This is a genomic window from Plantibacter cousiniae (nom. nud.), assembly GCF_977070315.1.
In genome coordinates this window covers 1-57,671 of sequence record NZ_CDRVEU010000004.1, presented here as the reverse complement: position 1 = coordinate 57,671, position 57,671 = coordinate 1, and the positions used below count along the sequence as shown (strand labels likewise).

General features: G+C 60.4%; 50 protein-coding genes (1 of these 50 running past the window's edge). 20 read left to right on the top strand and 30 right to left on the bottom strand.

All coding sequences use genetic code 11. The features are described from left to right. From ACW55A_RS10220 to ACW55A_RS10195, 6 genes are all read left to right on the top strand, one after another. Window positions 1–829 carry the 3' portion of a sugar ABC transporter substrate-binding protein gene (locus ACW55A_RS10220; protein ID WP_003370534.1) on the top strand. It extends 107 nt beyond the left edge of the window, so only the last 829 of its 936 coding nucleotides appear in the window; the start codon falls outside the window, past its left edge; the stop codon is at window positions 827–829. A gap of 69 nt (window positions 830–898) precedes the next feature. Beyond that, a complete protein-coding gene (locus tag ACW55A_RS10215) occupies window positions 899–2,476 on the top strand; it encodes a sugar ABC transporter ATP-binding protein (protein ID WP_498811304.1) in 1,578 nt (525 codons plus the stop codon). Window positions 2,477–2,522: 46 nt separating this feature from the next. After that, entirely contained in the window at window positions 2,523–3,548 is a 1,026-nt protein-coding gene (locus tag ACW55A_RS10210; RefSeq protein ID WP_003370536.1) for an ABC transporter permease, read from the top strand. A gap of 302 nt (window positions 3,549–3,850) precedes the next feature. Beyond that, entirely contained in the window at window positions 3,851–4,255 is a 405-nt protein-coding gene (locus tag ACW55A_RS10205) for a TraR/DksA family transcriptional regulator (protein WP_002554078.1), read from the top strand. Window positions 4,256–4,447: 192 nt separating this feature from the next. Further along, on the top strand, window positions 4,448–6,052 hold the full coding sequence (locus ACW55A_RS10200; protein WP_032609937.1) for a methyl-accepting chemotaxis protein: 1,605 nt from the start codon (window positions 4,448–4,450) through the stop codon (window positions 6,050–6,052). Window positions 6,053–6,322: 270 nt separating this feature from the next. Beyond that, on the top strand, window positions 6,323–7,807 hold the full coding sequence (locus ACW55A_RS10195; protein WP_455808120.1) for a phospholipase effector Tle1 domain-containing protein: 1,485 nt from the start codon (window positions 6,323–6,325) through the stop codon (window positions 7,805–7,807). Between the two features lie 19 nt (window positions 7,808–7,826). On the opposite strand, the gene ACW55A_RS10190 is transcribed toward ACW55A_RS10195, so the two are convergent. Beyond that, the gene (locus ACW55A_RS10190) at window positions 7,827–8,066 is read right to left on the bottom strand and encodes a DUF2789 domain-containing protein (protein ID WP_003315766.1); all 240 of its coding nucleotides are present in this window, start codon (window positions 8,064–8,066) and stop codon (window positions 7,827–7,829) included. Window positions 8,067–8,508: 442 nt separating this feature from the next. On the opposite strand from ACW55A_RS10190, the gene ACW55A_RS10185 reads away from it, so the two are divergent. Beyond that, entirely contained in the window at window positions 8,509–8,976 is a 468-nt protein-coding gene (locus ACW55A_RS10185; RefSeq protein WP_003370542.1) for a hypothetical protein, read from the top strand. An 18-nt stretch (window positions 8,977–8,994) separates the two neighbouring features. On the opposite strand, the gene ACW55A_RS10180 is transcribed toward ACW55A_RS10185, so the two are convergent. The 7 genes from ACW55A_RS10180 to ACW55A_RS10150 form a co-directional block, all read right to left on the bottom strand. Continuing rightward, window positions 8,995–9,375, bottom strand: a complete 381-nt coding sequence (locus ACW55A_RS10180) for a Na+/H+ antiporter subunit G (protein WP_455808119.1) — start codon at window positions 9,373–9,375, stop codon at window positions 8,995–8,997. Further along, window positions 9,372–9,650 (bottom strand): K+/H+ antiporter subunit F, encoded by a 279-nt coding sequence (locus tag ACW55A_RS10175; RefSeq protein WP_002554071.1) that lies wholly within the window; start codon window positions 9,648–9,650, stop codon window positions 9,372–9,374. The genes ACW55A_RS10180 and ACW55A_RS10175 overlap by 4 nt, the downstream gene beginning before the upstream one ends. Continuing rightward, entirely contained in the window at window positions 9,647–10,135 is a 489-nt protein-coding gene (locus ACW55A_RS10170; protein WP_003370544.1) for a Na+/H+ antiporter subunit E, read from the bottom strand. Before ACW55A_RS10170 ends, ACW55A_RS10175 begins: the two co-directional genes overlap by 4 nt. Then, window positions 10,132–11,817, bottom strand: a complete 1,686-nt coding sequence (locus tag ACW55A_RS10165) for a monovalent cation/H+ antiporter subunit D (RefSeq protein ID WP_058397933.1) — start codon at window positions 11,815–11,817, stop codon at window positions 10,132–10,134. The genes ACW55A_RS10170 and ACW55A_RS10165 overlap by 4 nt, the downstream gene beginning before the upstream one ends. Then, window positions 11,814–12,158 (bottom strand): Na+/H+ antiporter subunit C, encoded by a 345-nt coding sequence (locus ACW55A_RS10160; protein ID WP_002554068.1) that lies wholly within the window; start codon window positions 12,156–12,158, stop codon window positions 11,814–11,816. The genes ACW55A_RS10165 and ACW55A_RS10160 overlap by 4 nt, the downstream gene beginning before the upstream one ends. Continuing rightward, window positions 12,158–15,076 carry a monovalent cation/H+ antiporter subunit A gene (locus ACW55A_RS10155; protein ID WP_498811305.1) on the bottom strand — a complete coding sequence of 973 codons (2,919 nt, stop codon included), beginning with the start codon at window positions 15,074–15,076 and terminating at the stop codon, window positions 12,158–12,160. The genes ACW55A_RS10160 and ACW55A_RS10155 overlap by 1 nt, the downstream gene beginning before the upstream one ends. A gap of 195 nt (window positions 15,077–15,271) precedes the next feature. Further along, the gene (locus ACW55A_RS10150) at window positions 15,272–16,207 is read right to left on the bottom strand and encodes a DMT family transporter (RefSeq protein WP_003370546.1); all 936 of its coding nucleotides are present in this window, start codon (window positions 16,205–16,207) and stop codon (window positions 15,272–15,274) included. Between the two features lie 111 nt (window positions 16,208–16,318). Between ACW55A_RS10150 and ACW55A_RS10145 the strand changes: the two genes are divergently transcribed. Continuing rightward, window positions 16,319–16,888, top strand: coding sequence for a helix-turn-helix domain-containing protein (locus tag ACW55A_RS10145; protein WP_002554065.1), 570 nt, complete (start codon window positions 16,319–16,321; stop codon window positions 16,886–16,888). Between the two features lie 42 nt (window positions 16,889–16,930). Beyond that, window positions 16,931–18,334, top strand: coding sequence for an FAD/NAD(P)-binding protein (locus ACW55A_RS10140; RefSeq protein WP_128775298.1), 1,404 nt, complete (start codon window positions 16,931–16,933; stop codon window positions 18,332–18,334). Window positions 18,335–18,482: 148 nt separating this feature from the next. Here ACW55A_RS10140 and ACW55A_RS10135 read toward each other — a convergent pair whose 3' ends face one another. Then, a complete protein-coding gene (locus ACW55A_RS10135) occupies window positions 18,483–19,589 on the bottom strand; it encodes a sigma-54 interaction domain-containing protein (protein WP_054081631.1) in 1,107 nt (368 codons plus the stop codon). Continuing rightward, on the bottom strand, window positions 19,589–20,728 hold the full coding sequence (gene ssuD / locus ACW55A_RS10130) for an FMNH2-dependent alkanesulfonate monooxygenase (RefSeq protein ID WP_003436407.1): 1,140 nt from the start codon (window positions 20,726–20,728) through the stop codon (window positions 19,589–19,591). Before ssuD ends, ACW55A_RS10135 begins: the two co-directional genes overlap by 1 nt. A gap of 389 nt (window positions 20,729–21,117) precedes the next feature. On the opposite strand from ssuD, the gene ku reads away from it, so the two are divergent. Next, window positions 21,118–22,023 carry a non-homologous end joining protein Ku gene (gene ku / locus ACW55A_RS10125; RefSeq protein WP_003370557.1) on the top strand — a complete coding sequence of 302 codons (906 nt, stop codon included), beginning with the start codon at window positions 21,118–21,120 and terminating at the stop codon, window positions 22,021–22,023. 20 nt (window positions 22,024–22,043) lie between these two features. Further along, window positions 22,044–24,647, top strand: coding sequence for a DNA ligase D (gene ligD / locus ACW55A_RS10120; RefSeq protein WP_455808116.1), 2,604 nt, complete (start codon window positions 22,044–22,046; stop codon window positions 24,645–24,647). Window positions 24,648–24,734: 87 nt separating this feature from the next. On the opposite strand, the gene pssA is transcribed toward ligD, so the two are convergent. After that, entirely contained in the window at window positions 24,735–26,078 is a 1,344-nt protein-coding gene (gene pssA, locus ACW55A_RS10115) for a CDP-diacylglycerol--serine O-phosphatidyltransferase (protein WP_498811306.1), read from the bottom strand. A gap of 293 nt (window positions 26,079–26,371) precedes the next feature. On the opposite strand from pssA, the gene ACW55A_RS10110 reads away from it, so the two are divergent. After that, on the top strand, window positions 26,372–28,558 hold the full coding sequence (locus ACW55A_RS10110) for a TonB-dependent receptor (RefSeq protein ID WP_498811307.1): 2,187 nt from the start codon (window positions 26,372–26,374) through the stop codon (window positions 28,556–28,558). A gap of 38 nt (window positions 28,559–28,596) precedes the next feature. Here the strand turns inward: ACW55A_RS10110 and ACW55A_RS10105 are convergent, their stop codons facing one another. After that, window positions 28,597–29,739, bottom strand: coding sequence for a glycerophosphodiester phosphodiesterase (locus ACW55A_RS10105; RefSeq protein WP_003436427.1), 1,143 nt, complete (start codon window positions 29,737–29,739; stop codon window positions 28,597–28,599). Between the two features lie 274 nt (window positions 29,740–30,013). Here ACW55A_RS10105 and ACW55A_RS10100 point away from each other — a divergent pair, with 274 nt between their 5' ends. The 3 genes from ACW55A_RS10100 (at window position 30,014) to ACW55A_RS10090 (ending at window position 32,101) form a co-directional block, all read left to right on the top strand. Then, window positions 30,014–30,946: a 2-hydroxyacid dehydrogenase gene (locus tag ACW55A_RS10100; protein ID WP_096107046.1), complete on the top strand. Its 933-nt coding sequence runs from the start codon at window positions 30,014–30,016 to the stop codon at window positions 30,944–30,946. A gap of 109 nt (window positions 30,947–31,055) precedes the next feature. Then, on the top strand, window positions 31,056–31,778 hold the full coding sequence (locus ACW55A_RS10095; RefSeq protein WP_455808114.1) for a CTP synthase C-terminal region-related (seleno)protein: 723 nt from the start codon (window positions 31,056–31,058) through the stop codon (window positions 31,776–31,778). Beyond that, window positions 31,775–32,101: an antibiotic biosynthesis monooxygenase family protein gene (locus tag ACW55A_RS10090; protein ID WP_498811308.1), complete on the top strand. Its 327-nt coding sequence runs from the start codon at window positions 31,775–31,777 to the stop codon at window positions 32,099–32,101. Before ACW55A_RS10095 ends, ACW55A_RS10090 begins: the two co-directional genes overlap by 4 nt. Before the next feature lie 4 nt (window positions 32,102–32,105). Here the strand turns inward: ACW55A_RS10090 and ACW55A_RS10085 are convergent, their stop codons facing one another. From ACW55A_RS10085 to ACW55A_RS10075, 3 genes are all read right to left on the bottom strand, one after another. After that, window positions 32,106–33,524, bottom strand: coding sequence for a short-chain fatty acid transporter (locus tag ACW55A_RS10085; RefSeq protein WP_498811309.1), 1,419 nt, complete (start codon window positions 33,522–33,524; stop codon window positions 32,106–32,108). Between the two features lie 217 nt (window positions 33,525–33,741). Next, a complete protein-coding gene (locus ACW55A_RS10080) occupies window positions 33,742–34,398 on the bottom strand; it encodes a CoA transferase subunit B (RefSeq protein ID WP_003370578.1) in 657 nt (218 codons plus the stop codon). A gap of 42 nt (window positions 34,399–34,440) precedes the next feature. After that, window positions 34,441–35,142, bottom strand: a complete 702-nt coding sequence (locus tag ACW55A_RS10075) for a CoA transferase subunit A (RefSeq protein WP_003391701.1) — start codon at window positions 35,140–35,142, stop codon at window positions 34,441–34,443. Between the two features lie 129 nt (window positions 35,143–35,271). Between ACW55A_RS10075 and ACW55A_RS10070 the strand changes: the two genes are divergently transcribed. The 3 genes from ACW55A_RS10070 (at window position 35,272) to ACW55A_RS10060 (ending at window position 37,264) form a co-directional block, all read left to right on the top strand. Beyond that, window positions 35,272–36,162, top strand: coding sequence for a LysR family transcriptional regulator (locus ACW55A_RS10070; protein ID WP_003436436.1), 891 nt, complete (start codon window positions 35,272–35,274; stop codon window positions 36,160–36,162). Window positions 36,163–36,249: 87 nt separating this feature from the next. After that, window positions 36,250–36,531 carry a hypothetical protein gene (locus tag ACW55A_RS10065; protein WP_003436437.1) on the top strand — a complete coding sequence of 94 codons (282 nt, stop codon included), beginning with the start codon at window positions 36,250–36,252 and terminating at the stop codon, window positions 36,529–36,531. A 124-nt stretch (window positions 36,532–36,655) separates the two neighbouring features. Then, window positions 36,656–37,264: a LysE family translocator gene (locus ACW55A_RS10060; protein ID WP_054081635.1), complete on the top strand. Its 609-nt coding sequence runs from the start codon at window positions 36,656–36,658 to the stop codon at window positions 37,262–37,264. Between the two features lie 21 nt (window positions 37,265–37,285). Here the strand turns inward: ACW55A_RS10060 and ssuE are convergent, their stop codons facing one another. From ssuE to ACW55A_RS09995, 13 genes are all read right to left on the bottom strand, one after another. After that, complete coding sequence (gene ssuE / locus ACW55A_RS10055; protein WP_003436439.1) at window positions 37,286–37,867, bottom strand: NADPH-dependent FMN reductase; 582 nt, start codon at window positions 37,865–37,867, stop codon at window positions 37,286–37,288. A gap of 249 nt (window positions 37,868–38,116) precedes the next feature. Next, window positions 38,117–39,205: a polysaccharide biosynthesis/export family protein gene (locus tag ACW55A_RS10050; RefSeq protein WP_058397921.1), complete on the bottom strand. Its 1,089-nt coding sequence runs from the start codon at window positions 39,203–39,205 to the stop codon at window positions 38,117–38,119. A gap of 80 nt (window positions 39,206–39,285) precedes the next feature. After that, window positions 39,286–40,695 (bottom strand): undecaprenyl-phosphate glucose phosphotransferase, encoded by a 1,410-nt coding sequence (locus tag ACW55A_RS10045; RefSeq protein ID WP_498811310.1) that lies wholly within the window; start codon window positions 40,693–40,695, stop codon window positions 39,286–39,288. Between the two features lie 13 nt (window positions 40,696–40,708). Further along, window positions 40,709–41,938: a glycosyltransferase family 4 protein gene (locus tag ACW55A_RS10040; RefSeq protein WP_498811311.1), complete on the bottom strand. Its 1,230-nt coding sequence runs from the start codon at window positions 41,936–41,938 to the stop codon at window positions 40,709–40,711. A gap of 73 nt (window positions 41,939–42,011) precedes the next feature. Then, window positions 42,012–43,127 (bottom strand): glycosyltransferase family 4 protein, encoded by a 1,116-nt coding sequence (locus ACW55A_RS10035; protein WP_455808110.1) that lies wholly within the window; start codon window positions 43,125–43,127, stop codon window positions 42,012–42,014. A gap of 90 nt (window positions 43,128–43,217) precedes the next feature. After that, window positions 43,218–44,423: a glycosyltransferase family 4 protein gene (locus tag ACW55A_RS10030; protein WP_455808109.1), complete on the bottom strand. Its 1,206-nt coding sequence runs from the start codon at window positions 44,421–44,423 to the stop codon at window positions 43,218–43,220. Next, window positions 44,420–45,430, bottom strand: a complete 1,011-nt coding sequence (locus ACW55A_RS10025; protein ID WP_498811312.1) for a glycosyltransferase — start codon at window positions 45,428–45,430, stop codon at window positions 44,420–44,422. The genes ACW55A_RS10030 and ACW55A_RS10025 overlap by 4 nt, the downstream gene beginning before the upstream one ends. Window positions 45,431–45,514: 84 nt before the next feature. Further along, window positions 45,515–46,027: a transcription/translation regulatory transformer protein RfaH gene (gene rfaH, locus ACW55A_RS10020; RefSeq protein ID WP_054081640.1), complete on the bottom strand. Its 513-nt coding sequence runs from the start codon at window positions 46,025–46,027 to the stop codon at window positions 45,515–45,517. A gap of 52 nt (window positions 46,028–46,079) precedes the next feature. Continuing rightward, a complete protein-coding gene (locus ACW55A_RS10015) occupies window positions 46,080–48,278 on the bottom strand; it encodes a polysaccharide biosynthesis tyrosine autokinase (protein ID WP_498811313.1) in 2,199 nt (732 codons plus the stop codon). A gap of 9 nt (window positions 48,279–48,287) precedes the next feature. Next, window positions 48,288–48,740: a low molecular weight protein-tyrosine-phosphatase gene (locus tag ACW55A_RS10010; protein ID WP_455808107.1), complete on the bottom strand. Its 453-nt coding sequence runs from the start codon at window positions 48,738–48,740 to the stop codon at window positions 48,288–48,290. After that, the gene (locus ACW55A_RS10005; RefSeq protein WP_072366948.1) at window positions 48,730–49,665 is read right to left on the bottom strand and encodes a glycosyltransferase family 2 protein; all 936 of its coding nucleotides are present in this window, start codon (window positions 49,663–49,665) and stop codon (window positions 48,730–48,732) included. Before ACW55A_RS10005 ends, ACW55A_RS10010 begins: the two co-directional genes overlap by 11 nt. 3 nt (window positions 49,666–49,668) lie before the next feature. Next, complete coding sequence (locus ACW55A_RS10000) at window positions 49,669–51,183, bottom strand: lipopolysaccharide biosynthesis protein (RefSeq protein WP_455808106.1); 1,515 nt, start codon at window positions 51,181–51,183, stop codon at window positions 49,669–49,671. A 5-nt stretch (window positions 51,184–51,188) separates the two neighbouring features. Then, on the bottom strand, window positions 51,189–52,304 hold the full coding sequence (locus ACW55A_RS09995) for a DegT/DnrJ/EryC1/StrS family aminotransferase (protein ID WP_122266625.1): 1,116 nt from the start codon (window positions 52,302–52,304) through the stop codon (window positions 51,189–51,191). A gap of 666 nt (window positions 52,305–52,970) precedes the next feature. Between ACW55A_RS09995 and ACW55A_RS09990 the strand changes: the two genes are divergently transcribed. Continuing rightward, complete coding sequence (locus tag ACW55A_RS09990; protein WP_455808105.1) at window positions 52,971–54,164, top strand: cysteine desulfurase family protein; 1,194 nt, start codon at window positions 52,971–52,973, stop codon at window positions 54,162–54,164. 57 nt (window positions 54,165–54,221) lie between these two features. Next, a complete protein-coding gene (locus tag ACW55A_RS09985; protein ID WP_498811314.1) occupies window positions 54,222–56,030 on the top strand; it encodes a M24 family metallopeptidase in 1,809 nt (602 codons plus the stop codon). Window positions 56,031–56,054: 24 nt separating this feature from the next. Here ACW55A_RS09985 and ACW55A_RS09980 read toward each other — a convergent pair whose 3' ends face one another. Next, a complete protein-coding gene (locus ACW55A_RS09980) occupies window positions 56,055–56,480 on the bottom strand; it encodes a hypothetical protein (RefSeq protein ID WP_498811315.1) in 426 nt (141 codons plus the stop codon). 55 nt (window positions 56,481–56,535) lie between these two features. Then, window positions 56,536–57,671 (bottom strand): threonine/homoserine exporter RhtA (gene rhtA, locus ACW55A_RS09975; RefSeq protein WP_499140269.1); only part of this gene is annotated, 1,136 nt, incomplete at its 5' end.

Here is a 57,671-nt window from a genome sequence, read left to right as displayed (position 1 = left end):
CACCTGGCTGACCTACCTGCGTGACGACATGAATGCCAAGGCCAAAGTCATGTCCACGACCGAGAAAGTGGACCTGCAGTTCGTCGATGCCCGCGCGGATGTCAACAAGCAGCTCGATCAGGTCAAGGACCTGATCAACAAAAAAGTCGACGCCCTGATCGTCAATCCGGTCGACACCGCCGCTACTGCGCGGATCACCAAGGAAGCGGTGGCTGCCGGTATCCCGCTGGTCTACGTCAACCGCCGCCCCGACGATCCGAAACTGCCTGCGGGCGTCGCCACAGTGACGTCGGATGACATGGAGGCCGGCCGACTTCAGGCGCAATACATCGCCGACAAAATGAAGGGCAAGGGCAGCGTCATGATTCTTCTGGGTGACCTGGCCAACAACTCCACGCAAAACCGCACCAAGGGCGTCAAAGAGGTGTTGGCCAAGTACCCGGACATCAAGATAGACCAGGAGCAGACCGGCACCTGGCTGCGCCAGAAGGGCATGGACCTGACCAACGACTGGCTTACCCAGGGCCGAAAATTCAACGCGGTGCTGGCCAACAACGATGAAATGGCCATTGGCGCGGCGATGGCGCTGAAGCAGGCAGGCGTGGATAAAGGCAGCGTTTTCGTTGCCGGTGTCGACGGTACACCGGACGGGCTCAACGCCGTGACCAAGGGCGATCTGGCCGTATCGGTCTATCAGGACGCGAAAGGACAGGCCGACGGGGCGATCGATGCCGCGGTGAAACTGGCCAGGAAGGAGAAGGTCGAGCCCCAGGCGATCATCATTCCTTATCGCCTGATCACCCCTGAAAACGTCGCCACCTTCAAATAACAACGATCGCCAGGCTTGGGAGGGCATGCCCATGCGCTCCCGCAGCCTGCCGCTTGAGGAGTTGTGATCATGTTCGGTTCTGCTACTGCCAATCCGCCCGCGCAACGCGATCTGCCGTCCGGCGACGGGGGCGGAGGGGCGCCTGATGCCCAGGCCCCGTATCTGCTGGAAATCAGCCATGTCAGCAAGGGCTTCCCCGGCGTCATTGCGCTCAATGATGTGCAATTGCGCGTTCGCCCTGGCAGCGTGCTGGCGCTGATGGGCGAGAACGGAGCCGGAAAATCGACCCTGATGAAAATCATTGCGGGCATCTATCAGCCTGACTCGGGCGAAATCCGCCTGCGTGGCAAGCCGGTCCGCTTCGATACGCCTCTGTCAGCGTTGCAGGCGGGTATCGCCATGATCCATCAGGAATTGAACCTGATGCCGTTCATGAGCATTGCCGAGAACATCTGGATCGGTCGCGAACAGCTCAACGGCCTGCACATGGTCGATCACCGCGAGATGCACCGCTGCACTGCCGAACTGCTGGAGCGTCTGCGCATCAAGCTCGATCCCGAGGAGCTGGTCGGCACGCTGAGCATTGCCGAGCGGCAGATGGTGGAGATCGCCAAGGCCGTGTCATACGACTCGGACGTGCTGATCATGGACGAACCGACCTCGGCGATCACCGAAACCGAAGTCGCTCACCTGTTCTCGATCATCAGCGACCTGCGTGCCCAGGGCAAAGGCATCATTTACATCACCCACAAGATGAACGAAGTCTTCGAAATCGCCGACGAAGTGGCGGTGTTCCGCGACGGCGCCTATATCGGCCTGCAGCGCGCCGAAAGCATGGACGGTGACAGCCTGATCACCATGATGGTGGGCCGTGAACTGACCCAGCTGTTCCCCGAGCGGGAAAAACCGGCAGGCGACGTACTGCTGTCCGTCAATCAACTGAGCCTGAACGGCATTTTCAAGGACGTGAGCTTCGACCTGCGTGCCGGGGAGGTGCTTGGCATTGCCGGGCTGATGGGGTCCGGGCGCACCAATGTCGCCGAGACCCTGTTCGGCATAACCCCCAGCGACAGCGGCGAGGTGCGCTTCGATGGCAAGACGGTGCACATCGGCGATCCGCATCAGGCGATTGAACTGGGTTTTGCGCTGCTCACGGAGGACCGTAAATTGACCGGCCTGTTTCCATGCCTGTCAGTGATGGAAAACATGGAGATGGCTGTGCTGGCCAACTATGCCGGTAACGGTTTCGTGCAACAGAAGGCCTTGCGCGTACTGTGCGAAGACATGTGCAAAAAGCTTCGGGTCAAGACGCCGTCGCTGGAGCAGTGCATCGACACATTATCCGGTGGTAACCAACAGAAGGCACTGCTCGCGCGCTGGCTGATGACCAACCCCAGGGTGCTGATTCTGGATGAACCCACACGCGGTATCGACGTGGGGGCCAAGGTGGAAATCTACCGCCTGATCTCCCTGCTGGCCAGTGAAGGCATGGCGGTCATCATGATTTCTTCGGAGCTGCCGGAAGTGCTTGGCATGAGTGACCGGGTCATGGTCATGCACGAAGGCGAAATGATGGGCATCCTCGATCGTGGCGAAGCGACCCAGGAAAAAGTCATGCATCTGGCCTCCGGCCACAAGGTTCATTGAGTTCGCACTACAGGGCTCGGTAGAAGAAGAACAAGAGGAAACGAACATGAGCGACGCGATTCTGCAAAATAAACCGGCCATGACGCCGACCCGAAGCAAACGGCGGCTGCCCACCGAACTGAGCATCTTTCTGGTGCTGATCGGCATCGGCCTGATCTTTGAACTGTTCGGCTGGATCGTCCGTGATCAGAGCTTCCTGCTCAATTCCCAGCGTCTGGTACTGATGATCCTGCAGGTGTCGATCATCGGCTTGCTGGCCATTGGCGTGACTCAGGTGATCATCACTACAGGCATCGATCTCTCGTCGGGCTCGGTACTTGCACTTTCAGCGATGATTGCCGCGAGCCTGGCACAAACCTCCGACTTCTCCCGGGCGGTGTTCCCGTCGCTGACCGACCTGCCGGTGTGGATTCCGGTCGTTGTCGGTCTCGGGGTCGGGCTGCTGGCGGGCGCCATCAATGGCAGCATCATTGCCATAACCGGCATTCCGCCGTTCATTGCCACGCTGGGCATGATGGTCTCTGCGCGCGGTCTGGCACGCTTCTATACCGAAGGTCAGCCGGTGAGCATGCTCTCCGACTCGTACACGGCCATCGGCCAGGGCGCGATGCCGGTGATCATCTTTCTGGTGGTGGCGGTCATCTTTCATATTGCCCTGCGTTACACCAAGTACGGCAAATACACCTACGCCATTGGCGGCAACATGCAGGCGGCACGTACTTCGGGCATCAACGTCAAGCGCCATCTGGTGATTGTCTACAGCATCGCCGGGCTGCTGGCCGGGCTGGCCGGGGTGGTTGCCTCGGCGCGGGCGGCAACCGGGCAGGCCGGGATGGGCATGTCCTACGAGCTGGACGCAATTGCCGCTGCGGTCATCGGTGGCACCAGCCTTTCCGGAGGGGTCGGGCGGATCACCGGTACGGTGATCGGTGCGCTGATCCTCGGCGTGATGGCCAGCGGTTTCACCTTTGTCGGTGTGGACGCCTATGTTCAGGACATTATCAAAGGCTTGATCATTGTCGTGGCCGTGGTAATCGATCAATATCGCAACAAGCGCAAGACCAAGCGCTGATTCAATCACCTGCAGCAAAGGGCCTTTCAAGGCCCTTTTGTGCGTTGGAGTTTGCAGGAACCGATTCGCTGTCAGTGGGTCAGAGCCTCATCAAGCAACCTGCTGGTCAGGTCTTTCGCCCGCATTTCAAGGGTTTTACGGTATTCGCTGTACAAAAATCCTTCAATTGTGTTGCCGAGCCCGCTAGCCGGCCTTAGACTGCCGCCCCTCGTAAATTGAGTGCCAGGTGGCGCTTGGAGATTATTGGTTTGAACGGCAACGTCAGGCCGCTCCTCAATGCACGTTTTTTTATAGAGAAATAAATGACAAAGGAAAAGTTGCTGGCCATGCCGGCCGATGACTACATGAACGCCGAGCAGCACGCTTTCTTCGTCGAGCTGTTGCAGGGCATGAAGGTCGAGATCCATGAGCGTATCGAGCAGAGCCGCATTGCGATCGAGAGCCTGGACACGCCTGCCGACCCGGCTGACGCCGCTTCGGTCGAAGAAGAGCGTCACTGGCTGGTCAACGTGATCGATCGCGACCAGCGCATGCTGCCACAGTTGGAAATGGCCCTTTCGCGTATTGCCGACGACACCTTCGGCTGGTGCGACGACAGCGGCGAGCCAATCGGCCTCAAGCGCCTGCTGATCAGCCCGACCACCAAGTATTGCATCGAAGCGCAAGAGCGCCACGAGCAGATCGACAAGCACCAGCGCCAGGCCTGATACGCAGGCAACAGCGACTGAGTGACCAGACCGGGAGGCAAGCAATTGCCTCCCGGTTTTGTTGTGCCCGGGATTTGTCGAAAACGCGTTGATCGCCATCGCTCGGTCGCTACGACCAACAGCGCATGGCACAAGGCCGTTATCTGGCGTTTAATAGTGTCATAACGACAATGACAGACGGGGTGACGCAGTATGGCCGAGAACCTATCCATGGCAGCCGGATTACCGCTGGCCGATACGCCCGACGCTGCATCGAGGTGGTGGGTGCCAGCGGTGCAGAGCGTAGTCCTGTGCCTGCTGTTCGCCGCCATGAGCGTTGCAGGTCTGTCGCTGTATGTCGTCGTTCCCCTGGCGCTGCTGGTGGTCTGGTTGCCGCGCCTGGTGCGCAGCAGGCAAGTGCTGCCAGGCAGCGCGGTGGGCGACAGCGATATCGCTTTGCTGACTCGCGACCTGTCGCGCACCACCAGTCATAACGCGCTGTCCGCGGCCCAAGTGGCCTTTTCCGTTGGTCGGCTGGCTGGCAAGGTGCAATCGCAACTGGGGGCTGCCGAACAGATCGTCAGCAGTGCCGAGCAGATGATCGCCACCGAGCAACAGACGGCCCAGTTGAGCCAGCAGGCATTGGTTGCTGCCAGCGAGGCGCGGCAGCGCAGCGAATCGGGTAGCAGCGTGCTGAATGAGTCCATCGAGCGCATGCACCACCTGAGCAAGCGTGCCGTCGGCAGCCGTGAGCTGATCGAGGCACTCAGCCAGCGCAGCGAAGAGATCCAGCGTGTGACGCTGGTCATTCAGTCGATTGCCAGCCAGACCAACCTGCTGGCGCTCAACGCCGCCATCGAAGCGGCGCGGGCTGGCGAGCACGGACGCGGTTTCGCGGTGGTTGCCGACGAAGTCCGTGGTCTGGCCGGCCGCACTGCCAGTGCCACGGGCGAGGTCGGGCAGATGGTGGCGGATATCCAGCAGCGCACCGCACAAGTCGTGGAGCAAATTCGCGAGCTGTCGGCCGATCTGGACGTGGGTGTCGAGCAGGTCGAGCTGACCGGCGAGCACCTGGGCAATATCGCCCGGCTTGCGGTCGAACTGGAAAGCCAGGTCGGCGAGATCGCGCAGGGCGCGAGGAGCAATCAGGATCAATTGGCGAGCCTATTCGACGCTGTCGAGCATATGCGCAGTGATCTTGCCGTCAGCGATGAGCAGACCCGGCAACTGGCCAAGGCCGCAGTGCAGATGGAGGGGCAGGCCGAGACCATCAGCCAGCGCCTGGCGCAGGTCGGTCTGGATGAATACCACCAGCGCATTTACGACCTGGCTCGTGAAGGCGCGCGCATGATCAGCGAAAAGTTCGAGGCCGATATCGAACAGGGGCGGGTCAGCCTTGATGACCTGTTCGATCGCAATTACAAACCCGTTGCCAATACTTCGCCCACCCGCTTTACAACGCGTTTCGACCGTTACACCGATCAGGTATTGCCCGCACTGCAGGAACCGCTGCTGTCGCGCCATGAAGGTCTGGTATTTGCCATCGCCTGTACGCAACAGGGCTATGTACCGACGCACAACAACGCCTTCAGCCAGCCTTTGACGGGTGATGCGACGGTGGATAACGCGCGTAATCGAAGCAAGCGCAAGTTCGATGACCGTACCGGCATTCGCTGTGGCAGCCACCAACAGCCGGTCCTGCTGCAAACCTACACGCGAGACACCGGCGAACTGATGCACGACCTGTCCGTGCCGATCATGGTCAACGGACGACACTGGGGTGGTCTGCGCCTGGGGTACAGGCCGCAAGGCCGTTGATACGCGTAACCGATGATTCGGGTTGGCAACGGGGCTGGCCTGTTAGTTGGTTTTCATTGAAAGAGTGCATCAGAAAGTTATCAGTGCGTGTGTGTAGGGTTTTATTTATAAGTAATAAAGTCATGACTATAGAAGTCGTAGGACCGGTCTGAAAAGGCGCAACATGGCTTGACTGCTCACTGTCTTTAAGCAAGCTGTTTAAATCAACGTTATTTACGTTTTGATTTAAGTGCGGCCTTTTCCTGGCTTGCCTCTAGGGACGGAAAAGTTATGAGCGATAAATGGAGTTTCCAACAGTCAGCAGCCCTTTCAGATGTGGTGACACGCCGCGTCACGGCGCGGGTAGGCATTTTCTTCGATGGGACGGGAAATAACCGGGTCAACAGTCAGGTCGGTGCCGACTGCCAGGCATTGATGGAGATCAATGCGGGGCAGCACATTAAAGCGTGTGCGGGTCGTCATGTTCAACCTGGCAGTAGTTACAGTAATGATCCGAGCAATATAGCCAGACTGGTCGATATCTACCGCCTGCAACCTGTTGCCGAAAATGACGGTGAAGGCCTGAAGGTGTATTACCCGATCTATATAAGTGGCGCCGGCACTACTTCCGGTGGCCGTGATTCGGTATGGCCGGGGCAGAGTTTTGGCCGCGGGGCCACCGGCGTGATATCCAAGGTGGAAAACGCATTCAAAAAGCTGAAGTCTGTATTGAAGGCGTTCCCCCGCGACAACCCCGATTGTGTGCTGGATGCGCTGGAACTGGACGTGTTCGGCTTCAGCCGAGGTGCAGCGTCGGCCAGGCATCTGGTCAATGAAATCCTCAAGCAGCGTTCGGGCATGCTCGAGCCGATACTCGAAAGCCGCAAAGTCAGGTTGAGCGACAGTTTCAGCTGGAGCAACGGCAGCGTACGGCTCAAGGTTATCGGTCTGTTCGACACCGTCGCAGCCATAGGCAGCTTCAAGGACATGGGCAATACCCGCGATGCGAGTAACAGGAGGGTCAATCTGTACCTGCCTCCGGGGTGTGCGCAGCAGGTGTTGCATCTGGTGGCTCGCGATGAATCACGGCGTAACTTTGCGTTGAACAGCGTCCTGCCCGTGTGGCCCAGAGAAATCGTTCTGCCCGGTGCACATTCCGATATCGGTGGGGGTTATCCTCCACAGATGGAAGAAAGCGTACTGCTCACGCGCCCCCGTAGCAGTGTGGTAAGCCGTGACAGTTCCTGCGAGGCGGCACCGAGCTGGAAGGAGGCACAGGCTGAGTTAAAGCGGATGAACCGCGATCACTGGATCGACCCGCTCGACAGCCAGGCCTGGCTGAGGGTTCAGACATGCGAGAGCAAGTGTTATTCGTGCAGGAAAAGCTTGAATGGCATGAGTACGGTCGCTGCCGCAGTGGGCATGAGCCGCCAGGTATTTGGCCACCTGTCGAGGGTATCGTTGCTGGTCATGCACACACTGGCGTGTGATGAGGGCGTGCCTTTCAATCCGGTGCCACTGACACCTGAATTCCAGCTGCCTCCCGAACTCGAGAACATCTCTACCCGGTTGATCGACTATGCGCGAGGCGGGCCTTACCTGCTGGACAGTCATGAAGAGGCATTACTGCGCTGGCGCTACATCCATCAGTCCGCGCATTGGAATGCAGTGGTCGGCAGAGTAGGTACGTTAGGCGACGCTGTTTTCGTCCACGCACCCCAGCCAGGCGGCCGGATATTGCATCCCAATATCGGCCAGCCCGGTTATCCGCAATAGGCCTCAACGCCCGAGTGGCTCACTCGGGCTTTTTGTGAAGACGCACGTTCAGCTCGTCGACCACCATCGCCCATTCGGCATCTTCGTGCAGTTGTTCCTTGAGAAAGTCAGACTGACGCGGCGTCCAGAATTCTGCGTCGATCAGTTTGACGTCGTCGGGCAGAGGATGGCTGGCGATAAACTTTTCGATGCTTTCATCATCGGAATCCAGCGCCAATTGGGCGAACAGGTCGTTGATGGTAGTTGTAGTCTGTTCCATGTCATCTCCTCGCCGGGGGATATCCCCGTATTCATCAGTTCTTATGGGAGTGGTGGGCACAGGCAAGAGTTCGATGCATTTGGCTGTGGAGAAAAGATGGCTTTTTTTGCAACGGCTATAAATGATATGTTTCTGCTATCGCAGGATGCACCCAACGCAGGCTGGAACCCGTCCAGCCTTTGCGCCGTGACCGGGCTGATTGCAATTTTCAGGGCATCAGCGCTGCTGCGACACTGCTGTGTACAAAAGGTATATATCCCGTAGCTGCCATGAGCCGGTAGAATCCGCCACCCGCCTGCACAAGGTTTGCGGCGGCGCTGTCTGCGCTTCTGCGTGCAGCATGCCGGAAAATCTCCGGCCACATGAAGCGGTCTATGGACGAATCACTTTCTCGACTGCCCTGACATCAGGCAGCCTCATTTCATGTTTGAGGGTTTGTACTTTGGCTGTAAGTAATCTGGATACCCATGCCTTGTTCGTGCTCGGCGACCTCCGTGCACAGTTGGTCAAGCAGTTCCAATCCCGTTTTGTCTACATCACCGAACAATCAGCCGAAGGCATCTATATCGCTGAAATCGACACCGAAACCGCACTGGTAGTCGACGATAAACCTCGCCTTGAGCTCAAGGTGGGCGACCATTTCCGCGCTTCTGTTCTGCCCAGTCGCGAGGGCGGCAAGCTCGAATTGAAATTCCGTGAAATCAAGACCACCGTGTACGGGCTGGGCGAATATGCCTTCGTCGACGTCCCCGAAGGTCACGGTATCGTGTTCAAGGAAGGTCAGACCGTATTCATGGTCTTCGCTGCGCAAGAGCAACTGCAGATCGGCATGAGCAAGCTTCTCAAAGGCGCGGTCGGCAAGGCCGCCAAATGGCGCAAGGGCGAGCTGACCTTCAAGGCCAGCGAGTAACACTGGCCAGGCGTCGGTTCAGCCGCCTGTCGATTCTCCGTTGCCGGCACCGCTGCTGACTTCCTCAGGCACGTCGTCACCGGCCATGCGCTTGCGGAACAGCGCCGTGCGCGCCAGCAGCAGGGTGGTCACCGGTACCGTGATCGCCAGCAATACCGGGATCAGCCAGGCGTGGATCACCGGTTCCGACTTCAGCGCCGAGAAGTAGATGATCGACGCCAGCGCAACGCACCAGGCGCCCAGCGTCGATGCCAGGGCGGGCGGGTGCATGCGCTGGAAAAAGTCCTTGAGGCGCAGCAACCCCAGAGCACCGGTCAAGGCGAACAGGCTGCTGGCGATCAGCAGCCCGGCGGTCAGTATTTCCACCCAGAAGGGCACTGTATTCGGCAGTCCGGTCATTCGATCACTTCTCCGCGCAGCAGGAACTTGGCCAGAGCGAACGAGCCCACGAAGCCGAACAGGGCAATCAGCATGGCCGCTTCGAAATACGTGTCACTGGCGTAGCGAATGCCAAGCACCAGCATCATCAGCATGGCAATGATGTACAGATAATCCAGCGCCAGCACCCGGTCCTGCGCCGAAGGCCCCTTGAGCAGGCGCAGCAGGGTGATCACCATCGCCAGAGCGAAGATCAGCAGGCTGATCAGGATGGCGTTGTCGAGCAGTGCACTCATTGAAAGATCTCCATCAACGGTCGCTCATAGGTGGTTTTGAAGTGCTCGATGAATTGCGCTTCGTCCTCCAGATCGAAGACATGCATCAGCAGCACGCTGCGATCCAGTGCCAGCTCCGACCATACCGTTCCGGGTACTACCGTGGTGACCATCGCCAGCGCGGCCAGGCCGTGGGCGTCGTGCAGGTCCAGTGGAATGCGTACGAAGGCCGAGCGTGGCGGACGGCTTTCGAGCCGCCAGACGCTCAGGCCGACCTGCACATTGGAGATCACCACGTCGCGTCCCACCCGCCATAAGAACTTCAGGATCGTACCTGGTTTGCGGATACGTACCGGCAGCGGGCGCAGCGGGGCCATCAATACGGGGGCGAGAAACCCCAGCACCGCGCCCAGCAGCAAGTGACCGGGGCTGATCGACAGGTTCAATACCAGCCACAGCAGCCAGAGTGCCAACGAGAGGAGCGGGGCGGGAAACAGGCGCTTCATGGTTGCCCCTCCGGATCGACTTCCCGACTGGTGGGGCCGGGTATCGGGCGTGTGGCGAGCACTGACTGCACATACTGTTTGGGCTCATGCAGCGCTGCGGCGGTGTCCTGGGTATAGCGCAGCAAGGGCTCGGCCTTGAAGGTCAGCGCGATGCACAGACCCAGAAGGATGATGATCGGCAGGCATTCGTTGCGGCGCAGCATCGGCGAAGGGCGCTCGTGCGGCGTCCAGAAACGTTGCGTGCCGAGCCTCGAGAAAGCGATCAGCGACGCCAGCCCGGAAAAGATCAGCAGGCCGATCAGCATCCAGGCCTGGGTCGAAAGCGCTTCGTCCTGCGCGACGTCGAGCCCTAGCGGGTTCATCAGGGCGCTGAGCAATGTCAGCTTGCCGATGAACCCGGAGAGCGGCGGCATGCCGATGATCAGCAAGGCGCAGATAATAAAACTCAGGCCCAGAAAGGCCATGGTCATGGGAATGACCTGACCGACCACGACCTTCTGTTCGTCGTCCAGGTTGGTGCCGGGCGGCGGATGCAGAGACTCCAGGGTACGAGGCAATTGATCCACATCGTATTCCAGAGGGATCTCGTTGGCTGAACGGGAGCGTTCGATCAGCTCGCCCAGGAGGAACATGGCACTTAACGCCAGCGTCGAACTGACCATATAGAACAGCGCACCCGAGGTCAGGCTTGGCTGGGCGAAACCCACGGCAGACAGCAGAATGCCCGCTGACACCAGTATGCTCAGGCTGGCGAGGCGTTCCAGACGCTGGGCGGCGATGATGGCGATGGCTGCAGTGAAAATCGTCGCCATGCCGCCATAGATCAGCCAGTCGCCGCCGAAGAATGCCGATGCACCGGCCTGGCCGGAAAACAGCAGCGTCCACAGGCGCAGCAGGGTGTAGATCCCCACTTTGGTCATGATCGCAAACATCGCCGCCACCGGCGCGCTGGCTGCCGAGTAGGCAGGGACCAGCCAGAAGTTAAGCGGCCACATGCCGGCCTTGGCCAGGAACGCCGTGGCCAGAATCGCAGCACCCGCATGCAGCAGGCCCAGATCGGACTCCGCCACCTGCGGGATCTTGATGGCCAGATCGGCGAAGTTCAGCGTGCCGGTCACCCCGTAAATCAACGCAGCACCGATCAGAAACAGCGAAGAAGCCAGCAGGTTGATCGAAATGTAATGCAGGCCCGTCGATACTCGTGCCCGGCCGGAGCCGTGCAGCATCAGGCCGTATGACGCTGCGAGCAGTACTTCGAAAAACACGAACAGGTTGAACAGATCAGCAGTCAGGAACGCACCGTACAGCCCCATGAGCTGGATCTGGAACAGCGCATGGAAACTGGCACCGGCCCTGTCCCAGCGAGCCAGCGCGAACAGCAGGGCGCAGACACCGACAATCCCGGTCAGCACCAGCATCATTGCTGACAGGTGGTCCACCACCAGTACGATGCCGAACGGCACGCCCCAGTTGCCCGGCAGATAGACACCGATCGAGCCGCTGCTGCCGCTGTGTTGTACCCAGAGGAACAGCACCACGGAGATACCCAGCCCGAAGATGCTGGAAAACAGATTGATACGACCCTTGAGCGGCCGGTGCTTTTCGCCCAGCCAGAGCATCAGCCCGGCGGTCAGCAGCGGCAGCAGGATGGGCGCGATGATCAGTTGGTTCATCCCGCTCATGCCTTGGGCTCCCGGCCATCTACATGGTCGGTGCCGGTCAGGCCTCTGGAGGCGAGCAAGACCACCAGAAACAGCGCGGTCATGGCGAAGCTGATGACAATCGCGGTGAGCACCAGCGCCTGTGGCAACGGGTCGGTGTAATTGAGCAGGTCCTGAGGAATACCGTCCTTGATGATCGGCTCTCTGCCGATGAACAGGCTGCCCATACTGAAGATGAACAGGTTGACCCCGTACGACAGCAGGCACAGCCCCATGACCACCTGAAAGGTACGTGGCCTGAGGATCAGCCAGACGCCGGAGGCGGCCAGCACGCCTATGGCGATTGCAATGACTTCTTCCATCAGAGGATTCCTTGCGGGTTGGCGACAGGCTTGGGCAACTGCGTCGGCCGATGGCTACGCACCGACTGGTGCGCCAGTGCGGTGAGAATCAACAGCGTCGAGCCGACCACCACGGCGTACACGCCGACATCGAAGAACAGCGCGCTGGCGATGTGAATATCACCCAGGATCGGCAAGTCGACATGAGCGGTGTGGGTGGTCATGAACGGATAACCCAGCAGCATCGAGCCCGCGCCGGTCAGCACTGCGCACAGCAGGCCCGTGCCCATCCAGCGTAGCGGGCGCAGGCTCATTTGCGCCTCGACCCACTGGGTGCCTGCCACCATGTATTGCAGGATGAACGCCACCGACATCACCAGCCCGGCAACAAACCCGCCGCCAGGCTGATTGTGACCGCGGACGAACAGGTACATCGAAATAATGAAGGCAATCGGCAGCAGCAATCGAACCAGTGCTGCCGGCACCATCATGAAACCCAGCGCGGTATCGCTGGCGCTGCGCGGGTTGACCAGATCCGTCACCACGTCACGGGCCAGCAGGCGCTGCTGGGCGGGCAGCAGAATGCTTTCCTTCGGTGGGCGGAAGCGTCGCAACAGGGCGAACACTGTCATGGCGACCGCCGCCAGCACGGTGATCTCGCCAAACGTATCGAAGCCGCGGAAATCCACCAGCATCACGTTGACCACATTGGTGCCGCCGCCCTGGGGCAACGCGCGACTCAGGTAGAAGGACGAGATGGCGTTGGGCGTCTGGCGGGTCAGCATGGCGTAGGAGAGTATCGCCATGCCCAACCCCACGAGCACCGCCAGGCCGAAGTCGCGTATGCGCCGGGTGCGGGCACGCAGGCGTGCGCTGAGCGGAGCGACATCTTCGTTGCGTCGCGGCAGCCAGCGCAGACCGAGCAGGATCAGCACCGTGGTCACCACCTCCACGACCAGTTGCGTCAGTGCTAGATCAGGCGCCGAGAACCAGACGAAGGTGATGCAGGTCATCAGACCGCACACGCTGACCATCACCAGTGCTGCCAGACGGTGATATTTACCCTGCCATGCCGCGCCTATGGCGCAGGCAATCGCGATGAGCCATAGCGTGACAAACACCCCGGAGCCCGGAATCTTCGGTCGGTCGCCCCAGGTCAGGCCGCTGAAATACATCGGAATGAAACCGCCCAGTACCGCCGCGAGCACCAGCAGAAACAGTTGTGGCTGCAGGCGGCGAGTGCTGACCTTGCGTTCGAAACGGCGCGCCCAGTGCATCATCACAACCTGACTGCGCTCGAAAAAGCGCTTGCCGTTGAGGCGTCCCACCAGTGGCGGGGCGGTGATGCGCTCGTGCTTGAGCGGCTTGCGCAGCAACAGATACAAAATGATACCGCCGGCCATCGCCACCAGGCTCATGACCATTGGCAGGTTCCAGCCGTGCCAGATCGCCAGGCTGTATTCGGGCAATGTTCCACCGACTACCGGACGCGCAGCGGCGGCGAGCAGGGGGGCGACCGATTGCGCCGGGAAAATCCCCACCACCAGACACGTCAGGACCAGCAGTTCGACCGGTGCACGCATCCAGCGCGGCGGTTCGTGCGGCAGGTACGGCAGATCCTTGGCCGCCGGACCGAAAAACACATCGACCGTGAAGCGCAGCGAATAGGCAACGCTGAAGATCCCGGCAATGGTCGCGATCACCGGCAAGGCAATCTCGACCCAGGCAGTGGCGGAAATGAACACGGTTTCGGCAAAGAACATTTCCTTGGACAGGAAGCCGTTGAGCAGCGGTACGCCGGCCATCGACGCGCTGGCGACCATCGCCAGTGTCGCGGTGTAGGGCAGCAGCCTTACCAGGCCACTGAGACGCCGGATATCGCGGGTTCCGCTCTCGTGGTCGATGATACCGGCGGCCATGAACAGCGACGCCTTGAAGGTCGCGTGGTTGAGAATATGGAACACCGCAGCCAACGCAGCCAGCGGGCTGTTGAGGCCGAGCAGCAGGGTGATCAGGCCCAGATGGCTGATGGTCGAGTAGGCCAGCAGACCCTTGAGATCATTCTGGAAGATGGCGGCGTAGGCGCCGAGAATCAGTGTGCAGGCCCCCGCGCCACTGACGATCCAGAACCATTGCTCGGTGCCGGACAGCGCCGGCCACATACGCGCCAGGAGGAAGACCCCGGCCTTGACCATGGTCGCCGAGTGCAGATACGCCGACACCGGCGTGGGCGCGGCCATCGCGTGCGGCAGCCAGAAATGGAACGGGAACTGGGCGCTTTTGGTTAGCGCGCCGATCAGAATCAGGGTCAGTAACACCGGGTACAGGGCATGCGCACGAATCGCGTCGCCGGAGGCCAGGACACGGTCCAGGTCGTAACTGCCGGCCACATGGCCGAGGATCATCATGCCGGCCAGCAGCGCCAGACCGCCTGCGCCGGTGACCATCAGCGCCATGTACGCGCCGCGTCGGGCATCGGCCCGATGGTGCCAGTAGCCGATCAGCAGGAACGAGAACAGGCTGGTCAGCTCCCAGAAAAACACGATCTGAATCAGATTGCCGGACATCACCAGTCCGAGCATGGCGCCCATGAAAGCCAGGAAAAACGCGAAGAAACGCGGCACCGGATCGTCCGGCGACATGTAATAGCGGGCGTACAGCGAGACCAGCGCACCGATGCCCAGCACCAGCATCGAGAACAGCCAGGCGAAGCCGTCGATGCGCAGCACGAAGTTCATGCCCAGGCTTGGCAGCCAGAAATACTCTTCACGAATCACGCCGCCGTCGGCGATCTGCGGGAACCACAAGGCCATCTGCACCGCGCCGATGAGGGCGATCAGACCGGCCAGAAACGATTCCGCGTTACGCGCGTTGTGCGGCAAAAAGGCCGCCAGACAGCTGCCGATGAAAGGCAGAAGCAGTAGAACTATCAGGGACATAGGCTTCTAATCTGCAGGGGAATGTCAAGCATCATACGTGCCAGACACTCCGATACCAAAGGGACGGTTTCCGAAATTTCCTACAAAAAGTGTCTGCTTTTTTTATTCGGTAAATAATTGCTTCTGATGCGGTGATATGTCGTTGGAACAGTTTCGAAGAAACAAGGTGGTTGACGGCCTGCGATTAAGCACCGTTCATTCAGCTTCGCGCACGCCTCGCTGCTGTTGCTCTTCGTCGACGACGTTCTGTTCGGCGCGCGGAGAACGCCGCTTCATTTCGCTGATGATCACCCCGGCCACAATCAATGCCGCGCCCAGCAGGGCGATGCCCGGCAAACGTTCGCCGGCGAGTCTTCCGACAATCCCGGCCCAGACCGGTTCACCGGCATAAATCACGGTGGCGCGGGTAGGCGAAACACTTTTCTGTGCCCAGTTCATGGCAATCTGGATCGCCGCACTCATGGTCCCAAGTCCCACGGCACTGAGCACCAGCAACCAGGAGAAATCCGGCAAGTGTTCCTCGGTTGGAACGATCATCAGAAATGCCAGCGCTGAAGCAGTGGCCAGTTGCACCACCGTGACTCGACGCACATCGACCTCACCGGCATAGGCGCTGATCATGATGATCTCGGCGGCAATGGCCACCGTGCTGATCAGCGTCACGATTTCGCCGGAACTGAGTTGCAGGGATGCGCCTTGCGGCCCCGCTACCAGCATCAGCCCGGTGAAAGCCAGGATGATGCCCAGTGTCGGCATCAATCCTGGTCGTCGACCGAGTACCAGCCATTGCAACAAAGGCACGCAGGGCACGTAGAGTGCCGTGATGAACGCGGACTGGCTGCTGGGGATAGTCTGCAGTCCGATCGTCTGCAAACCGTAACCGAGCATGATCGCGGTGCCGATGAAGACGCCCGCCTTGAGTTCGAGGAAGGTAAGACCGCGCAGCACCTTTATTGAAAACAGCGCTACGATAAGCGCTGCGGCGGCAAAGCGCAGGCCGACGAAGAACATCGGCCCGCTGACGGTCATCGCATGCTGGACCAGCAGAAAGGTGCCTCCCCAGAGCATGGTGATCAGAATCAGTACGGCTTCTGCCTTGCTGATGCGGGGTATGCGGCTGATAGACTTCATGTCAGCTCCTGGTTCCTGTTAATTGCCATGCGCGCGGTGAAAGGCGGAACAACCTGACAGTGTCCCTGGGCTGGGCAGTATAATGCGCAACGGTTTGATGTGAGCACCTGCATGCACAAAGAAAATTCCCAGCGCCCTCCGGTGCTGCAGCACGTCAGCCAGAACGTCCGGCGTCTGCGTAACAGTGCGGACCTCAGCCAGACGGCTCTGGCGGAAAAGTCCGGAGTCAGCCGACGCATGCTGGTCGCTATCGAGGCCGGCGAAAAAAACGTCAGCCTGGCGACACTCGACCGCGTGGCCGAAGCCTTGGAAGTGGCGTTCAGCGACCTGATCCAGGCACCTGAAAATCGTGATTACAGCCGCATCAACGAGCTGGCATGGGCCGGTACGATCGTCGGCAGCAAGGCGGTACTGCTGGCCAGGGCCGTTGCCCGGCGCGAGGTGGAGCTGTGGGAATTCTGCCTGCAGCCTGGGGACGCCTATGTCTCGGAGGCCGATCCCGATGGCTGGAGTGAACAGGTCTACGTCGTCGAAGGGCATCTGACGTTGCGCTTTGCCGACCCTGCGGCCGTGCAGCAGGTCGGGGCGGGCGAGTTCTTCATGTTTCCCAGCAACCAGCCGCACCGCTACTGCAATGACGCCGATGTGCCCCTGCGCTTCGTGCGTAATGTCGTGCTCTGACCTTTCCGATTCTTTATCGCAACTCGACCGAGGCGCTGTTCGATGACCGAAGATTCCCACCAGACGGCTGACATTCTGATCATCGGCGGCGGTCTGAGCGGCACCATGCTGGCGGCGCAACTGCTGCGCAGACCGGGCCAGCGCCGAATCCTGATTATCGAAACCCGCAGCGAACTCGGCAGGGGCGAGGCCTACAGTGCGACGGAGCCGGGCCATACGCTCAATGGCAACGCTGCGCGGATGAGCGTCGATCCGGATAATCCGGATGACCTCACCCAGTGGCTGACTGACTATCTGGCCGCCGGGGGCTGGCCTGAAGCTTATGAGCAGAGGGTCCCGGTCGCCGAACTGTTTCCGCCACGCGGTGTGTTCGGGCTTTATGTTCAGCAGCGACTGCGTGAAGCCCGAAGCGCTGCTGAAGCCTTTGGCTCGACCGCCGTGCATGTGCCCGGCGAGGCAGTCGACCTGCAGGTCCATGAAGGTGGGGTCAGTGTCTCGCTGGCTGACGGCCGTAAGTTGCGCGGTAGCCGTGCCGTGCTGGCGACCGGCATGTACGCGGCTTCACGCACCCCGCGACGCGATTCGAACGAGCTGAACACGGCAGCGCTGGACCCTTGGGATGTGGCGGTGATGAACAAGCTTGATCCGCAGTCAAAGGTGCTGATCATCGGTTCGGGGCTGACCATGGTCGATGCGCTGGTCTCGCTGGAAACCGCGGGGCACCGCGGGCCCATTCAGATTTTTTCCCGGCACGGCCTGTTGCCGCACGTTCGGCGTCAGCCGCCGGAATGGTCTGATTTTCTTGCTCAGGACCCGAGTATCCGCAGCACTCGGCAACTGGTGCGCAAAGTGCGTGAACAGTGCGAACTGGCCATCGAGAGCGGCATTGACTGGCAGGCCCCGCTGGACACCGTGCGGGCCAACGTCGGCAGGCTGTGGAATCAGGCCAGCGACCAGCAGCGCCGCCAGTTCGTCCGTCATGTAAGGCCTTGGTGGGAGAGTCACCACCATCGCTCTCCGCCGCCGAGCGCTGCGCTGCTGGCGCGGCTGATCAGGCAAGGGCGGTTGAGTATTGATGCGGCCTCGCTGCAGGGCGTGGCCAGCCTGCCGTCAGGTCAGGTACAGATCAGCGTTCGTCGACGCGGGGAGAGTCAGCCGACGCAGATCACCGGCGATGCGTTGATCAACTCCACCGGTATCGAATACGACTGGCGGCGCGTGGACCGCCCGTTGCCCCGGCAACTGCTGGCACGCGGGCTGATCCAGCCCGGTCCGCTGGCACTCGGCATCGCCGCCGACGCCACTGGCGCAGTGCTCGACGCACACGGTCAGTACTCGGCACGTCTGTTCGCCATGGGCCCGCCATTGCGCGGCATGTGGTGGGAAAGCACTGCGGTGACCGACGTGGCAATTCAGGCCAAGGCGCTGGCGATGCGCTTGTCGTAAAGCGCCGCCTGCTCAGAAGAGGACGCAGAGCGTCCGGAACGGCATGCCCACGCGGAGCATGGGCACGATAGTGTTTTGCCAGTGATCGTTCCTCACGCTCCAGCGTGGGAATGCCGTTCATGACGCTCTGCGTCATCGGTCTTGACCTTCACACCGACAGGTGCAGCATCCGGTCGCCCTGGACATTTTCACCCGGTCTGCGTTTGTTGACCGCCAGCTCGCCAATCTTGATCAAACGCGTACGCGTGACGTTGCGGGTCAGGCCCAGCAGGCTGGCTGTGTGCACCTGGTTGTGGTGGCAGAAGCGATAGGCCGTTCTGAGCAGCGTATCTTCGACCTTCTCGTGCAAGGCTCCGGCCTGTTCTTCAAACAGCTTTTGAAACGCCCGGTTGAGCAGTTGCTCGGCTGATTCGTCAGACGGGTTCTGGTCATCCTGACGCTCGATTCTAAGGTTCGACAGGCGCAGGTCATCACGCTGAATAACGCCTTCACGGCAGACCAGCAGGGTGTGATGGATGACGTTTTCCAGCTCGCGAATGTTCCCCGGCCAGCTGTAAGTCTTGAGCTTGTGCTCGGCTTCGGGGCTGATCCGCACCGGACCATGCCGCAGCCGCTGGCCGTAGACCTCTATGAAGTGCCGGGCCAGGGGCAGGATGTCGCCCGGCCGGTCGCGCAGCGGGCTCAATTCCAGATTGACCACATCGAGCCGGTAATAAAGGTCTTCGCGAAAATGCCCGGCGTTGATGGCCTTTTCCAGCTGCACGTTGGTCGCCGCCAGGACGCGCACGTCAATCGGCACACTCTTGCGCGAGCCCAGACGCACCACTTCACGTTCCTGAAGCACGCGCAGCAATTTGACCTGCAGCGACATGGGCAGGTCGCCGATCTCATCGAGAAACAGCGTGCCGCCGTTGGCCTCTTCAAACCAGCCAGCCTTGGCGCTGATCGCTCCGGTGAACGCCCCTTTTTCGTGGCCGAACAGTTCGGCCTCGATCAGGTTTTCGGAGAAAGCGCCGCAGTTGACCGCCACGAACGGCTTGTCGCGGCGGGCGCTCAGTTCGTGGACGTGGCGAGCAACCAGTTCCTTGCCGGTGCCGGTCTCGCCGATGATCAGCACGCTGGCATCGCTGGGCGCAACCTGCCGCACGTGAGCGAGCAGGGCCCGGGATCTGGGGTCTTCGAACACCTGCGCGGTGGCCCTGATCGAGGTGGCCAGCGCAGGCGAGTGGGGTAGGGTCAGCAGTTGTCCGGACATCACTTGGCCTGCGGGGGCAGATCGTTGGCGATCATTTCGCCGAACGGGCCCGTCAGGTTAGTGATGCCACGCCCGGCGAGGCTGGCGTAAGGCTCGGGCAGCAGCGGGAAGACCAGTTCGGCGAAGCGGTAGGCTTCTTCAAGATGCGGGTAACCCGAGAAAATGAAGCTCTCGATGCCCAGGTCGGCGTATTCCTTGATGCGTGCCGCGACTTCTTCGGGATTGCCGACCAGCGCCGTGCCTGCACCACCACGCACCAGGCCGACACCGGCCCACAGGTTGGGCGCGATCTCCAGGTTGTCGCGGCGCCCGTCATGCAGTGCTGCCATGCGCCGCTGACCTTCGGAGTCAAAGCGTGAAAAGGACTTCTGCGCTGCAGCAATGGTGTCATCGCTGATGTGTTCGATCAGCGTGCTGGCCGCTTTCCAGGCTTCTTCGCTGGTCTCGCGCACGATGACGTGCAGGCGAATGCCGAACTTCACGGTACGTCCCTTGCGCGCTGCCCGTTCACGTACATCGGCGAGTTTCTGCGCCACGGCTGCCGGAGGCTCGCCCCAGGTCAGGTACACGTCCACCTGATCGGCCGCAAGGTCATGCGCCGCGTCGGAGGAACCACCGAAGTACAGCGGCGGGTAGGGTTTTTGAATCGGCGGGTAAAGCGCCTTGGCATTCTGTACGCGCAAGTGCTTGCCTTCGAAGTCGACCGCCTCACCTTGCAGGACGCGACGCCAGATTTTCAGAAATTCGTCAGTGACTTCATAACGCTCACTGTGGTCGAGGAAGCTGCCATCGCCACGGTTTTCGTCCGGGTCGCCGCCGGTCACCACGTTGATCAGCAACCGGCCGCCGGAAAGACGATCCAGCGTGGCTGCCATGCGTGCCGAGACGGTCGGCGAGATGATGCCCGGGCGGATCGCCACCAGGTACTTCAAACGCTCGGTCAACGGCACCAGCGCCGAGGCGATGACCCACGAGTCCTCGCAGGAGCGACCGGTAGGGATCAATACGCCGTAATAGCCCAGGTCATCGGCGGCCTGCGCCACCTGTTTCAAATAGTTGAGGGTGACGGGACGTGCGCCCTTTGTCGTGCCCAGATAATGGCCATCGCCGTGAGTCGGAAGAAACCAGAAAACGTTCATGACAAATCCTTGGAAGTAATCAGCCAGGTGAAAGCTGACGGGACCCGCTGTCGGTTGGCAGACACCTCACCAACAGCGTTCGGGGGTGGGGCCATTTATAGAACGTCTTTTTTATTCCGCAAAAGAACGTTAAACCATATTTTTAGATCCTAAGTGCATATGCGGAGTAAGCAACTCCGTAGAGCCCTGCGCAAACCCTTGCCATACGAGGCTTCGACGGTAATGAGACCCGGATCCCCATCCCGGCTATCAGAAGCCAAAACGTTGATAGTTGGTTCTTCACGATAAAAAACTCGCCCGGCTCAGCAGGTTTCCCGGCGCTCGTCAGCCTGTCGAAACTTTTCTCCGGCCGGCCCTGTCACTTTTCCAGGATCAACAGGAGTCAGACCATGGCAAGGGCAATCTGGAAGGGGGCAATCAGCTTCGGGCTGGTGCATATACCCGTCGCGCTGGTCTCGGCGACAACGTCGACCAGTGTCGACTTCGACTGGCTCGATAAACGCAGCATGGACCCGGTCGGCTACAAGCGGATCAACAAGGTCACCGGCAAGGAAGTCACCAGCGAAAACATCGTCAAGGGCGTGGCGTACGAGAAGGATCGCTATGTGGTGCTCAGCGAGGAGGAAATTCGTTCCGCGCACCCCAAATCGACGCAGACCATCGACATATTCGCTTTCGTCGACAGTCAGCAGATCCCCCTGCAGAACATCGACACGCCTTATTTTCTGACCCCCGACAAGCGCGGCGAGAAAGTCTATGCGTTGTTGCGCGAAACCCTGGTCGATACCAAAAAGGTCGCCTTGGCCAATGTGGTGCTGCATACCCGCGAACACCTGGCGGCGGTCATGCCGCTGGAATCGGCGCTGGTCATGGTAATCCTGCGCTGGCCTGCCGACGTGCGTGAGCTGGACGCACTGGAACTGAGCGATGCGGTGACCGACGCCAAGTTGAACAAGAGCGAACGTGACATGGCCAAGCGTCTGGTCAAGGACATGAGCGCCGACTGGCAGCCTGAGCTGTATCGCGACACCTTTCAGGACAAGATCATGCACTTGGTCAAGACCAAGGCAGACGAAGGCGAGATCGAAGATGTCGAGTCCGATCCGGCCGAAGAAGAACGCAAGAGTGCCGATGTCATCGACCTCACCGACTTGCTGCGGCGCAGTCTGGCGGGCAAGGGTGGTGCCAGTAAAGGCAAGGCGAGCAAGCCTGCGACGAAGGAAAAACCGGCCGACAAGGACGGTGCCAGACCCAAGCGGCCCGCCGCGCGCAAGAAAACCAGCAAAGCCTCTTGAGCCCTACGGAGTGACCGGTGATGGCCAAGCCCGCCAGTGAATACACCCGCAAGCGCAATTTCGCCATCACCTCCGAGCCTGCCGAAAGCAAGCGCAAGGGCAGAGGCAAATCGCAGCCCGGTGCGCTCGGTTTCGTGATCCAGAAGCATGACGCACGGAACCTGCACTATGACTTTCGACTGGAGCTCGATGGCACGCTCAAGAGCTGGGCCGTGCCCAAAGGCCCGAGCCTGGACCCCACGCAAAAACGCCTGGCAGTGCATGTCGAAGACCATCCGCTGGACTATGCCGGCTTCGAGGGCAGTATCCCGCAGGGTCAATACGGTGGCGGTGATGTGATCGTCTGGGACCGGGGTGTCTGGCAACCGCACGGCGATCCGCAAAAGACCTACGCGGAGGGCAAACTCAAGTTCACCCTGGTCGGCGAGAAGCTCAGCGGTGACTGGGCGCTGGTGCGTACCCGGCTCAAGGGCAGCGGCAGCAAGGAACAGTGGCTGCTGATCAAGGAAAAGGATGACATCGCGCGACCTGCTGCCGAGTACGACATTACCCAGGAGCAGCCGCAAAGCGTGATCAGCGGTGCTCATGTGGGCGAAGAGCGCAGTACTCCGAAAAAGTCCACGGCCAGTGCTGCAAACGGAAAAGCCAAGGCCTCCACATCAAAATCAAAAGCGCCGACGCCAGCGGCAAAGCCGACGCGCAGGAAAGCAAAATCGGCTTTCCCGGACACGCTTTCGCCGCAACTGGCGACGCTGGTGGAGGCGCCGCCAGCCGGTGACTGGCTGTACGAAATCAAATTCGACGGTTACCGCATGCTGACCCGCATTGAGGGCGATGAAGTGCGTCTGTTCACGCGCAACGGGCATGACTGGACCGAGCGGCTGCCGGAGCTGGTCAAGGCGCTCAAGGGCATGGAGCTGCGCGACAGTTGGTTCGACGGCGAAGTGGTGGTTCTCGACGAGCAAGGGCTGCCTGATTTCCAGGGCCTGCAGAATGCTTTTGACGCGGGGAACAGCAAGGACATTCTGTATTACCTGTTCGACATGCCGTTTTTGAGCGCGGAGGACCTGCGCGAAGTGCCGCTTGAGCAGCGTCGTGACGCCTTGAAACACGTTCTCGACGCACAGAAAAGTCGCTTGTTGCGTTATTCGGATGCCTTTCAGGCGGGTCATCAGGACATTGTCGCGAGTGCTGCGGCAATGGGCCTGGAAGGGGTGATCGGCAAGCGTGCCGGCAGTGCGTACGTCAGCAAACGCAATGCCGACTGGATCAAGCTCAAATGTCGCTTGCGACAGGAATTCGTGGTCGTCGGCTACACGGCACCGCAGGGTAGCCGATCGGCGTTCGGTGCCTTGTTGCTGGCGGTCAATGCCGGTGAGGACGGGCTGGTCTACGCCGGGCGGGTCGGCACCGGGTTCACTGAAGTGAGCCTTGAGCAACTGCATAAACAACTGAAGAAGTTGCAGCGCAAGGATTCACCGCTGGCCAAAAAACTCTCCGCGTCCCAGGCGCGTGGCGTGCAGTGGGTGGAGCCGAAACTGGTCTGCGAAACCGAGTTCGCCCAGTGGACCCGCGAAGGCATTGTCCGCCAGGCTGCCTTTGTCGGGCTGCGTAACGACAAGCCGGCCAAGGACGTGGTGCGTGAAGATGCTCAGCCTGCCAAAGTAGCCAGCCAGACCCCAACCAAAACGGCAGCGCCACAGGCGCGCAAAAAGGCCGCGCAGGGAAAAGTTGATGTGGCGGGCACCGGGGTCAGTCATCCGGACCGCATCATCGATAGCAAGACCGGCACCAGCAAGATCGAACTTGCACAGTTTTACGAGTCCATCGCCGACTGGATTCTGCCGTACCTGAACAAGCGTCCCGTGGCACTGCTGCGTTGTCCGGAGGGTATCGACGGTGAGCAGTTTTTCCAGAAGCATGCCGAGCATCTGGCGATCCCGCACATCAGACAACTGGATCGTGCGCTGGACCCCGGGCATGCCGCGCTGATGGAAATAGATTCGTTGCCGGCACTGATCGGTGCTGCGCAAATGGGCGCCATCGAGCTGCATACCTGGGGGGCGACGCGTGACAGGATCGAAACGCCGGACCATTTCGTGCTGGACCTTGATCCCGATCCGGCCCTGCCCTGGCGCAGCATGATCGAAGCCACGCAAATGGTGCTCGCCGTGCTGGAAGAGCTGGGTCTGGAGGCTTTCCTCAAGACCAGCGGCGGCAAGGGTATGCACATCATCGTGCCGCTGGCACGCCAGGTCGACTGGGACACTGTGAAGGCGTTCGCCAAGGCCATCGCCGAGTTTGCCAGCCGTCAGTTGCCGGAACGCTTCACCGCCACCATGGGGCCGAAAAACCGCGTCGGAAAAATCTTCATCGATTACCTGCGCAACAGCCGCGGCGGCAGTACCGTGACTGCCTATTCAGTCCGCGCCCGTCCAGGGTTGCCGGTCTCGGTGCCGATCGCGCTGGATGAGCTGGCGGGTCTGAAGTCCTCGGCACAGTGGGACATCACCGACCTTGAGCAGCGTTTGAAGCGGCTCAAGGACGACCCGTGGGCCGGTTACAGTAACCGGCGCAAGATCACGCAGAAGATGTGGAAACAACTGGGTGCCAAACGGCCTTGAGGCAAGGCCACTGTTCGGCGTTTGCCCGGGGATACGTGGCGCCGGCACGCCTGACCATGGCTGGCATGCCGGCCGCACGTTGAAGGCTCAGAGAATCCGGTACAACAGTCGCTCGACCCGCACGCGGCTGACACGCTTGAGAAACTTGCGTACGCCTTCGGGGTAGTTGGCGAGGGTGTCGAGTTCGTCATACTGGTTGACGCGCTGCGTGTTGCTCATCAAATGAGCGATTTCCGCTTCCCGTGGCTCGCTCCATCGGCCCTTTGGATCGTCGATCAGCAAGGCGTTTTCCAGGTCCAGGTTGAAGGCGCGAGGGTTCAGGTTGTTACCGGTCAGCAAGGTATAACGCTGGTCGACCCAGATGCCTTTGAGGTGGAAGGTGTTATCGCCGTGTTTCCACAGGTGCACATTGAGGCGGTGCTGGGCGATTGCCTTCTGATGCTTGTGGGCAAAGCGCCGCAGGCTGATTTCATACAGATAGGGCAAGGCCGAGATCACCTTGAACGGCTCATCCGGATCGATGAAGAAGTCGTTGGCGGTCTTGTCGCCAATGATGATGTCGACCTGCACGCCGCGCTTGAGCGCCCGGTTGATCTCGCGGGTGACAGCCACCGGCAGGTTGAAGTATGGCGTGCAGATGGTCAGCTGGATCTTGCTCGATGCGATCAGATCGCAGATGGCGCGGTTGAGATTGTTGCGCGGGCCGACGCCGAGCAGCGGAATCACCCGCATGTCGCCGTTTTCCTTTTCGCCCGCCGAGGTGTCATAGGCGGCGCGTTTCAGGTCGCCACGAAACGCTCGGATCTCGCTGCGCAAACTGCGTGAGCTGGGTGGCGATTGCAGATCGAGGCGGTGCACGGCCGGCGAAGAGAGTATTTCCCGCTGCACCAGATTCTGGAAAGCGTCGGCCAGTGCCGCGTTTTCGATCAGGTGATAACGGTCCAGACGGTATTTGTCGAGCTTGTGCAGGTAGACGTTGTTGATGCTCGCGCCGCTGTAGATCACGCAGTCGTCGATCACACTGCCCTTGAGGTGCAGCACCCCGAACAGTTCGCGGGTCTGCACCGGCACGCCGTAGATCGGCACTTCTTCATCGTATTCGAGGTTCTGCGCCTGATACCAGGTCGAGTTGCCGGGCTGGCGTCCGGCGCCGATCAGGCCGCGTTGTGCACGGAACCAGTCGACCAGCACCACCACATCCAGCTCCGGCCTCGCGGTTTTGGCGGCGTACAGCGCGTCGAGAATCTCCTGGCCGGCTTCATCCTGTTGCAGGTACAGCGCGATGATATAGATGCGTCGGGTGGCCGAAGCGATCCTTTCCAGCAGGCAGCGTCGATAGTCGGCGGCAGAAGGAACAATGGAGATTGCATCGCTCTGCAAGGCAAAACCACGAAGTGCTGCCAGGGTCGAGCGTCGGAAAGTGGACTGCATAGGCCTCTCGATGGGAAAACCAATAGCCTGTGAGCTTACACGACAGTCGCCCTCCTGTGGCTGTCGCCAACCTGTTTCAAAGCATTGCGCAACGCCACGGAAGCTCATGCGTGCCGGGGGCCTGACACTCCGGCGCAGTAACGCTTGTATGGCGCCGCTCGATTATCACTTTTCACGTTTAAACAAATGATAAGCATTACCAGTAACATCTGATATCATTTCGCATCTACCCGATCGGCGATGTCCAGGACGGTTGCTTCCGATCTCGTTCAACCTGTCTTCAGGACCTATTGATGAACTCACCATCGTTGCCGATGCGCCTTACGTTGCTCGCGTTTTGCTGTTCCATTGGATCTCCGGCCTGGGCCGCTGCACAGGCTGCCACTCGGCAGGACGGCCCTGTGGTGCTGGGCGATACCGATATCAGTGCCGACAAGTCCGACCCTCACGCGCTTGCGCCGGTTTATGCCGGCGGGCAGGTGGCGCGCGGCGGGCAACTGGGTGTTCTGGGCAATGCCGACATCATGGACGTGCCGTTCACCATGAGCAGCTACACCGAACAGTTGATCGAGGACCAGCAGGCCGAAACCGTAGGCGACGTACTGCTCAATGATGCATCGGTGCGTCAGTCGAGTGGCTATGCCAACGCCTCGAGTATCTTCGTTATTCGCGGCTTCAAGCTGACCACCGATGATATTTCCTATAACGGTCTTTACGGCGTACTGCCGCGCCAGATCATATCGGCCGATGCGCTGGAACGCGTTGAAGTGTTCAAGGGCCCCAATGCCTTCATCAACGGCGTGACACCCACCGGTTCCGGGATTGGCGGCGGCGTGAACCTGCAGCCCAAGCGCGCGCAGGATACGCCGACGCGTCGTTTCACCACCGACATCAGCAACGACGGCCGGATCGGCGAGCATCTCGATCTGGGGCAGCGCTTCGGCGAAGGCAATCGCTTCGGCGCGCGTCTCAACCTGTCGCAGCGCGAAGGCGAGACCGGTGTCGAGGACGAAGAGCATCGCAGCAAGCTGTTCGCGCTGGGGCTTGATTACCGAGGTGACAACTTCCGTCTTTCCGGTGATTTTGCCTACCAGAAGCAGCGCATCAACCAGAGCCGCAACACGGTGTTTGTCGACAGCGCTCTGACCAGCGTGCCGCATGCTCCGGACTCGGATACCAATTACGCGCCGAACTGGACCTGGACCGAAACCGAAGACACCTTCGGCATGAGCCGTGCCGAGTACGATCTCAACGACGACTGGACGTTGTACGCCGCAGCGGGCGCGAAGCACACCCGCGAGGTCGGCGTATATGGCTCGCCAACTGTCCACGATGCCGCGGGCAACACCACGGCCGCACCGTCTTTCATCCCGCACGACGAAGACAACAAGACCGCCATGGCCGGCATCAACGGCAAGCTGCAGACCGGTGCGGTCAGCCACAAGGTCAACTTCGGGCTCTCCGGCATCTGGACCGAGCAGCGCAGTGCGTATCTGTTCGGCGGCACCTCCAGCAACAACCTTTACGACCCTGTCTCCCAGGAGCGCCCGGCACTCGACAGTTTCACCGCAGGCGATCTGAATGATCCCGGCATTGTCGGCAAGAGCCGCATGCGCAGCGTCGCGCTCTCCGACACATTGGGTTTCTTCGATGATCGACTGCTGCTGACCGCAGGCCTGCGCCGCCAGCAATTACGTGTCCAGGGGTATGAATACGGCAGCGGCCCGCGCAATGCGCTGTACGACGAAGCGATCACCACGCCGGTCTACGGGGTGGTATTCAAGCCCTGGCAATATGTGTCGTTCTACGCCAACCGCATCGAAGGTCTGGCGCAAGGTCCGACGGCTCCAAATACAGTCACCATCAACCCTGGCGAAGTTTTTGCGCCGTCGCGTTCAAAACAGGTGGAAGCGGGCGTCAAGCTGGACATGGGGACATTCGGCGCGAGCCTGGGCGTGTACCGCATCGAGCAACCGGCTGACGGCTACCAGGTTCTGGAAGGCACCGGGTCGCGTTATGTCCGTGACGGTCAGCAGCGCAACCGCGGCGTGGAGATGAACGTCTTTGGCCAGCCTGTCAGCGGCTTGCGTCTGCTGGCCGGTCTGACCCTGATGGACACCGAGGTAAGCGGTACGGACGGTGGCAGCAACGACGGCAATCGGGCCGTAGGTGTGCCGACCTTCCAGTTCAACGCGGGTGCCGATTGGGATATTCCGGGAATCGAAGGCGCGGCCATCAATGCGCGCATGCTGCGCACCGGTGGGCAATATGTCGATGCTGCCAACAACCTGAGCATCCCGACCTGGAACCGCTTCGACCTGGGCGCACGCTATACCTTCAACGTTGCACAAAAGGACGTGACCCTGCGCGCCAATGTCGAAAACCTGATGAACAAGGATTACTGGGAGTCCGCCTATGGCGGTTATCTGACTCAGGGCGAGCCTCGTACCCTCAAGCTGTCGGGCACTATCGACTTCTGATTGACTGGCCGCATCGCCGGATGCGGCCAGCCGCTGGATCAGTAGCCGTTACGCTTCAGAATCGTTTCAATGCTTTCTTTCGCTGGCCGCCCGTAGAACTTCAACAGTTCGGCGGTGCGGTTGGTGAAGAAGCCGTCCGCGCCATCATGGCTGATCCGCTTGAAGTCCTCTGCGTCGTCCACCGTGTACGGGTGGATCACCATGCCTTTCTCGTGGGTCAGGTTGTTCATCCAGGGTTTGACCAGGTCCATATAGCTTTGGTCGCCACCCTTGGCCAGTTGCGACGAAGGGCCGGTGCCGATGGCGCCGTGGGCCTTGGCCCAGTCAATCCACTGCTCGAACTCCTGCGGTGATTTGACTTCCTGGGTCGCGTAATAGCTGGCCTTGTCCTTGGCCCCGGAGTCCTTGAACGCGACGCTGGATTTGGGCTCTATCGAGCCTTCGCCAATCCACAGCAGCATGACCTTGGGCACTTTCGGCATTTCTTTCTGCAGCAGTTCCAGGCTTTGCTTCTCGAACGTCTGCAGGACCACGCGTCCTGGCATGTGCGCGACATTGACATGGCCGGGCGCTGCCGCAGGGCGCTGTTCGAGCCAGCCGCGTTTGGCCAGCAGTTTCTTCAGGTCGGCTTCGACACCGGGAAACTTGTTCGGCACCTTGGTCTCGATGTACAGCCCCGGCTTGTTGGCGCCGCCCTCGGCGATGTCGATGACCTCATCCAGCGTCAGGATCTGCAACCCGTTGTAACTGTCGCGAGCCCTGTCCGGGTAAGCCTTGTTGAACCACGAGCCGGCATCCAGTTGCTTGAGCTCCGCCAGAGTGAACGTGCTGACCGGGTCTTTTACCCGGGTCGGGAACACGTCAGCGATGTTGGTGGTGCGTTCCAGCACGTCATCGTGCAGCGCTATCAGCACGCCGTCCTTTGTTCGCTGGATGTCCATTTCCAGGTAGTCCGCGCCCAGATCGCGCGCCAGGGTGTAGGCCGGGATGGTTTCTTCCGGTGCGTCGAACGAAGCACCGCGATGGGCGATCACCGCTGGCCAGGGCAGGCCGTATTTCTCGCTCAGCACCTTGCCTGGGGCGTCCGCCGCCGCTGCCATGCCTGACGACAGCATCAGGCCCGACATGACAGCCGCAGCCAAAAGGGTCTTTTTCAACAGGGTGGTGGGAAATCCTTGCATGGGCGGGTGTTTCCTTGTTTTTGAGAAAGCCTGTTTTTATGAGCAGCCTGCGCGCCAGACCGTAGAGCCACTGGTCGCGCAGGCTGCACGCAACCATAACGCACTCTGCTGATTGCCAAGTCTGCTTGCGCATTAGTCTGTCCGGCAAATGCGTCCACTTTATGAATGCTCGGCGTGTTCGGGAAGGCTTTTTTCAGTTCCGGCGTCAGCGGCTCTGCACAAGCGCGTCGAGTCGCGTTAAGGTCAACGTTTTGCTGATCGAGCGGGAGCGCGCATGACAACGGTATTGGTGCTGGTCGAAAACCTGGACACGTATTTGCCGATTCTTGAAAGCAGCGGCTTTCAGTTGATTCGCGCCCCGACGGCCCAACTGCGCGCCGAGGCGATTGCCATGCACGGGCCGAGCATCAGCGCAGTGGTGACACGCGGGCCGCTGGGATTTTTCGCCGAGGAAATGGATGCACTGCCGCAGCTGCGCATCATTTGCGTAAGCGGCGCCGGTTACGAGAAGGTCGATCTGCCTGCCGCACAGGCGCGGGGCATCGTCGTGACCAATGGTGCAGGCGTCAACGCCGCCACGGTGGCCGATCATACGCTGGCGTTGCTGCTGTCTTTGGTACGCGACATTCCGCAGGCCGATGCCTCGGTGCGCCGCAGTGAATGGCGCAAGGTGGTGCGCCCGTCGCTGGCAGGCAAGCGTCTGGGGATCGTCGGGCTGGGGGCGGTAGGGCTGGCGATTGCCAAGCGGGCAGCCGCCTTCGATATCGCCATCGGTTACCACAATCGCAAGCCGCGCACTGACTGCGATTACACCTGGCATGCGACAGCGCAGGCGCTGGCGGCCGCATCGGATTTTCTGGTCATCGCCACGCCCGGTGGAAGTGGTACGCAGCACCTGATCGACGCCCGAGTGCTTGAGGCGCTGGGCACTGACGGGTTTCTGGTCAACATTGCCCGCGCTAGCGTGGTGGATACCCAGGCGTTGGTCAGTGCACTGCAGAATGAGCAGATTGCCGGGGCTGCGCTGGACGTGTTCGACGATGAGCCGACAGTGCCGGACGTGCTCAAGACGCTGGATAATGTTGTGCTGACACCGCACGTGGCAGGCCTGTCCCCCGAGGCTTCGAGAGACAGTGTGCAGATGGTCAACGATAACCTGCTGGCGTTTTTCGCCGGGCAACCGGTGCTGACGCCTGTGACTGAATGAGCAACCGTGCACGCTTGCACGCGAGGCATTGCTGTAACGCCCATTCTGCTGGTTTTGCTGCCTGTTTATACTCCGCCCGGGCTGTACGACATCAAACAGGGAGCAGGGCATGGGCAAAGCAGACAACACAGGCGACGGGATACGGATCGGTCTGATAGGCGACTTCAGTGCGGATGTCGCTGCGCATCAGGCCATTCCATTGGCCTTGCAGAGAGCTGCGGATGCCGCGCAGGTGCCGGTCGGTTTCGAATGGTTGCCAACGCCGCGGATCGGCAGCGGTGCGCAACTCGCCGAATTCGATGGGCTGTGGTGCGTTCCGGCCAGCCCGTATCGGGACATGCAGGGCGCGTTGACGGCCATTCGCTTCGCTCGCGAGCATCGGGTGCCGTTTCTGGGTACGTGCGGAGGCTTTCAGCACGCGTTGCTCGAGTATGCCCGCCACCAGTTGGGCTGGGCAGACGCCGAACATGGCGAAACGGCGCCGGACGCGGCAAACGTGATCATCGAGCCACTCAGTTGCTCGCTGGTTGAATCGGTGGCAGCGATCCAGTTGCAACCCGACACGCTGATTGCCCAAGCCTATGGCAGGCTCGACATCGAAGAGCGCTATCACTGCCGCTACGGCCTGCGCCGCGAGCTGGAGTCGGTGCTGTTTGGCGAGCACCTGAAAGTCAGTGGGCGCGGTCTCGAAGGCGAAGTGCGCTGCATGGAGTTGCAGGGGCACCCGTTTTATGTCGCCACACTGTTCCAGCCCGAGCGAGCTGCGTTGCAGGGTCAGACGCCTCCTGTGGTGGCCGCGTTCGTCCGCGCCTGCCTGAGCAACCCGGCATGATGGCCACGCGGTTTGCCACGCCTTACTTCGCCGTGGTGTTCACCTCGTTGCGTACGCCTGACGATGATCAGGCGTACGCCGAGGCGGCGCAGCGCATGGTCAGCCTGGCCCGACGACAGCCCGGCTTTCTGGGCGTGGAGTCGGCGCGCGGTGATGACGGCCTGGGCATCACCGTGTCCTACTGGCGCGATGAAGCCGCGATTCTGGCCTGGAAACAGCAGGCCGATCATGCCCAGGTCCGCGAGCAGGGACGTTCGCGCTGGTATCAGGCGTTTACCACGCGAATCTGCCGGGTCGAACGTGACTACGCGTTCGACGCTTAACCATTCAGGGCATTACCGCTGGCACATAAGCCAGCGTGGTGCCCAGAGCCCAGAGCAGAAACAGCACCAGCGGCGTGTGGACCAGCAGCTGTACGAACGAGAAGCCGATCAGGTCACGCGCCTTCAAACCCAGTACGCCCAGCAGTGGCAGCATGTAGAACGGGTTTATCAGGTTGGGCAGGGCTTCGGCTGCGTTATAGATCTGTACTGCCCAGCCGAGGTGATACTGCAGGTCGTTGGCGACTTGCATCACGTAGGGCGCTTCGATGATCCACTTGCCGCCACCTGACGGAATGAAAAAGCCCAATATGGCCGAATAGACCCCCATCAGAATTGCGTAAGTGTCGTGCGAAGCAATGCTGGTGAAGAACGTCGAGATGTAATGCGCCAGGGTTTGCGCATCGCCGCCCTTGACCGTGGTCAGCAGCGCTGCGATCGAACCGTACAGAGGGAATTGAATCAGCACACCGGTGGTGGTGGGCACCGCCCGCGCGACGGCGTCGAGAAAACTGCGCGGCCGCCAGTGCAGCAGAGCACCGAGCATGATGAACAGGAAGTTGTAGGTGTTGAGTCCGGAAATCGCCGTGATCGCCGGTTTGCTCGAAAACTCGTTGAACAGCCAGCCAACGCCCAGCACCACCATCAGGATGATCAGCAGCGGGCTGTATTCCAGCCATTCCCCAGGCCGTGTACGAGGCGGCAGTGGCGGCAGGTTGAAGGCCGGGTCGACACCGCAGGCCTTGGCGTCGCGGGCGCTGTTCGGGCCGGGCGCGGTGGCGTAGGCAACGATCAGTGAGATGACCACCAGCGCGGCGAGCATGACCCCGGATTGCCAGAGAAAGATGGTTTGGGTGAACGGGATCACACCGGTAATCGCCAGGATCGACGGCGGCAGACTGGCCGGGTTGGCCTGCAATTGCGCGGCCGAAGACGATAACCCCAATGCCCAGACCGCACCCAGGCCCAGATAGGCGGCGGCGCCGGCTGCGCGGTAATCCATGCGCAGGTCAGTGCGGCGGGCGAGGGCACGTACCAGCAGGCCGCCGAACACCAGTGAAAGGCCCCAGTTGAGCAGCGAAGCGAGCATGGAAATCAGCGCCACCCAGGCCACGGCCGAACGACCGTTGCGTGGCACCCGGGCCAGGCGGTCGATCAGGCGTACCGCAGGCGGTGAGCTGGCGACCACGTAACCGCCGATGACCACGAAGGCCATCTGCATGGTGAATGGGATCAGGCTCCAGAACCCGTCACCGAACGCCTTGGCAGCCTCGGCCGGGCGTGCGCCGATGGCCAGCGTCGCCAGCGTGACGATGACCACCGCCAATGCGGCAAATACCCATGAGTCAGGAAACCAGCGTTCAGCCCACGCGGCGCAGCGCAAGGCAAATCGGGCGGAGCGGCTTTCTTCTATGTTGGCGGCCATCTGGGGCACCTCTTTTTGTAATTATTATCGGGGAGTGACTTAAGCGGCCGACTATTGCGGACGCAGAGCGTCCAGAACGGCGTTCCCAGGCCGGAGCTTGGGAACGAGTATCGTGCCAATTCTCCGCGTTGGCATGCATTTCGTGACGCTCTGCGTCATACCTTTGCGCAGGCCACACGGGCGTGTGGCAACGAGAGGCGCATCAAAGATGCCTGACTCAGAAACTCATCTCGATCACGTCATCCGGCACGATCAGCTTGCCTGCGGTTTTGGCCACGATCTCTTCCACGCTGACCCCCGGTGCGCGTTCGCGGAGGATGAAAGCGCCGTTTTCGATTTCGAGGTAGGCCAGATCAGTCAGCACCTTGCGGATGCAGCCTGCGCCGGTCAGTGGCAGGCTGCAACGGGTGAGCAGTTTGGATTCGCCGTCCTTCGACGCGTGGGTCATGGTGACGATGATGTTGTCGGCACCCGCCACCAGGTCCATCGCGCCACCCATGCCCTTGACCAACTTGCCGGGGATCATCCACGAAGCGATGTTGCCCTCGATATCCACCTCGAAAGCGCCGAGCACAGTCAGGTCGACATGGCCGCCGCGGATCATGGCGAAGGATTCGGCCGACGAGAAAATGGAAGCGCCGATGCGCGCGGTGACCGTCTGCTTGCCGGCATTGATCATGTCCGCGTCGATGGTGTCTTCGGTGGGGAAGGCGCCCATGCCCAGCAGGCCGTTTTCCGACTGGAGCATGACGTCGATGTCATCGGGCACGTAGTTGGCCACCAGGGTCGGAATACCGATGCCAAGGTTCACGTAATAGCCATCCTTGAGTTCACGGGCGACACGTTGAGCCATTTGTTCGCGGGAAAGTGCCATCGTCTGAAGCCTCTTTATTGTTGTACGGCCAAGGCTGCGCTATCAGGATTTTCTGACGGTGCGCTGTTCGATGCGTTTTTCGAAAGTGCCCTGAATGACCCGGTCGACGTAGATGCCGGGGGTGTGGATCTGGGTCGGCAGCAGCACGCCTGGCTCGACGATTTCCTCGACCTCGACCACGGTGATTCGTCCGGCGGTGGCCACCACCGGGTTGAAGTTCTGTGCGGTATGACGATAGATGACATTGCCGAAGTGGTCGGCTTTCCAGCCCTTGATCAGGGCGAAGTCACCGGTAATGGCCTCTTCCAGAATCACGTTGCGGCCGTTGAACTGGCGGGTTTCCTTGCCTTCGGCGACCGGCGTTCCGTAACCGGTTGCGGTATAGAACGCCGGAATGCCCGCGCCACCGGCACGCAGTTTTTCCGCCAGGGTGCCTTGTGGCGTGAGTTCGACTTCCAGCTCGCCGCTGAGCAGCTGTTTTTCGAACAAGGCATTCTCGCCGACGTAGGACGAAATCATTTTGCGGATCTGCCGGTCTTCCAGCAGGATGCCGAGTCCGAAGCCGTCAACGCCGCAGTTGTTGGAAACCACGGTCAGGCCCTTGATGCCCATGCGCTTGATCTGCGCGATCAGGTTTTCCGGAATGCCGCACAGGCCGAAGCCGCCGCAGAGTACCGTCATGTCGTCGGTCAGCCCGGCAAGAGCTTCTTCGTAGGTCGCTACTCGTTTATCGAGTCCAGCCATGATGATCCGCCTTTTGTAGTTGTTTACCGACAGTCGCACTGCCGGAGGATCGGGTGATCTGCATCTTCTCTCGGCAGGACTGATTTGTTAATTTTGTTTTTCTGATCAATTCATAAGAAAAGCAAATATATGAACGTCAAGCAGCTTCGCGCTTTTCTGGCCGTCGCGCAGTACCTGAGCTTCGCTCAGGCCGGCGAGCGACTCAACGTGTCGCAGCCGGCCTTGAGCCTGACGATCAAGAGCCTCGAGGAGGACCTTGGCGGACAGCTGTTGACGCGCACCACGCGCAACGTCGGTCTGACGCCCGAAGGCGAAACCCTGTTGCCGCTGGCGCGCCAGTTGCTGGCCGACTGGGACAACACCGAAGAACTGCTGCGTCAGCGTTTTACCCTGCAAACGGGCCGGGTATCGGTGGCCGCCATGCCGTCGTTTGCCGGCAACCTGCTGCCAGCGGCCTTGAAGGTGTTTCGCGGGCGCTACCCGCGCGTCAATGTGGCGGTGCATGACGTGATCAATGAGCAAGTGCTGGAAATGGTCCGCCATCGCCGTGTCGAACTGGGTATCGGCTTTGAGCCCGAGTCGAACAGTGCCCTGTCGTTCACCCCGTTCTATATGGATCGCTTCGTCGCCGTGGTGCCACGGGAGTCGTCGCTGTCCGAGCGGTGTGAGGTCACCTGGGAAGAACTGCTGCGTGAAGACTTCATCGCCCTGCAACGCCCGTCGGCGGTGCGTTTGCTGCTGGAGCAGGCTATCGAGCCGCGCCACGGCAAGCTGGCGGTCGCGTTCGAGAGTCATCAGTTGTCGACCATCGGGCGCATGGTTGCCAATGGTCTGGGCGTCAGCGCGGTGCCGTCACTGTGCATCGGGCAGATGCAGGAACTGGGGGCCTGCTGCGTAGCGCTGGTGGAGCCGCTGATCGAGCGGCGCATCGGGCTGATGATGCTCGCCGATCACAAGCTTTCAGCGGCGGCTCAGGCGTTGCGCGAGGTGTTGATCGAGAATGCTCGCAACAGTCGATAGCGACTATCACGGCGGATGATTTTTGCTGCGTCAGGGGCAGGCGTAACCTTGCTTCATTCCTGAAATGAAGCCGACCGGAGGCCCCTGATGAACCGTATGCTTGCCCTTGCGCTTGTCCTGACATTCACTGTTGCGCTGGTTTCCGGCTGCTCCACTCACCACGCTGTCGAGCAGCGCGCGTTCAGTGCTGAAGAAAGCCATCAACTGGCCCTTGAAGATCTCAACCGTCGCGGCCTGTCATTTGATGAGTATCAGGCACGCAAGGCGCAATTGATGGCGGATCCGCAGATCCAGCAGGCGCGGGACTTCGATGAAAAAGGCGAAACCAGCGTTGACCTGGGGGTCATGGGGCAGCAGCCACAAGGTTAACAGTCTGCCTGAAAAGGGTTTTACGTAAAAACTGTACTGCTTTAATTGGCCTTCAACTGTCCGTGTGTTTCCTGCACCGCCTTCGATAGGGTGAGTACCTGACTCACTGATCCGGACAGGCAGCATGTTTCTCTCTTTCGATTTGCTTCTGGCGTTCACGCTCTTCGCGTTCGTCACCTCCATTACTCCCGGCCCCAACAACATGATGCTGCTGGCCTCGGGCGTGAATTTCGGTTTCAGTCGCACCCTGCCGCACATGCTGGGTATCAGTGTCGGTTTTTTCGTTCTGGTGCTGGCCGTCGGCTTCGGTCTGGGCAGTGTATTCAAGGCCTGGCCGGTTCTCTACACCATCCTGCGCTACGTGGGCGCTGCCTACCTTCTGTACCTGGCCTGGAAAATCGCCACGTCGGGACCGGCCTCCGATAACGTCGACAGCCAGGGCAAGCCGCTGAGTTTCATGAGCGCCGCGCTCTTTCAATGGGTCAATCCCAAGGCCTGGATCATGGCGATCGGCGCGATCAGCACCTACACCCCCATGCAGGGCTACTTCTACAATGTGCTGGTGATTTCGGCAGTGTTTGCGCTGATCAACCTGCCCAGCGTGGGCGTCTGGGCAGGCTTTGGCAGTTTGCTGCGCAACGTTCTGCGCGATCCGCTCGGGTTACGTATTTTCAATGGCGTGATGGCAGCGCTGTTGGTGGCCTCGTTGTATCCGCTGTTTATCGAGCATTGATGCCGAGGCTATTCCGCGGATCTACAACGCCAGTTGCAAATGCCCGCCAGCCTGCTTGTGACGCGCCTGCAAGCGGCGTTGCAGGCCGTGGTGGAAATGTTCCAGCCCTTCATGCAGGCGCTCGGTGAGAACTTCGTCCAGCGTACCGCCTTGTTCGTTGTCGTCGTAGCTGACCTGGGTATCGATGGCGAAGATGCCGTGCAGCACTTCCTGCGACTTGAGCGCCGACAGCACCGGTTTGAGCGCGTAATCCACGGCCAGCATGTGCGCGATACTGCCGCCGGTGGCCAGCGGCAAGACCACTTTGCCATGCAGCGCGCGCTCGGGCAGCACGTCGAGCAGGGTTTTCAGTGCGCCGGAAAATGACGCCTTGTACACCGGCGTACCGATCAGCAGGCCATCGGCCTGGCTGACCGCTTCGATCAATTCCAGCACCTGCGGGCTGTCGAAACGGGCGAAAAGCAGGTCCTCTGCATTGAAGTCGCGTATGCGCAATGTGGTGACTTCAACGCCGTGGCTCTGCAGCCAGCGGCTGGCGTGGGCCAGCACAACGCCGGAACGGGATTTTGGGGAGGGGCTGCCTGAAAGTGAAACGACGCGCATGTGGGATGTCCTTGCGATAAGCGTAAACCTGCAAAGCAGCTTATGTGCCAGCCTCTTTGTGTGGCTGGCTATGGCCCGCAGCTATTGGGTCTGCGTGTGTTGCATGCAGGGGGAGAGAGTTCGCCGCGCTGATGCAAAAGCCGTCAACTGTTGAACAGCTGTTGCTCTGGCAACAGTCTGACGCGGTGTGACAGGCAAAAAAATCCCTGCACAACCGCGTGCAGGGAGATGGGTGAACGGCCGTCCGGGTCAGTTGCGAAAGGCCGCACCGGTCTGTATCACACTGGCCGAGCCGAGCAACTGGCTGATGAAGCGGCTCCAGCGGGTGATATCGGCAGGGCCGACGAACACCACATCCTGCGCCTTGAGCTCGAACTGCCCCGCCAGCAGGTAGGCAGTGGGCTTTTTCGCATTGAGGTGGTAGACGGTGGAAGGCGCCTGGGCAAAGTTTTCCGCACCGCGTATGACGTACACCGCATCGCCGTCTGCGCTGTCCGGGCTGAGGCCGCCGGAGTTTCCCAGCGCTTCGAGCAGGGTCAGGCGGGTGGTGCCGAACGAGATCACCTGAGGGTTACGGACCTCGCCCAGCACGTAGATCTTGTTTCGCGAGTTGCTGTTCAGGTGCAGGTAATCGCCGTCCTTGAGGAAGATCCGGCTCAGTTGCGAGTCCCGGCGGTTCAGCGAGTCGATGTCGATCAGGTAATCCTTGCCCTCCCGGCGCAGGGTCAGCCCGGCCAGGTTGGCGTCGGTCAGGTCGACGCCGGCGACACTCACCGCCTGCACCAGGCTCAACGGAATATTGGTAATCGGTTGCGGGCCGGGGACCTTGAAAGAACCGGACAATAGTATTCGCTGGCTGTTGTAGCGCAGCACTTTGACGTCGACCTTGACCTCGGTGTATTGCGGCGCCAAGCCCATGCGCAACTGCTCACGAACCTCGCTGACCGTTCTGCCACTCGCGCGGATTCTGCCTACATAGGGGAAGTAGAGCGTGCCGTCGTTGAGCACTTCCCGGGTGTTGGCATCCAGTTGGTCCTGTGAGCCCGGCGCGGTCAGTTCGGGGTGTTCGAACACGGTGACCAGCAAGGTATCGCCAGCACCGATCACGTATTCCGGAGTTCTGTAGTCCAGCAGCGCCTGCGGCAGGGCCTTGGCCTCTGCGGTGGCGCGCAGTTGCTGTTGCTGCAGGGTTTTCGGGGTGACCTCGATCAACTGTGCCCGGGGCTCGTCAGGTTTGTCGAGGGTGACGTCATCCGGCGTCATATGTTGCCCCGGCGCGAATGCACAGCCTTGCAGCGCCAGACTGACCAGCAGTAACGCAGTAACGCTTTGATTCATGACGTTTTTCCTTTCATTGGATTGCTCCGTTCTTGTTGCGTACCGAGGGTGTTAGGTGTGTGCTCGGGGCAGCGCCGGCATCAGAAGGCGTTCTTGTTGACGAACCCCTTGAGCAGCGTCAGCAGAATGATTTTCAGGTCCAGCCAGATCGACCAGTGCTCGATGTAGTCCAGGTCGAATTCGACGCGCATGCGCATCTTGTCCAGCGTGTCAGTTTCGCCGCGCCAGCCGTTGATCTGCGCCCAGCCGGTGATGCCGGGCTTGACCTTGTGGCGCAACATGTAGCCGCTGACCTGCCCGCGGTACTGCTCGTTGTGGGCAATGGCATGGGGGCGAGGGCCGACGATGGACATGTCGCCGTGCAGCACATTGAAGAACTGCGGCAGTTCATCCAGCGACGTGCGTCGCAAAAAACGGCCCAGCGGCGTTACCCGCGCGTCGTTGCGCGTCGCCTGAAGCACCCCGTCGGTGTTCTCCTGGACGCGCATGCTGCGAAATTTCCAGACCATGATCGAGCGGCCGTCCAGCCCGTAGCGGCGCTGGCGGAACAGCACCGGGCCGGTCGAGGTGAGCTTGATGGCTGCCGCGATGGTCAGCAGCGGCACAGCGATCAGCAACAGAATCAGGCTCGACAGCACGATGTCTTCGGCACGTTTGGCCAGGCTCCAGGCACCGTCCATGGGCGAGTCGAAAATGCTGATGCTGGCCAGGCCGTTGATGCTTTCACTGCGCGCATGCAGCAGGTCGAACATGAACACATCCGGAATCAGGTACACCGAGGCGGTGGTGTCGCTCAGGCCGGTAATCAACTCGCGCAGTTGCGGTTCGGCGCTGAAGGCGAGGGTGATGTACACCTTGTCGATCCGGCCTGCGCGGGCATCGTCGATCAACTGCTGCAGATCACCCAGTACGGGCGGGCGGCGCTTGTGCGCCTGCAGATTCATCCGCTGCGGGTGCGTGTCGTAAAAGCCCAGCAGGATCAGGCCCATCCAGGGCGCCAGGGCGATGGACCGGGCCAGCCGCTCGCCGACCTGCCCGGTGCCGACGATCGCCACCCGACGCGTGTTGAAGCCACGCCGACGCAACGTGTGCAGGGCTAGACGAATCAGCAGCCGGTAGCCGCACAGCACGGCGAGTGCCAGCGCAAACCACCTCATCTGGCCGTTATCGGGCAATTGCGTCTGGTTGAGCAGCAGGCTGTTCAGCGACAGCAGGGTGATGAAGGTCATCGCCCAGTAACTGAAGACCTTGGTCAGCTCGCGCAGAATGCGCTCGCCGCGCCATGAGCCATACAACTGGTGGTACTCGCTGACCCAGTGAAAGACCAGCACCGCGAGGAAAATGTGCGACCAGGCCTCTGTGCTGTCGGTGACCGTCAGCCCGGTTTGCCAGTAACCGATCAGCACGATGACGGTCAGGTCCAGCAAGCGATGGGCGAGTGAAAGCGCTGACTGGTGGGCACGCAGAATGCCGCGGACTGAAGTACGCATGGGAAGGGCTCGCTCAGACGGTTTTCAGGGAGAGAACACGGCCCGGCAGTTCGCTGCCCAGGCCGGACGATGCCTGGGCGACCCATGGCGACTGAGGCAGGCGCGCCAGATGGATCCCGCTTGAGACGGTCAGACGGTCCTCGACGAAGGCCTTGATCTCCTGCTCGAAGCGCGCGACCGAAAACCGCTCGGCATTGGCCCGGCAGGCCTCGGAAGAGATGCGTGATTGCGCCGCTTCGAATTCGCCGATGGCGGCGATCAGTGATGCGACCATTTGCTGTCGGTAGAACACGCCGGTCGGTTGCGGGTGATCCAGGCCGTGCACGGTCTCCATGACGCCGCCCTTGGCGAAGGCGATGACCGGCGTGCCGCAGGCCTGGGCCTCGACCGGGCTGATGCCGAAGTCCTCCTCGGCGGCAAAGACAAACGCTTTGGCGCTGCGCATGTGCTCGAGCAGCACGTTACCTGGCTGAAAACCCAGCAGCGTCACGTTGCTCACCTGGCTGGCAATGGCCTGCGCCTTGGCCAGGTCCGGTCCGTCGCCGATCATGATCAGGCGTTTGTCAGGCATCGCGGCGAAGGCTTCGACGATCATCGGCATGCGTTTGTAAGGCACCATCCGTGAGGCGCAGAAGTAGAAGTCCCCGCGCGCGCCTTGGGCAGTGAAGCCGAGCGTGTCCACGGGCGGGTAGATGACGGTGGAGTCGCGTCGATAGGCCTTGCTGATGCGCGCACCGATAAACCCGGAATTGGCGATGAAGGCATCCACACCGGTCGACGTGCGCTGGTCCCACAGGCGAATGTAATGCAGGATCAGACGTGCCAGACCACCCTTGATGCCCTTGTTCATCCCTGACTCCTGAAGGTACTGGTGCTGCAAGTCCCAGGCATAGCGGATCGGCGAGTGCACATAACTGATGTGCAATTGGTCCGGGCCGCACAGCACGCCCTTGGCCACTGCGTGGCTGCTGCTGATGATCAGGTCATAACCGGACAGATCCAGTTGCTCGATGGCCAGCGGCATCAGCGGCAGGTAGCGCGCATAGTGTTTGCGGGCGCCGGGCAGCTTCTGGATGAACGTCGTTCTGGCGGCCTTGCCGTGCAGGTGCGCGCGGTCCTGATCGCTGAGGAAGTCGATGACGGCAAACAGGTCCGCAGCGGGCCAGACGTTGAACAGTGATGCAAGCACGCGCTCGGCACCGGCGTAACTCACCAGCCAGTCGTGGACGATAGCGATTTTCATGGGCGTTCCTTGCTGTAATGGCCCGCGCTACTGCGGACGCGACGGCGCGCATCCTGGCGTTGCTGTTGTGGAGTCAGGGTTTGCCGGTGGACGATTCGGCGGTGACGTCCAGTCTGCTTTGCTGCGCGGGTTCGGACGCCAGCAACGTGTCGATGCGCTGGGAAAGGCGCTGCGCGGAAAGCTCCCAGGAAAAGCGCTGCACGTTTTGCAAGCCTTGTACACGCAGCGCGTTGCGCAACGGCGCATCCAGCAGAATGCGCTGCATGGCTGCGGCCATGTGGCTGACGTCCAGCGGGTCGAAATACAGCGCACTGCCTTGCAGAACCTCGGGGATCGATGCGGCATTGGCCGCCAGCACCGGGCAGCCGCAGGCCTGGGCTTCGAGCGGCGGGATGCCGAAGCCCTCGTAAAGCGAAGGGAACACGAACGCGGTCGCGCCCTGATATTGCTCGATCAATTCGGCATCACTGAGGCGCCCCAGAAAACGGATGCGCGGGTCACGGCAGGCGAGGTGCTGCAGGTTCGGGTCGGCGAACAGCGCGCTGGCTGCGCCGACAATGTGCAGTTGCAGATCCGTGTGGCCACGCAGGCTGAGAAAGGCCTGAATCATCCGCCTGAAATTCTTGTGCACGGCCGGTGAGGATACGGCCAGCAGGTAGTTCGGCTGACCTACAGCGGTCGACCCCGGGATGAAATCGTCGCTGACCGCAGCCGGTACGACGAGCACCTTGTCTTCTGCGTAGCCATAGAACGAGGATATTTCTTTGCGCGAGAAGTGGCTGCCGGTGATCAGCGTTTTGGCGCGCGACAGCAGGATCGGGGTGATGGTCCGATAGGCCAGCCGGAACAGCCGGGTGTAACTTTGCGGGTAGCGCACATAGTTGATGTCGTGGTGGGTCGCAATCTGGTTGCCATACAGCATGGGCCCGGTGTTGCTGATCGAGATCAACAGCGGACTGCCCCGACGTTTCAGGTACAGCGGCAGGTCGATCTGCTCCCACGCATGCCCGGTGGAGCGCCCGATGCAGTGCGCCTCCAATGCGCTGGCGCAGTCATGCCGTCTGATGTTGTGCGGGGCAACGAATAGCAGATCGTCGCGCAGTCGCTTCAGCGCTCGGCACATCTGCTCTGCGTAGCGCTGTACACCACTGATGTCCTGGGTAAGAAACCGTGCATTGATGAAAATCATCTTGAGCGTCCTGCTGATGAAGGTGAGCTGATGGGTGCCACACCGTGTCCGTGATGTCGTCAAATGGGGCGATTGCGCCCGTTCGCCGTGCTACGTACTGCGGTCCTGCAAGGTTTGGGCGAAGATACTTTCGTACTGGTCCAGCATCAGGTCCAGATTCATCAACGACGCGACGCTGCTGCGTGCCTGGCTGCCAAGGCGTGCCAGCAGTTCGGGCTGCTGATGCAGCCTGAGCATCGCCAGCCCCAGTGAGTCAGGATCATCGGGGCTACACAGCAAGCCGTTGAGCGGTTCCTGAATGATTTCCGTGAGCCCGCCCATGCGGCTGGCGATGACCGGCAGCGAGTGCGCGCATGCCTCGACCGCGACCATGCCGAACGGCTCATTCCACAGGGAAGGCACAATCGCCACATCGATCTGGCGATAGAAGTTCTCGGGTCTCTGAAAACCGACGAAACTGATGTCGGGGGACGTGACCATGGCTTTGAAGCGCTTTTCGTCAGTCGACTGTCCGCGCCCGGCAATCTGCAGGGTGGCTTTGAACGGCAGGCGCTGGAACTGCTCGATCAGCCACTCCAGCCCCTTGTTGGTCGACAGGGTGCCCAGGTAACCGAAACGCAACGGTGCGTCATTGACAAGTGCCTTGGGCTGCTCGCGAAGCGCTGGCGTAAACGGGCTGGCGTTATGCACCACATAGCCTCTGGCATGCTTGAAATAATCCTGCTCCCGCAGCGTGTCGAGCATGAAGCGGCTGACACCGACCACCGCGCTGACCTGTTCCGACTGGTGTGCATGCTGGCTGCGCAACCGTGTGCACGTCGTGCAGCGGCGCCGACAGCTTTTGCCCTTTCTGAACATCGTGCTTGCCGGGCACAGCAGGTAGAAATCATGCAGCACCTGCACGATCGGGCAATTGGCCTGGGTGATCTGGTCCCATGCCGAGACCGACCAGCCCGTCAGGTTATGGCACACCACCAGTTCTGGCTGCTCCAGCTCCATCACGCGCTCCACGTACTCACGCATGCCTGCGTTGTAGCGATCGCGCCAGTGCCAGGCAAAGCGCGCCAGACGGCCCGGACGCTGGGCGATGAAGTGCCAGTAACGGTTAAGCAGGCCGGCTCGATAGACCTTGACCCGGTTGACCTCCGCCAGTTGCAAGCCAGGTCGGTCAGTGGTGGCCAAAACCGCGACGCTGTGCCCGCGCTGCTGCAAGCCCTCGACGGTGCGTTGCAGAATGATTTCTGCGCCGCCGCCGATATCGGGCGCGTAGAGGCTGTTGATGAAAAGGATTTTCATAGCGGGTAGGCCCTGTTCAGGCCCAGCCTGCCGGCTTCGCCCTCGCGAATGGCGTCGTTGAGCAGGTCCAGACGCTGCGCTGCGCCACAGCGCCAGGCATACAGGTTCAGCAGGCAGAGAAAAACCCAGCGATTGAGCCGATAGCTGATTGGGGAGGCCGCCCAGACATGTTTGTCGAACCAGGCCTGATTGCGCGCTGCGTAGTAGGCGCGCAGATCCGATCCGCCCAGCAGGTAGCTTTCATAGACATTGCGGGTACGTGCCTTGATGTTCCAGGAGTCTTCCAGATCGTCCAGCCGCGCATCGGGCACCAGAAACAGCTTTCCGCCACCGTCGGTGATGCGCCAGGTGTATTCGCTGTCATCGCTGTCATCGCTGTACAGCTTGAGAGCATCCAGCGGCAGGCCGATCTTTTGGTAAAGGCTGCGATGGGCAAGCAGCCCGCCGTAAGTGGCAAAAGGCAGTTGCACGTGTTCCGGCATCAGCCGGGTCGCATCGGGCTTTCCCCACGGCAGGCGTCGCCAGATCTTGTACGGCAACTGTGCGATGTGGAAGCCGAAGAAGCTTGAGCGCCGCTGGATCGCATATTGCAGCGGCACACCTGCGGCGATGTCGGCTTGATGCGTGGGGCGAAAGCCGAGCACCGCGCAGTTGTCCTGGCCGTCGATGAGTTGCCGTTCACGCAAGGATCGATGCAATGCCTCGATGGCATGCGCGGTCGGTGCGTTATCGTCGTCCATCAGCCAGATGCAGTCGTCTCCGGTTTGCAGCGCGGCGTTAATGCCCACCGAGTAGCCATTGGCCGAGCCGGTGTTGTGCGGCAGCCAGATCACCTGAACCCGATCGGGCCACTCATCGCACAGCGCTTGCAGTGGCGCGGTGGAAGCATTGCTGACAACGATCACGCGGCCGATCAGCGGGCTTTCCAGCGAGCGGCTGATCAGGGTGTGCAAATAGCTGAAACGGTCACCATAGGTGAGCGTCACCAGGGTGGTCTGGCGCGGCATGGTGCGATTCCGAGGCTGGTGAAACAGGCGTGCGACGCATGCTTTCAGTACACGTCGTACGGCAGGTTGCGGCGGGTTCGAGCGCTAGGCGCTCGCCTCGATTCGCGACAGGCTGCTGATCGGCAACACCACTTTTTGCTGACGTTGCAGCATATTGAGCAGGATCACCGCGCGCTGCGCGCCATCTTCACTCAGAAAGATGGCCTCGACTTCACCCCAGCTGGCATGGGTGATCAGCACCGCGTCCCCCTGGGTAAACTGTGTTTTCGGCGCGGGTGTGGCGAGTCGTTGGCGGATCTGCTCGATCAGATGATCCCGAACCGGGACCGGATGACCACCGAAAGTCACGATGCGCGAGACGCCGCGGGTGGAGCGAATCGGGTACCAGTTGTCCTGCACCTGATCCATGTGAATGAACAGATAACCGGGGAACAAGGCCTCGCCGGCCTGAACCCTGGTGCCGGGTTTTTTTGCATCGGCCTGTAACGGTCGATAGCACTCGAACTGCTGACGCCGCAAATGTTCTTCGGCACGGGCTTCCTGCCGTGGTTTGGTCTGGATCAGGTACCAGCGGACATCCTGGTCGGAGTGGGACATGGTTAATTCCTTTTAAATGAAACAGCTCGGTCAGCGGCAAGCAGCGCCCCGGCTATCGGGGCGCGGGGTGGTAGTTGTAGCCGTAGGCGGCGCAGTCGTAGTCGGAGGTCGTGGCCTTGCGCACCACCGCGTTGAAAATGGCGCCCTTGATCAGAATTCCGTTCTGACCCAGACGGCGTTTGCTGGCTTCGATTTCCTGGACGGTGGTCATGCCAAAGCGCGCCACCAGCAGGCAAGTGCCCGCCTGACGGCCCACCAGCGTCGCATCGGTCACGGCCAGGATGGGCGGGGTGTCGATCAGAATCAGGTCATACAGCGGCGACAGTTCGGCAAGCATCTTGTGGAAGTTGTCATGCATCAGCAGCTCCGAGGGGTTGGGCGCGGCGAAACCACAGGAGATGAAATCCAGATGCCGGACACGGGTGCTGTTGATGACCTCGGTACAGCGCAGACGCGCCGCCAGTGTGTCGGACAGCCCGTGTTTGGGTTGCAGACCGAAGAGGCGATGCAGGTAGCCTTTGCGCATGTCGGCATCGATCAGCAGGACCCGTTTGCCGGTCTGGGCAATGATGGTTGCCAGATTGCTCGACACAAAAGACTTGCCGGCACCCGGTGTCGGGCTGGAGATCATCAGCACGTTGTTGCGCGCTTCAAGCATGGCGAAGTGCAGGCTTGTGCGCAGGCTGCGCAATGACTCGATCGCCAGCTCGGCGGGCGCGGCAATGCTCAGCAACTTCGACTCCTGGCCGGCATGGTCGCGCTTGTCCAGATGCTCCTGTTGGCGCGAGTGCGGCAGCGACGCGTAGACCGGCATGCCCAGATTTTCAATGATCTCGGCGCTTTCGATGCCGCGATAGAACGCCTGGCGCACGAAAACCATGGTCATCGCGACCAGCGCGCCGAGCAGCGTGGCAATCAGCACGATCAGTGTTTTCATCGGTTTGACGGGTCTTTCGACATTGGTGTCGGCGTTATCGATGACCCGGACGTTGCCGATGTTGCCGGCGCGCAGAATGTCCTGCTCCTGGCTTTTGTTGAGCATCAGTGTGTAGGTCTGGCTGATGACCTGCATATCACGGGTCAGGCGCAACAACTCCTGCTGGGTCATGGGCAGCGCGTCGATTTTTTTCAGCAGGCCCTGGCGCTGTTGTTCCAGCTGGTTCATCTGGCTCATCAGGCTGCGATAGGTCGGGTGCTCGCGGGTATACAGCCGTTCCAGTTCGACGCGTTTGAGTTTCAGTTCCGACAGCATTGAGTCGAGACTGACCACTTGGTCAAGCACCCCCTTGGTTTCGATACTCAGGTCCACCGACCGGGCGCTGGTCTGGAAGGTATTCAGTGCGGTTTCCGATTCTTCGAGCTGCTTGCGTACGGCGGGTAACTGCGAGCGCAAAAACTGCAGTCGCTGGGCGGCTTCGGCAGAACTGCGCTCGACGTTCTGGCGTACATACAGATGGCTGACTTCATCAAGAATCCGGTTGGCCCGTTGCGCATTCTGGTCCTCGATCGACAGGTAGATGATCCCCGAATCCCTGCCGGCCTCGGCGATCTTCAGGCGGTTCTGATAGATCAGCGCGGTGCTGAGTGTGCGCTGTCTGGAGACAGTGAAATCGGTACCGGGCCGGGCCTGCAACGTAGCGACCTGAATCTTTATTCCGTGGCCTTCGACCACGCGATTGATCGCCCCGCCGAGCAGCAGATGGCGTTCGCTATCGTAGAGCGAAAACTGGCCGGGTTTGCCTGCGGTCAGGGTGAGTTTTTCACCCAGCAGGTGCTCTGGCACTTCCAGTTGGAACACCTCTATTTTTTCGCCGCCCCACGCATATTGGGTCAGGCCGAATAAAGGCTGCGCCAGTTCACCGTCGCGTGCGGGCTTGAAGGTGCGATACAGATAAGGACCGATCACAGGAAACAAGTCAGGTGTCTGGAGCCTATTGAGCTTCAGATCGTCGACGACCTTGCCCAGCAGCGCGCGGGACTTGATCAACTCGATCTCGGTGGTCGCCTGCGACACCGACAGTGGCTTGGCACTGACTTCCGGCGTACCCTCGATGCCGATTTTTCGGGGTTCTATCTGAATCATGGCGGTGGCCTGATACACCGGCGTGGCCAGAATGGCGTAGCCCAGGCCGAGCAGAAAAAACAGGCCGACGGTCCACAGAATCAGGGTTTTGTGATCGAACAGCATCCGCAGGACCGTTGCCAGATCAATCCGGGAGTCCGCTTGGAAATTCAGGGAAGGATGGTTCATGACGGTCATTTATCCTGTTGCTCCTGACTGAAAATGGGGAAGCCAGTCGTCGATGCAGCGTGAGAGCTGCGCGTAGGTCTGTTCGAAGGCTGACGCGGGCCGCCGATAAGGGTCGGTGATGTCGAGCGGGTCCTGCCATTTACCGATCAGAAACGCTTTGCCGCGCACTTCGGGGGCCAGTTCGAGGACGTTGGAAAAATGCGCCTGCTCCATCAGCAGGATCAGGTCGGCCTCGCGCAGCAGCTCGCGATTCACCTGGCGAGCGGCATGCCGCCGAGGCTGCACCCGGTGCGACTGCAGCACCGCATGTGCCGTCGGGTCGATCGACGAACCCGATAGCGCAGCGATGCCTGCCGACTGGATACGCACCTGCATGGCCTTCAGGCGTTCATGCAGCATCGCGACCGCCATCGGGCTGCGGCAAACGTTGCCGACGCACAACACCAGCACACTACTGAACATGAGCGTTGCCAGTGTCCGGCAACAGGCGCCTGCGCAGATTGCCGATCACGTTGCCTGCCACCTTCCACACCGTCTGCAGCTTGTGGCGGGGGGCGAGTGCGGCCAGCGACAGGCACACCGTCTGCATCAGGAAATACTGGTACAGCGGCTGATTGCCTAGGCGGTTGTAATAGTTGGCCAGGCTTGAGCAGGTCTGCAGGTTCATGTGCAACTTGCGTTTGTCACTGCGCATCGAGAACACCCCGCCAGGGTGCATGCGATAGGCGGCCGGCTTGATCCCGGCCATGAACTTGCCCTTGCCGTAGGCCCCCAGCAACGACCACCAGCACATATCGTTCAACGGTGCGCTGCACAGGCTCAATTCGGGCGGCATCTGGCTGAACACATTGCGAAAACAGACAGTCAGGGTCGAGAGGCGTCTCGCTTTTTGCAACTCCAGCGCCGAGGCATCGGCGCGCAGATGACCTTGCAACTGCACGCCATACTGCCCGTGCTCATCGAAGACGAACGCGTCGTGATAAGTGATGACGTAATCCGGATGAGCTTCGAGAAAGTCCACTTGCAGCTGCAGTTTTTGCGAATCGGTCCAGTAGTCATCGGCTTCGCAGTAGGCGATGTAGCGACCGCGTGCTTCGCCAAACAGGCCCGGGACGCACGCGCTGCCCTGACTGTACTGATTGACCTGCTGATAGAAGGCCCGAATGATCGTCGGATGCCGCTCGGCGTAGTGCGCAATGATGCGCGCGGTGCCGTCGGTGGAGGCGTCGTCGTTGATCAGGATTTCGTACCTGAAATCGGTCTGCTGTGCCAAAAGCCCGTCCAGCGTCTGAGCGATGAAGCCCTCTTGATTGTAGGCGGGGCATACGATGCTCAGCAGCGGCGGCGCCAGGCAGGTTTCGTCGGTATTCTTTACAGTGTCGTCCATGGCTCAAGTACTCGGTTTACTGAACAGAACATAGAGTTTCGATGCCAGCGGCCGGTGACTCGTCGCCACCAGTGTCAGGGTGACAAGCCCGCTGAGCGCGAGTGCCAGAAGCACGCTGATTCGGCTTTCACCGGCAATCAGATTGAAGACGGGGGCGCTGACCACCAGGCCTGCAGCGCTCATCGCGCTGATCCGCAGAATGTCGCTCAACCACTGGCGATGAAGACCGGGGGCCAGGTGTCGATGCACGATGACTGGCCATATCGCGAAGGACGTCGCCCGCAGAAAAAACCACGCCAACGCCGCGCCGTACACGCCCTGGTAATGGATCGCCAGAACCATCACCGGCACGCTGACCAGCGTCGATATCAGGCTGTACCACAGGTGCAAATGCATCCGGCCATAGGCGTATTGCAAATAGAACTGAAAGGCACTGGCGGCCATGATGGCGCTGCCCAGCGCGTACCAGCCCAGCACCGGGCGACTCCAGCGCGCGGCAACCGGATCGCCGGTCCAGGCGAGGATCAACGGCTCTGCATACAGGGCAATGACCGCAGCCAGCGGGAATAAAAAGGTACAGGCGAGGCGATTGGCGGCCAGAAACAGGGCGTGCATATCGTCGCATCGCCCTTCGGCCATCAACACGGTCAGGCGCGGCAGCAGCGTCTGGACCAGCGGGTTGGTCAGCATCACGATGCCGGTAGTGATCAACGCCACCAATGAGAAATAGCCGTACTGGTCCAGCGGCAGCAGATTCGACAAAAGAGCCTTGTCCACCTGAGTCAGCACGATCCACAGCACAGCACTCAGCGACAGGCTGGCGGCGAACGGCAGGATCGGCTTGATCAATGGCCAGTCCAGACCGGTCAGCCAATGCGGCGCAGGCATTTGCCCACGTGCCTTGCCGGCAAACAGCAGGGTTTCGACCAGCCCCACCGCCAGTTGAAATTCAAAGAAGTCCCGTGGGTCCCGGGAAAACTGACTGACCAGCACCAGGCCACCGAAGTAGCGCAACGTCGCGATCGACACATTGGCGGCGTTGAGCCAGGCATGTTGTTCAAGACCCTGAATCGCGCTTTTGTACAGCGTCGAATACAGGCGCAGGGCAATGATGATGCCCATCAAGGTGATGCAATGGGTCAGCGTGTCGGGTTGTAGCGTGTTTGCGTTCAACCAGTGCGCGGCGATCCAGGGGCTGAGGACACCGACAAGCAGGGCGCTGAACATGGTCATCGGCAGAAAGATCAGTTCGAACGAGCGCAGCAGACGGCCCAGGTGTTGTTTACGTGCTGGAGTGTCTCGCGCATGCGCCACCGCACGCACCAGGCTGGGCGACAGGCCGGCATCCAGCAATTGCAGCCAGGCCTGCAGCAGGGTGAAAAAACCGATCAGGCCGTACGCTTCGGCACCCAGGTGGCCCAGATAGAACGGCATGATCAGAATCCCGACCAGCAGCACGTAAGCCTGCCCGCCGTAATTCAGGAGGGTGTTACGAATGAGGGAATGTTTGCCTGGCATGATCGTCAGCAGACCTGTGCAACGGTGCAAGCCCGATAGTCAGTCTCGCTGCAGGCTTCGATCAGGGTGCGGATGACCAGGTCCTGCTCGCTTCTCAGCAGACCGGGATAGATCGGCAGGCACAGCACTCGCTCGCTCAACGCTCTGGAGACTGGCTGGCCGGGTTGCGGCTGCAGGTATTCAAGGGTGTCCAGCGACGGGTAGAAGTAGCGGCGAGGGTTGATCTTGTGCTGGTTGAGTGCCGTGCGCACGCCCAGCAATTGTTGCTCGTCGCGCAGGGCCACGGGGTAATAGCTGTGATTCAGCTGGCTATCGGCCTGGGGTGTCTGCAGATCCAGATAATCTTGCAGCGACGAAGTGTAGTGGTCGGCTATCTCCGCGCGCGCTTCGAGAATGTTGCCGATGTTGTCGAGAATGCACAGCCCCATGGCGGCGGAGAACTCATTGAGCTTGGCGTTTATGCCGAGGCCATCGATCCGGTCGACGCCGGAAATGCCGAAGTTGCACATCAGATGGGCTTGTCTGGCCAGCTCGTCATCGTTGGTGATGATCGCGCCACCTTCAATGGTGTGAAACAGCTTGGTGGCATGGAAGCTCAAGGTGCTGATGTCGCCGTGATTGAGCACCGACTGGCCTGCGTGACGCACGGCGAATGCGTGTGCGCCGTCATAGACGACCTTGAGCTTGTGCTTGCGGGCTATTTGCTCGATGGCTTGCACGTCGCAAGGATTGCCGAACACGTGGGTGGCGACGATCGCCGTGGTGTCTTCGGTAATGCTGTTTTCGATGTGGTTGGGCGAGATGTTCCAGGTGTGCGCATCAATGTCGGCAAAGATGGGCCGAATGCCTTCCCATTGCAGCGAGCTGCTGGTCGCGACAAAACTGAATGGCGTAGTCACTGCGCTGCCGCTCAGCCCCAGCGCCCGATAGGCCACTTGCAGGGCCAGGGTGCCGTTGTTGGTCAGAATAATGTGCCTGACGCCCAGGTAGTCCTTGAGTCGGTCCGTCAGCTCCCTGGCCAGCGGCCCGTGATTGGTCAGCCAGCCACGTGCGTAGATGCCTTCGACATAGCGTTTGAACTGGTCGATATCACCCAGGTACGTCTTGGTCACGTTAATCATCGAAGCCTCCATGTTTCTATGAATCAGTGCGTTGCCAAGCGGGTGACCGGGCATCCGTTGCAGACGTACGTTGATTGCCGGGCACGCTACCGCCGAATCGGTCGATCCAGTCAGGGAGCCGTTTACCGAGCATCAACGCATAAGCGTCGAGTGGGTCGCATTGCAACAGGCAACGCTACCGCCACACCGAACGCATTCAGCATTTAAAAAAGGAATGGAGAGTCAACAGGCATCCGCCAGCGCCGGATAAGCGCCGTGGAAATAACTGGCAGGGTGAGACGGGACAGCAGTCAACTTCGGCTGATTATTCCGACGCTATGCTCTGCGGCATGTGCGTAAAACCGGAGTGTGCCTGACGGTCCTATATATCGGTGGCGGCAGGGTATCTGTCAAATTATTTCGTCAGGTTTCTGTTAGATTTTTGATAAATGGTAGATTGGAGAATCTAAAGTATTGATTTATAAGACTGTCAAAAAAATATCATCTTTCGATGTGTATTTAATGACACAGACTGCCGCCTCAGTCGGGCGTGCAGAGATCAACAGACTTTACGATGGCCAATTTCTTTATATTCTATTTTTGTCTATATAAATATTAATTGATAATTTTTAGTTCTATTTGATTTCGTGCATGATCCTCTTCATGGTCTGTGAACGAGGAGCGCGCATGAACGAGCCAGTGCTGTATTTCGATTACGCCGCCACCACCCCTGTGGACGAGCGCGTTATCAGAGTGATGGTCGATTGCCTGGGGGTGTCAGGCAACTTCGGCAATCCGGCCTCCAGCTCCCATTCGTTCGGCCAGAAGGCCCGCCTTGCAGTGGAGCTTGCCCGTGAGCAGGTTGCGCATCTGGTGGGTGCGCAAGCCTCGCAGATCATCTGGACTTCCGGCGCGACCGAGTCCAGCAATCTGGCACTCAAGGGGGTGGCTCAGGAGCGTGCCAAGCGCCAGGCAGCCGTCGCCGGAGGCAAACCCGGTCATATCATCACCAGCCTGATCGAGCACAAGGCTACCCTCGACACCGCCCGTCAACTTGAGCAGGAGGGCGTCGAGGTCACCTGGCTGGCGCCGGACAGCGAGGGCCTGATCAGTGCCGATGCCGTCAGTGCAGCCTTGCGTGACGATACATTTCTGGTCTCGCTGATGCTGGTCAATAACGAACTGGGTACCGTTAACGACATCGCCGAAATCGGCAGACGCGTACGGAGGCACGGGGCGCTGTTGCATGTCGACGCTGCACAGGGCGCTGGCAAGCTGCCAATCGACCTCAGCCAGCTCGCGGTAGATTTGATGTCGCTCTCGGCACACAAAATCTACGGGCCCAAGGGCATCGGCGCTTTGTACGTCGGTCCGCGTGCGCAGCAGCGTGTTCTCGCCCAGATACATGGGGGAGGGCACGAATGTGGCTTACGCTCGGGGACACTGGCAACGCATCAGATTGCCGGAATGGGCGCGGCCTTTGCCTTGGCGGCAGAGGTGCTCGAAGGCGAGGTGGTTGAAATACAGCGGTTGAGCGATCTTCTTTGTAAGCGTCTGGCCGGGATTCCCGGGGTGTGTATCAACGGCAGTCCCACACAGCGGATTGCCCACACACTCAGTTTTACGTTCACTCATAACGATCTGGACGTCGCCGCGCTGGGTGAGAGCCTCGCCTTTTCGTCCACTTCCGCCTGCAACTCGGCGAAAAACCTGCCGTCGCATGTCCTGCTGGCCCTTGGGCTGAGCCCGCAGGCCGCCAGCCAGACAATACGCCTGAGTCTGGGGCGCTTCACTCGCGAGCAGGACATAGCGCGCGCGGCTGACTCGATTCGCGCCTCTCTGATTCAGCCAGCGTTCTGGGCGGTTGCTCAGGCTCGATGAGTGCTCCATTATCTGAACCGGTGAAAGCAGTCAATTTCCGGGTCAGCAGGAGAGTCAATGAGTACGCAATCCAATGCCAGTTCAGACGTGGCAGAACGTTTGGCGCAAACCCGCGCCTTGATGAGCAGGGAGCGCATCGATGCCTATCTGGTGCCGTCAGCGGATCCGCACCTCTCCGAATACCTGCCCGGCTATTGGCAGGGGCGCCAGTGGCTGTCGGGTTTTCACGGCTCGGTCGGTACGCTGATCATCACCCAGGATTTCGCCGGCATATGGGCTGACAGCCGCTATTGGGAACAGGCCACCAAGGAGCTGGCTGGCAGCGGCATCGAATTGGTGAAGCTGATGCCCGGCCAGCAAGGCCCGCTCGAATGGCTGGCAGATGAAGCCAAGGCAGAGAGCGTGGTTGCCGTTGATGGGGCGGTTCTGGCCGTTGCCTCTTCGCGGACATTGGCAAGCAAGCTCTACGAACGTAGTGCGCGGCTGCGAACCGATATCGACCTGCTCACCGAGCTGTGGCAGGACCGCCCCGCGTTGCCGTCTCACCCGATTTACGAGCATTTGCCTCCCCAGGCGTCACTGGACCGTAACGAAAAACTCGCGCGGGTTCGTCAGATCATCGTCGAGCGAAAAGCTGACTGGCATTTCATCGCCACACTGGACGACATCGCCTGGCTGTTCAATCTGCGTGGCGCAGACGTTTCCTACAATCCGGTGTTCATCGCATTTGCCTTGATCGGTCCGCAAAGCGTCACGCTGTTCGTGGACTCGAAGAAAGTACCGGACTCGGTACGTGCGCGCCTGGAGCGCGACGGTATCAACCTTATGGAATACACGCAGATTGGCGCCGCCTTGCGCGAACTGCCTAAGGACGCGCGACTGCTGGTCGATCCGGCGCGGGTTACCTGCGGGCTGCTCGATTACCTGGACAGCGAGGTCACGCTGGTTGAAGGGCTCAACCCCAGCACGTTGCTGAAATCGCAAAAAACCGAGATCGATACGGCCCACATCCGTCAGGCCATGGAGCAGGACGGCGCCGCGCTCTGCGAGTTCTTCGCCTGGCTGGACAGTGCGCTGGGGCGAGAGCCTGTCAGCGAACTGACCATTGATGAAAAGCTCACTCAGGCACGCGAGCGACGTCCGGGTTATGTCTCGCCCAGCTTTGCCACCATTGCGGGATTCAACGCCAATGGCGCGATGCCGCATTACCGCGCGACCGAGGCGGAGCATGCGCGGATAGAAGGCGACGGTTTGCTGCTGATCGATTCGGGCGGACAGTACCTTGGTGGCACCACCGACATCACGCGCATGGTGGCGATCGGAACACCGAGCGCTGAACAGAAACAGGACTGTACACGCGTGCTCAAGGGTGTGATCGCGCTATCGCGTGCGCACTTTCCCAAGGGTATTCAGTCGCCGCTGCTGGACGCAATTGCCCGAGCGCCTATCTGGAGTGAGGGTGTCAATTACGGCCACGGCACCGGGCACGGTGTGGGGTATTTCCTGAATGTGCACGAGGGGCCGCAGGTCATTGCCTATCAGGCACCTGCAACGCCGCAGACGGCCATGCTGCCGGGCATGATCACGTCCATCGAGCCGGGTACTTACCGGCCTGGGCGCTGGGGAGTGCGTATCGAAAACCTGGTGATCAACCAGGAAGCCGGTAAAACCGAGTTCGGCGAGTTTCTGCGCTTCGAAACGCTGACCCTGTGCCCGATCGACACCCGTTGCCTTGAGGTGTCGATGTTGAACGCAGAAGAACGCACTTGGCTGAATGACTATCATGTGCAGGTTCTGACGCGCTTGAGCCCGTTGCTGCAGGGCACTGCGCTGCTGTGGCTGCAGGCCCGGACGATTCCTGTCTGATCAAGCTTTCGCGTTGCCGCAGGCTCAGTCCTGCGGTAACGGTTCAGCCAGTGGTGCAGCTTTCCTGCAGACGATGATCATGCTGCGGCTGGTGTAACCCGCCGGGTTCAGGCCGAACGGATAGTCTTCGGGCTCCTCGGTGGCATCGCCGGACTTCGCGATCACCTTGAATGTTCTCGACGCGCAGGAGTTGGTAGCCAGTTCGTAGCATTTTGCCCAGGACGAGGTGAGGCCTGAGCAGTTGATGTGGATGCCTCGCTTGCTTTGCGTGACGGGTTTGGACGTGGCTGCACAACCTGCCACAGCCAAGATGGCCAATACGACAAAAATGTATTTCATTCCTTTCCTTAGCGGGCCATTGCTGATCGCGATCCATCCGATTGACTGGACCATGAGTCTTTTGAACTGTAACGCATAGCCACCGAAGATAAATCGGTCAGGTACAAACATGGCGCATGCGCGTAACAAATGCTAGTGCCATATGGCTTCTTGATGCGTGGTAAGTTCAGTCGGCCGGTACCAATTGAGGTTTGCTGTTTGCAGAGCCAAGGGTCGCGCCGATGGACGCGAAGATGATTGCGCCGATCGCCAGCCATTGAGTCAGTGAAAGGCTTTCATGGAGAAACACCAGGCCTGAAAGCGCGGCGAAGACGGGTTCCAGGCTTGCCAGCGTGCCGAATGTACGCGCTGACATCCGCGTCAGGGCAATCATCTCCAGGCTATAGGGAAGGGCGGTCGAGAGGATGGCGACACCCAATGCTGCGGGTATCAGTGAAATATCCAGTAACGCAGAGCCTGCGTGTATCACGCCTATTGGCCCTATGAACAGCGCGGCAATCACAACGCCAAGCGCTGCTGTCTGCACACCATTGTCGGCGCCGGCCTTGTGACCGAACACGATGTATGCGGCCCAGCACACGCCTGCGCCCAAAGCATAGCCGGCACCGAGCAGATCAATTGCGGCAGCTGAGGTCCCCAGCGGGATCAACAACAGTAGGCCGATGACTGCCAGAGTCACCCAGAGAAAATCAATGGGCTTGCGGGAAGACAGCAAAGCCACAGCCAGCGGACCGGTGAATTCCAGCGCTACTGCAATCCCCAGGGGCACTGTCTGCAACGACATATAGAAGAGAAGGTTCATGCAACCCAGCGCAATGCCGTAGATCACGACGGTGCGTAACGACTTAGCTGTCAGATTCGCCCGCCACGGTCGCAGGACGGCAACCAGAATAAGGCTGGCAAATACCAGTCTCAGGGTCGTGGTGCCTTGCGCGCCCACGACAGGGAAAAGACTCTTTGCCAGCGATGCGCCGCTTTGAATGGAGATCATGGCGATCATCAGCAGCCCCAGAGGGAACAGGGCAGAGGCTATGTTGCGGGATTTCTCAGACATTTCAGATGTACATCCTGGGTGTGATCCGGGCAAAGGAAATGATGCATGATGCGGAATAATCAAACATTGGGCAATATATTGCGCAAGGCGCGCGTGCTCTTCTATATAGGTAATCGCGAAATGGTCAATTTCGGCGATTTTGAAATTAACGGTTGACGCCCTCTGTGAGGTGTCTATAATTCGCCCCACTTCCGGCGCAGACGGAAACGAAAAAGCCTTGTAGATCAATAGTTTGCAAGGTTTTGGAG

Coding starts and splice junctions, on each gene's coding strand:
- ACW55A_RS10215 (WP_498811304.1), top strand. CDS start 899: ATGTTCGGTTCTGCTACTGCCAATCCGCCCGCGCAACGCGATCTGCCG.
- ACW55A_RS10210 (WP_003370536.1), top strand. CDS start 2,523: ATGAGCGACGCGATTCTGCAAAATAAACCGGCCATGACGCCGACCCGA.
- ACW55A_RS10205 (WP_002554078.1), top strand. CDS start 3,851: ATGACAAAGGAAAAGTTGCTGGCCATGCCGGCCGATGACTACATGAAC.
- ACW55A_RS10200 (WP_032609937.1), top strand. CDS start 4,448: ATGGCCGAGAACCTATCCATGGCAGCCGGATTACCGCTGGCCGATACG.
- ACW55A_RS10195 (WP_455808120.1), top strand. CDS start 6,323: ATGAGCGATAAATGGAGTTTCCAACAGTCAGCAGCCCTTTCAGATGTG.
- ACW55A_RS10190 (WP_003315766.1), bottom strand. CDS start 8,066: ATGGAACAGACTACAACTACCATCAACGACCTGTTCGCCCAATTGGCG.
- ACW55A_RS10180 (WP_455808119.1), bottom strand. CDS start 9,375: ATGACCGGACTGCCGAATACAGTGCCCTTCTGGGTGGAAATACTGACC.
- ACW55A_RS10175 (WP_002554071.1), bottom strand. CDS start 9,650: ATGAGTGCACTGCTCGACAACGCCATCCTGATCAGCCTGCTGATCTTC.
- ACW55A_RS10170 (WP_003370544.1), bottom strand. CDS start 10,135: ATGAAGCGCCTGTTTCCCGCCCCGCTCCTCTCGTTGGCACTCTGGCTG.
- ACW55A_RS10165 (WP_058397933.1), bottom strand. CDS start 11,817: ATGAGCGGGATGAACCAACTGATCATCGCGCCCATCCTGCTGCCGCTG.
- ACW55A_RS10160 (WP_002554068.1), bottom strand. CDS start 12,158: ATGGAAGAAGTCATTGCAATCGCCATAGGCGTGCTGGCCGCCTCCGGC.
- ACW55A_RS10155 (WP_498811305.1), bottom strand. CDS start 15,076: ATGTCCCTGATAGTTCTACTGCTTCTGCCTTTCATCGGCAGCTGTCTG.
- ACW55A_RS10150 (WP_003370546.1), bottom strand. CDS start 16,207: ATGAAGTCTATCAGCCGCATACCCCGCATCAGCAAGGCAGAAGCCGTA.
- ACW55A_RS10145 (WP_002554065.1), top strand. CDS start 16,319: ATGCACAAAGAAAATTCCCAGCGCCCTCCGGTGCTGCAGCACGTCAGC.
- ACW55A_RS10140 (WP_128775298.1), top strand. CDS start 16,931: ATGACCGAAGATTCCCACCAGACGGCTGACATTCTGATCATCGGCGGC.
- ACW55A_RS10135 (WP_054081631.1), bottom strand. CDS start 19,589: ATGTCCGGACAACTGCTGACCCTACCCCACTCGCCTGCGCTGGCCACC.
- ssuD (WP_003436407.1), bottom strand. CDS start 20,728: ATGAACGTTTTCTGGTTTCTTCCGACTCACGGCGATGGCCATTATCTG.
- ku (WP_003370557.1), top strand. CDS start 21,118: ATGGCAAGGGCAATCTGGAAGGGGGCAATCAGCTTCGGGCTGGTGCAT.
- ligD (WP_455808116.1), top strand. CDS start 22,044: ATGGCCAAGCCCGCCAGTGAATACACCCGCAAGCGCAATTTCGCCATC.
- pssA (WP_498811306.1), bottom strand. CDS start 26,078: ATGCAGTCCACTTTCCGACGCTCGACCCTGGCAGCACTTCGTGGTTTT.
- ACW55A_RS10110 (WP_498811307.1), top strand. CDS start 26,372: ATGAACTCACCATCGTTGCCGATGCGCCTTACGTTGCTCGCGTTTTGC.
- ACW55A_RS10105 (WP_003436427.1), bottom strand. CDS start 29,739: ATGCAAGGATTTCCCACCACCCTGTTGAAAAAGACCCTTTTGGCTGCG.
- ACW55A_RS10100 (WP_096107046.1), top strand. CDS start 30,014: ATGACAACGGTATTGGTGCTGGTCGAAAACCTGGACACGTATTTGCCG.
- ACW55A_RS10095 (WP_455808114.1), top strand. CDS start 31,056: ATGGGCAAAGCAGACAACACAGGCGACGGGATACGGATCGGTCTGATA.
- ACW55A_RS10090 (WP_498811308.1), top strand. CDS start 31,775: ATGATGGCCACGCGGTTTGCCACGCCTTACTTCGCCGTGGTGTTCACC.
- ACW55A_RS10085 (WP_498811309.1), bottom strand. CDS start 33,524: ATGGCCGCCAACATAGAAGAAAGCCGCTCCGCCCGATTTGCCTTGCGC.
- ACW55A_RS10080 (WP_003370578.1), bottom strand. CDS start 34,398: ATGGCACTTTCCCGCGAACAAATGGCTCAACGTGTCGCCCGTGAACTC.
- ACW55A_RS10075 (WP_003391701.1), bottom strand. CDS start 35,142: ATGGCTGGACTCGATAAACGAGTAGCGACCTACGAAGAAGCTCTTGCC.
- ACW55A_RS10070 (WP_003436436.1), top strand. CDS start 35,272: ATGAACGTCAAGCAGCTTCGCGCTTTTCTGGCCGTCGCGCAGTACCTG.
- ACW55A_RS10065 (WP_003436437.1), top strand. CDS start 36,250: ATGAACCGTATGCTTGCCCTTGCGCTTGTCCTGACATTCACTGTTGCG.
- ACW55A_RS10060 (WP_054081635.1), top strand. CDS start 36,656: ATGTTTCTCTCTTTCGATTTGCTTCTGGCGTTCACGCTCTTCGCGTTC.
- ssuE (WP_003436439.1), bottom strand. CDS start 37,867: ATGCGCGTCGTTTCACTTTCAGGCAGCCCCTCCCCAAAATCCCGTTCC.
- ACW55A_RS10050 (WP_058397921.1), bottom strand. CDS start 39,205: ATGAATCAAAGCGTTACTGCGTTACTGCTGGTCAGTCTGGCGCTGCAA.
- ACW55A_RS10045 (WP_498811310.1), bottom strand. CDS start 40,695: ATGCGTACTTCAGTCCGCGGCATTCTGCGTGCCCACCAGTCAGCGCTT.
- ACW55A_RS10040 (WP_498811311.1), bottom strand. CDS start 41,938: ATGAAAATCGCTATCGTCCACGACTGGCTGGTGAGTTACGCCGGTGCC.
- ACW55A_RS10035 (WP_455808110.1), bottom strand. CDS start 43,127: ATGATTTTCATCAATGCACGGTTTCTTACCCAGGACATCAGTGGTGTA.
- ACW55A_RS10030 (WP_455808109.1), bottom strand. CDS start 44,423: ATGAAAATCCTTTTCATCAACAGCCTCTACGCGCCCGATATCGGCGGC.
- ACW55A_RS10025 (WP_498811312.1), bottom strand. CDS start 45,430: ATGCCGCGCCAGACCACCCTGGTGACGCTCACCTATGGTGACCGTTTC.
- rfaH (WP_054081640.1), bottom strand. CDS start 46,027: ATGTCCCACTCCGACCAGGATGTCCGCTGGTACCTGATCCAGACCAAA.
- ACW55A_RS10015 (WP_498811313.1), bottom strand. CDS start 48,278: ATGAACCATCCTTCCCTGAATTTCCAAGCGGACTCCCGGATTGATCTG.
- ACW55A_RS10010 (WP_455808107.1), bottom strand. CDS start 48,740: ATGTTCAGTAGTGTGCTGGTGTTGTGCGTCGGCAACGTTTGCCGCAGC.
- ACW55A_RS10005 (WP_072366948.1), bottom strand. CDS start 49,665: ATGGACGACACTGTAAAGAATACCGACGAAACCTGCCTGGCGCCGCCG.
- ACW55A_RS10000 (WP_455808106.1), bottom strand. CDS start 51,183: ATGCCAGGCAAACATTCCCTCATTCGTAACACCCTCCTGAATTACGGC.
- ACW55A_RS09995 (WP_122266625.1), bottom strand. CDS start 52,304: ATGATTAACGTGACCAAGACGTACCTGGGTGATATCGACCAGTTCAAA.
- ACW55A_RS09990 (WP_455808105.1), top strand. CDS start 52,971: ATGAACGAGCCAGTGCTGTATTTCGATTACGCCGCCACCACCCCTGTG.
- ACW55A_RS09985 (WP_498811314.1), top strand. CDS start 54,222: ATGAGTACGCAATCCAATGCCAGTTCAGACGTGGCAGAACGTTTGGCG.
- ACW55A_RS09980 (WP_498811315.1), bottom strand. CDS start 56,480: ATGTTTGTACCTGACCGATTTATCTTCGGTGGCTATGCGTTACAGTTC.